The following is a 57128-nucleotide window of genomic DNA, read 5'->3' as shown; positions in this document are numbered from 1 at the left end:
CGTCGACGCTGCGGGGCTCGGCGAGCGGGGTTTCGCGCAGGGTGCGCAGGTCGAGGACGTAGAGGTGCCAGGGGGCGTCCTTCGAGAGGCCCGCGACCCGCTTCTTGAAGGCGACGCGGGTGCCGTCGGGGGAGAGGGACGGGCATTCGACGTTCGTGCGCAGCGTGGTGACCGTGCGGGTGCGCAGGTCCCCGCGGACCAGGTACGTCTTCCCGCCCGTCGCCAGCGTCGCGTAGAACGTGCGGTCGTCGGCGGCGAAGGTGATGCCCCAGAAGTTCACGTCCGCCGCGTGGTAGGTCCGGCCGTCCTTCACCACCCGGTACGCCTCCAGGGACGGGGTCAGCTTCCCCGTCCGCGTGTCGACGACGGCCGCGCGGGTGGAGAAGTTCGTGCCCGCGTACGAGTCGCCGCCCACGAAGGCCGTCCAGGCGGCGTAGCGGCCGCTGGGGGAGACCCGGGCGCGGGACGGGATGCCGGGCACGTCGTAGCGGGCCAGCTCCTTCAGCCGCGCGTCGAGGATCACGGCACGGTAGGTGTCCTGGACGGGCCCGTGCACCGCCTGGAGGCACACCCCGGTGCCCGCCGCCGCGTAGAAGCGCAGGCACTTGACCCCGGACGCGGTCCGCGGGCCCGACGGGTCGGACGCCCGGACCGTGGCCAGTTCGTCGCGGTGCGGGCCCCACGCCATGTTCCGGAAGACCATACGGCCGCCGTCGCCGGTCAGCGCCACCGTGCCCGCGGTGATCCGCGGGCCGCCGGGCCGGGCCTGGTTCCTGCGGTCCGCCCGGGCCGACGCGTGCAGGACGGACGCCGTGGCGACGCCCGCGAGGACGATCAGCGCCGAGACCAGGACCAGGATGCGGGTGCGGAGGGTCATGCGAGCCCTTCGGGAGGGGTGGGACGGAGCCGGAACGAGAACAGGGCGCAGCACGCCAGCGCCACGGCCGACGCGGTCAGCGCCGTGCGGTCGCCCCACGCCGTCCAGGCCGCGCCGAAGCCGAGCGAGCAGGCGAAGCGGGCCAGCGTCTGACCCGTCTGGACCAGCGCGAGCCCCGAGGAACGCAGCTCCCTCGGCACGCTGTCCGAGGCGGCCGCCATCAGCACGCCGTCGGTCGCCGCGTAGAAGGAGCCGTGCAGCACCAGGACGGCGTACGGCAGGGCCGAACCGTGCCAGGAGGACAGCAGGAGCCCGTACGCGAGGAGCAGGGCGCCGTGGCCCGCCAGGAACACCCGCCACCGGCCGGTGCGGTCCGCGAGCCGGCCGAGCGGGACGGCCAGCAGCAGGAACGCCGCCGCCGTGCCCAGCGGCAGCAGCGCGAACCACCGGTCCGGCACGCCGAGCCGCCGCTGGAGCAGCAGGTACACGAATGAATCGCTGACGGTCGCGAGCCCGAGCAGCAGGGCGCAGACGGTGATGCGGCGCAGGTCGCGCCGGCGCAGGAGAGCGAGGGCGGCGCGGGGCGTGGGGCGGGGGGCCGCCGCGGGGCGGGGGGCCGCCCTCCGTCGGTCGGCGGCCGCGGCGGGGTCCAAGCCGGTTTCCACGGCGGCGTCCGGGCCGACTTTCGCGGCGGCCTCGTCGGCCCTCGCGCCGGAACGGGCCTTCGTCTCGGAGCCGGTCCCTGTGCCGGAGCGTGCGTTTGTCTCAGAGCCGGTCCCTGTGCCGGAGCGGGCCTTCGTCTCGGAACCGGCCCCTGCGCCGGAGCCGGCCTCTGCGTCGGAGCCGGTCCTTGCACCGGAGCCGGCCCGTGCGTCGGCGCCTGCCCCCGCGCCGAAGCCGCCCCCCGTGCCGGAACCTTCCGTGCCGGAACCCCCGGGCACGAACAGCACCAGAACCAGCACCCCGACCGCGGCCACGCAGAAGCTCACCGTGAACACGGCGTCGTAGCCGTCCACGGTCGTCCGCAGGATCAGGAAGGCGACCAGGGGCCCGAAGAGCGCGCCCGCCGTGTCCATCGCGCGGTGCACGCCGAAGGCGCGCCCCCGGTTCTCGGGAGTGCTCGACAGGGAGATCAGCGCGTCGCGCGGGGCGGTGCGCAGGCCCTTGCCGGTGCGGTCGGCGGCCAGAATCAGTCCGATGGGCGTCAGGGACGTCGCCACCAGCAGCAGCGGCTTGCAGGCCGCCGACAGCGCGTACCCGGCGCCCGCCACCCACTTGTGCCGGCCGCCGCCCCGGTCCGCCAGATGCCCGCCGACCAGACGCACCAGCGCCGAGAAGCCGTTGTAGATCCCGTCGAGGAGCCCGAAGCCCAGCGGGGACAGGCCGAGGCCCGCCACCAGGTAGAGGGGCAGCACGGCCGTCACCATCTCCGAGGAGACGTCGGTGATCAGACTGACCGTGCCGAGCGCCAGCACCGTGGGTGCGACCGCGGCACGGCGCCGCCCGGCCCGGGGCCGGGCGGCGCCTTCCGCGGACGCCGCCGCCGAGGTCTTCGGTGTGCCGGCGCGGCTGTCCGCCACGTACATCTCAGGACGTCCAGATGCCGGTGATGTCCTTGGCCGAGGCGGCGTTGCCCGCGTGCGGGAGGCCGTGCATGTCCTCCAGCGTGCGCAGCAGGTCGTAGTGGTTGAACGTCGTGGAGGACGAGGAGCCGGCGGTCACCTGCTGGCCGTAGAGCACGGTCGGGATGCGGTTGCCGCTGAGCCGGTTGTCCTCGTCGAAGGTGACGACGAGGAGACTGTTGTGGGTCTTGGCCCAGGTCGCGTAGGCGCCCAGGTTGTTCTTCAGCCAGGTGTCGCCCGAGGACACCGAGCAGTCGTGCATGTCGCTGCACAGGTTGGGGACGACGAAGGAGACCTGCGGGAGCGTCGAGTAGTCCGCCGGGAACTGCGCGAACGTCTTGGCGCTCGACGTCGGTACGTTGCTGAAGCCGAACCACGGGTTGTGCTTGCGGGCGTACTTGCCGCTGCTGCACGTCGTGGAGCCCTGGCTGGGCAGCGTCTCGTTGTAGCTCCCCCACGTCCTGCCCGCCGCGATCAGCTCGGAGGCGAGGTTGGGGGCCGAGGAGAAGCCGGGCGTGTAGCAGCTGTCGTCGGTGATGCCCTGGGTGGAGCCCGAGAACAGGGCGAAGTAGTTGGGCTGGCTCGGGTGGGTCTCGGCGTAGGACTGGGAGAGGTTCGCGCCTCCCGTCTTGAGGGAGTTGATGTAGGGCGCGCTGGACGAACCGATCACCTGGCTGTAGGCGTGGTTCTCGAAGACCACGACGACGACGTGGTCCGGGGTCGGGACCGCGGCCGCGGCGTGCGCGGTGGACGAGCCGCCGAATCCGGTCCACAGCCCGACCGCCGCGGCGGTGAAGGCGAGGGCCGACGCCACGAGGGCACGGCTGCGGCGGTACACGTTTCTGCCGGACACTTCAGACCTCCGGTGGGGGGAAAGAGGCGGGGGCGGTGCGGACAGAGCATGCACACGCCAACATTCCCCCGCCCCACGCGGCCCAACCCGAGGGGTGAAGAGCGGATGAACTACTGCCGCCGGGCGGCCAGCTCGCTCAGCAGCTGGTGCAGCGGCTCCGTCTCGCGCCGCCGGTACTCCTGGATCGCCCAGCCGTTCCCGTCCGGGTCCTTGAAGTACATGAACGTGGCGCCGTCCTGCGGGGCGAACTCCACCGGCTCACTGACGTCGAGGCCGCGGGCCGTGAGCTCGTCGTACGCGGCCTTGGCGTCGGCGACGCACAACTGCATCCCGTGGTAGGTCCCCGGCTGCGGGGTCCCGGTCGGGACCTGGAGGCCGTCCATCAGCGCGATGGAGCACCCCGAGCCGGGCGGGGTCAGCTGGACGATCCGCACCCCTTCCATCACCTCGCCGTCCAGGTCGACGTGGAACCCGACCTTGTCCCGGTAGAACTCCTTGGCCCGGTCCACGTCGGACACCGGCAGCAGGATCACTTCGAGGGTCATGTCCATGGCGTGACTCCTTTGTCGTACGGCGCACGGGCATCCCCTACAGAAGCGGAGTCCGGCGCGGGGCGCCACCCTGGTGACCGGGGTTAGGCTCTGGCTCGTACGACCTTGATCGGACAGGAGGCCGAGGATGACGGCGCCGGGACGCAGGAGCAGTACCTTCACACGGCTGCTGCGGCACGGTTTCACCGATCCCTCCGCCGCCGAGCGCCTGCTGGACGGCGCCGAGCTGGAACCCGTCCGCTCCGACCCGGTGCTCCTGGAGGCGCTCGGCGCCACCGCCGACCCCGACCTCGCGCTCCTCGGACTGGTCCGGCTCGTCGAGGCGCAGGACGGGCACACCGCCCAGCGGGAACTGCTCGACACCCTGATCGCGGCCAAGCCCCTGCGCGACCGGCTGCTCGGCGTGCTCGGCTCCTCGGCCGCCCTCGCCGACCACCTCGCCCGGCACCCGCGGGACTGGCACGCCCTCGTCACCTACGAGCCGCAGGACCTGCACCCCGGAGTACGGGAGTTCGAGCGGGGGCTCGCCGAGGCCTCGACGCCCGTCTCGCTGCGCGTCGCCTACCGCCGCTGCCTGCTGTCCATCGCCGCGCGCGACGTGTGCGGCACCACCGACCTCGCCCAGTCCGCCGCCGAGCTCGCCGACCTCGCCACCGCGACCCTGCGCGCCGCCCTCGCCATAGCCGAGACGGCCGCCCCCGACGACGCGGCGCAGTGCCGCCTCGCGGTCGTCGCGATGGGCAAGTGCGGGGGCCACGAGCTCAATTACGTGTCGGACGTCGACGTGATCTTCGTCGGGGAGGCCGCCGACGGAGCCGACGAACGCAAGGCCCTCCAGGCCGCGACGCGGCTCGCCTCGCACATGATGCGGATCTGCTCCGAGACGACCGTCGAGGGCAGCATCTGGCCGGTGGACGCCAACCTGCGCCCCGAGGGGCGCAACGGACCGCTGGTGCGCACGCTGAGCAGCCATCTCGCCTACTACCAGCGGTGGGCCAAGACCTGGGAGTTCCAGGCACTGCTGAAGGCCAGGCCGGTGGCCGGGGACCTCGACCTCGGCGAGCAGTACGTGGCCACACTCGCCCCGCTGGTGTGGCACGCGGCCGAGCGCGACAACTTCGTCGCCGACGTGCAGAAGATGCGCCGCAGGGTCGTCGAGAACATCCCCGCGGCCGAGATCGAGCGCGAGCTGAAGCTCGGCCCCGGCGGACTGCGCGACGTCGAATTCGCCGTGCAGCTGCTCCAGTTGGTGCACGGGCGGGCCGACACGTCGCTGCGCAGCGGCACCACGCTGGACGCGCTCAAGGCCCTGGCCGCCGGCGGTTACGTGGGGCGCGCCGACGCCATGCAGCTCGACGACGCCTACCGGTTCCTGCGCTCCATGGAGCACCGCATCCAGCTCTACCGGCTGCGGCGCACCCATCTGGTGCCCCGGGACGAGGCCGATCTGCGCCGCATCGGGCGGTCGTTGGGGCTGCGGTCCGACCCGGTCGTGGCGCTGAACCGGGAGTGGAAGCGGCATGCCGCCGTCGTCCGCCGGCTGCACGAGAAGCTGTTCTACCGGCCGCTGCTCGACGCCGTCGCCCAACTCGCCCCCGGCGAGAGCAGGCTGAGCCCCGACGCGGCCCGCGAACGGCTCGTCGCGCTCGGGTACGCCGATCCGGCCGCCGCGCTGCGGCACCTGGAGGCGCTGGCGTCCGGCGTCACGCGCAAGGCCGCCATCCAGCGGACCCTGCTGCCCGTCCTGCTCGGCTGGTTCGCCGACTCCGCCGACCCCGACGCCGGACTGCTCAACTTCCGCAAGGTGTCCGACGCCCTCGGCAAGACCCCTTGGTACCTGCGGCTGTTGAGGGACGAGGGCGCCGCGGCGGAGAACCTGGCGCGGGTGCTGTCCGCCGGCCGGCTCGCCCCCGACCTGCTGATGCGCGCCCCGGAAGCGGTGGCCCTGCTCGGCGACGGGGACGGCGGCGGGCTCGAACCGCGGACCCGGGCCCACCTGGAGCAGGAGATACTCGCCGCGGTCGGCCGGGCCGACGGCGGGGAGCAGGCGGTCACCGCCGCCCGCGGGGTGCGGCGGCGCGAGCTGTTCCGCACCGCCGCGGCCGACATCGTCGCCTCCTACGGCACCGAGGAGATGCCCGCCGTCGCCGACCAGGGCGCCCTGGTGGACCTGGTCGGCGGCGCGGTCTCCGACCTGACGGCCGCGACCCTCGCCGGCACGCTGCGGGCCGTGGTGCGCGACGGGTGGGGGGACACCCTGCCCACCCGGTTCGCGGTGATCGGGATGGGCCGGTTCGGCGGCCACGAACTCGGCTACGGCTCCGACGCGGACGTGCTGTTCGTGCACGAGCCCCGGGAGGGGGTCGACGATCAGGAGGCGGCCCGCGCCGCGAACAAGGTGGTGTCCGAGATGCGGCGGCTGCTCCAGATCCCGAGCGCCGACCCGCCCCTGCTCATCGACGCGGACCTGCGGCCCGAGGGCAAGTCGGGCCCGCTGGTGAGGACGTTGAAGTCGTACGAGGCCTACTACCGGCGCTGGTCGCTGGTGTGGGAGTCGCAGGCGCTGCTGCGCGCGGAACACGTGGCGGGCGACGAGGACCTGGGCAGCCGGTTCATCGAGCTGATCGACCCGCTGCGGTACCCGGCGGAAGGGCTCGGCGACGACGCGGTGCGCGAGATCCGCCGGCTGAAGGCGCGCATGGAGGCGGAGCGGCTGCCGCGGGGCGCCGATCCCACGCTGCACACCAAGCTCGGACGGGGCGGGCTGTCCGACGTGGAGTGGACCGTGCAGCTGATGCAGTTGCAGAACGGGTGGGCGGAGCCGGGCCTGCGGACGACACGGACACGGGAGGCGCTGGCCGCCGCCTGCGCGGCGGAGCTCATTTCCACGGAGGACGCGGCGACGCTGGACGAGGCCTGGGTGCTGGCCACCCGGGTGCGCAACGCCGTGATGCTGGTCCGCGGCCGGGCCGGCGACACCTTCCCGACCGACGCGCGTGAACTCGCCGCGGTGGGACGGTACCTGGGGTACGGGCCGGGCCACGTGGGGGACATGCTCGACGACTACCGGCGGACCACCAGGCGGGCGAGGGCCCTCGTGGAGGAACTGTTCTACGGGGCGTGAGCCTTCCCCGGACCGGTGGTGGCGGCCACGACGGCGTCGGAGCCTGCGGCGTCGGCGTTCGCGACGGCTGCGTCCGCGACGGCTGCGTCGGGACGGCCGCCGCCGCCCGTGCCGGCGCCCGCGACACGAGGCTTCGCGGCCTCGGCCCCGGCTCCGGTCCCTCTCGTGGCCTCGGCCTCGGCTCCGGCCCCGGGCTCGGATCCGCTCGCGGCCTCGGTCCCGGCCTCGGCCCCGGTTCCGGTCCGGGCCCCGGTCCGGGCCCCGGCCCCGGTCCGGGCCTCACCCCCGGCCCTCCCCGTCCGCGCCCGACGTGACAGCGCCACGCCGGCGAGCACCGTCACCATCCCCGCCACGACCCGCGCGCCGATGCGTTCGTCCAGGACCAGCGCGCCCAGCGCCACCGAGACGACCGGCAGCAGATAGCCCACGGTCGCCGCGCTGGTGGGGCCCTCGTCGGCGATCATGCGGTAGTTGAGGTAGAAGGTGATGCCGGTGGCGAAGACGCCGAGCACGGCGACCGCCGGCAGGGCCGTCACGTCGACGTCGTGGAGCGGGCCCGCGGCGGGCAGGGCCAGGGTGCTCCAGCCGGTGGCGGTGAGCAGTTGGGCCGCCGACACGGCGAGCGGGGCGCCGTGTCCCGTCAGATGGCGGGCCATGTAGGCGAAGGCGATCGCGTAACTGGCGGCCGCGCCCAGCAGCGCGAGGGGGCCCCAGCCCACGAGGTGCGAGTGCTGCCAGGGGGCGAAGATCACCAGGACGCCCGCGAAGCCGAGCAGAAGTCCGGTCAGGCGCGGCGGCCGCAGGTCTCGGTCGGTGCCCAGCAGGACTCCGATGAGCAGGGACCACAGGGGCGTCGTCGCGTTGAGGACACCGGCGACGCCCGAGTCGACGGTCTGCTCGCCGAGGGCGAAGAGCGCGAAGGGGATCGCGTTGCAGAAGAGGGCGGCGACGACCAGATGTCCCCACAGGGAGCGCGAGCGGGGGAGCCGCTGACCTGCCGAGCGGGCGAGGAGGGCGAGGACCGCCGTGCCCAGGGCGCAGCGCGTGAGGGTGATGGCGGCGGGGGACAGGCCGTGGTTCAGGGCCAGTTTGATCCAGAGGAAGCCCGAGCCCCAGAGGAGGGCCAGGGCGCCCATGCGCAGGGAGGACGTCAGGGAGCGCTGCATGGGTCCACGGTCCAGGAGGAATGGATTGAGGACAAGTGAAGAGTCCTGCATGGACTGTTAAGCTGGACTGCATGCTTGATGTGCGGCGCATGCAGGTCCTGCGGGCGGTGGTCGGATGCGGGTCCGTCACGGGCGCCGCGGCGGACCTCGGGTACACGCCATCAGCCGTCAGCCAGCAGATCGCCGCGCTGGAGCGGGAGGCGGGGACCGAGCTCCTGGAGCGGGTCGGGCGGGGCGTGCGGCCCACCCCGGCCGGGCTGCTGCTGACCGAGTACGCCGACGTCATCGGGCGTAAGGTCGCCGAGGCCGAGACCGCGCTGGCCGATCTGCTGTCCGGGCGCACGGGGCGGCTGGCCGTACGGTACTTCGCGACCGCCGGGGCCGCGCTCGTCGCGCCCGCCATCGCCCGCTTCCGCTCCGAACACCCGGGTGTCGAGGTCGAGTTGAAGCTCACCGACCCCGAGGACCCGTTGCCGGACGTGAAGGAGGGGCGGGCCGATCTGGCGCTCGTCGTGGGACCGCGCGACCCCGTCCCGGACGGTGTGCGGCTCGTGCACCTGCTGGACGATCCGTATCGCGTCGTCCTGCCGCGGGGGCACCGGCTCGCGGGGCGGCGCACGCCCGCACTCGCCGACCTCGCGGGGGAGCCCTTCGTGGGCAGCGAATGGCCCGGGCCCTGCCTCGCCGCCCAGCTCGACGCCTGCGCCGCGGCCGGCTTCACGCCCGGCTTCGTGGTGCAGAGCGAGGACTACGTCACCGCACAGGGCTTCGTGGCGGCGGGACTCGGGGTGAGCCTGATCCCCCGGCTCGGCCTGGGGGGCCGCCATCCCGACGTCGTCGTGCGCAAGGTCCGCGACCCCGAGCCCATGAGGGCCATCTACGCGGCCGTGCGCGAGTCCGCCCCCGAACGGCCCGCGCTGCGGGGGCTGCTGGACGCGCTGAGCACCGTGGCCCGCGAGGGCGCGTGACCCCCGCCCGGGCCTCAGGCCCTCTGCATGGCCCTCGCTCGGTCGAGGAAGGCCTCCAGGGCCAGGTCGAAGGCGCGGTCCGCGCGGCCCTCGCCGACGGCGTCCAGGGCCGCGGCGAGGCGCGGGGTGGCGGTGTCGTCGGGGAGCTCCCACATGGCCTCGGGGGCCGCGAGGTCCAGGGCCGAGCCGAGGACCAGGTTCTCCAGGGCGATGATCACCGGCATCACGTCGGGCAGGGCGAAGCCGGCGTCCAGCAGGAGGGTGACCGCACGCTCGTACTGCTCCAGGACGCGTGGCGCTCGTACGGGTGACGTGGTGAGGAGCGGGATCGCCCTCGGGTGCGCGGCGAAGGCCGCGCGGTAGGAGCGGGCCCAGGCGGCCAGTGCCGCGTCCCAGGGCTCCAGGGACAGGGTGCGGGTGTCGATCGCGGATGCCACCCGCTCCCGCAGGAGCTCCACGATGCCGTCCCGGCCGTCCACATGGTGATACACCGAGCCGGTCTGCACGCCGAGCCGCCTGGCGATCTGCGGCACGCTGAACTCGCCCTGCTCATCGATCAGTTCGAGCGCCGTCGTGGTGATGCGCTCGCGGTCGAGGAGTGGTGTGCGCGGCCGTCCCATGATCTGCGTACTCCCTGAGGTCTTCCCGGATGCCCAACGGGAGGTTACATTGCGGAAACCGAAAGCCTTTAGGTTTACGGGTCCCGGCAGCCGTCGCGGCTGCGGACCCCGGGCCGCCCCGCACGCCCCGGACCTGCTCCCCGCCCCCGCCAGAAGGGCTTTGCCAGCATGCCCGTCACCACCTCCGAAGAGAGAGCGCCGGCCCCCGCGGCGACCCTCCGCCCGGGCTCCCTCGGCACCGCCGACATCGCGTTCTTCGTCGTCTCGGCCGCCGCCCCGCTCACCGTCATGGCGGGCGTCGCCCCGCTCGCCGTCCTGCTCGGCGGGATCGGCGCACCCGCCGGATACCTCATCGCCGGCGTCACGCTCGCCGTCTTCGCCGTCGGATTCACGGCCATGAGCCGGCACGTGCGCAGCGGCGGGGCCTTCTACGCGTACATCACCCGCGGCCTCGGCCGTACCGTCGGCATCGGTGCCGCGCTGCTCGCCCTCATCGGCTACAACGGCATGGAGATCGGCGTCTACGGCCTGCTGGGCACCGCCACCCAGGACACCGTGCACGCCCTGTCCGGGACGGACGTCCCCTGGCTCCCCGTGTCCCTGGCGGGACTGCTCCTGATCGGATACGGCGGCTACCGCTCCATCGACTTCGGCGCCAAGCTGCTCGGCGTCCTGCTCGTCGCCGAGACCGGGATACTCGTCCTGCTCGCGGGCGGGGTCCTGCTCAAGGGCGGTGCGCACGGGCTGTCCGGCGCCTCCTTCGCACCGGACCACGTCCTCGTGCCCGGCACCGCCGCGGTGCTCGCCTTCGCCTTCGCCGCGTTCACCGGATTCGAGTCCACCGTCATCTACCGCCGGGAGGCCCGCGACCCGGAGCGCACGGTGCCGCGCGCCACGTACGTCGCCGTCGGATTCCTCGGCCTCTTCTACGCGTTCGTCGTCTGGGTGGTCATCCAGGCGTTCGGCGACGCGGAGGTCATGAAGGCCGCGGCCACCGACCCCGGCGGGCTCTTCTTCTCCGCCATCACCACCTACGTGGGCGGCTGGGCGGCCGACCTGATGCACGTCTTCATCATCACCAGCGTGCTCGCCTCCCTGCTCGCCTTCCACAACGCCATCAACCGCTACGGCCTCGCGCTCGCCGAGGAGGGCGTGCTGCCCCGGGCGCTCGGCCGCATCCACCCCCGGCACCGCTCCCCGTACGTCGCCGGGATCGCCCAGACCGTCCTCGGCGCCGTCGTGGTCCTCGGCTTCTGGGCGGCCGGCGCCGACCCGTACAACCAGCTGCTGCTGTGGGTCAACACGCCCGGGATGATAGGGCTGTTCGCGCTCCAGCTGCTCGCCGCCATCGCCGTGCCGTGCTACTTCCGCAAGATCAGCCACCAGGAGGGCGTCCTGCGCACCGTGGTGGCGCCCGTCCTCGCGACCGTGCTGCTCGCCACCGCGATCGTGCTCGTCGTGACCCACATCGACCTGTTCACCGGCGCGTCCACCACGGTCAACACCGTCCTGATCGTGCTGTCGCCCGCCGTCTTCGTCATCGGCCTCGCCGTGGCCGGCTGGCTGCGCCGCGCACGGCCGCGGGTCTACCAGAACTTCGCGGCCGAACCTGCCGAAGCCACAGACCAGCCAAAGGAGTTCCGCACATGCCCACCGCCGAGCTGATCCTCACCGGCGCCGAGGTCCGCACCCTCGATCCCGCCCGGCCGCACGCCACCGCGGTCGCCGTCCGCGGCGGTGTGATCGCCGCGGTCGGCGACGAGGACGACGTACGCGACTGGCGCGGGCCGGGCACCGAGACCGTCGCCCTGGAGGGGGCGCACCTCGTGCCCGGACTCGTGGACTCCCACAGCCACCCGGTGTGGGGGCTGGAGATGGCCACCGGCGCCGACCTGTCCGCCGTACGGGACCTGGACGGTCTGCGCCACGCGCTCGCCACGGCGGCGCGGACCGACGGCTGGGTCATCGGCTTCGGGCTCGACCACAACGTCTTCGGCGGACGCCCCGTGCACCGCCGGCTCGTCGAGGACGCACTGGGCGGGGCGCCCGCCTTCCTGCGCCTGTACGACGGCCACTCGGCGCTCGTCAGCGAGGCCGCGCTGGCCCGTGCGGGCGTCGACGGGCCGCGCTCCTTCGTCCAGCGGTCCGAGGTCGTGTGCGACGCCGACGGGCGGCCCACCGGCCACCTCGTCGAGCACGCCGCGATGGACCTGGTCGCCGACGTCATGCCCCGGCCCTCGTACCGGGAACGGCGGGCCCGCCTCGTCGAGCTGCTGTCCGCGATGGCGGCCACCGGGCTGACCGGCGCGCACGTGATGGACGCCGGGGACCCGGAGCTGGTCGGCGCCGTCGCCGAGGAGACCGTGCTGCCGGTGCGGCTGCGGTTCGCGCCCTGGTGCATGCCCGGCGCGGACCGTGCGGACCTCGAGGAACTGGTGGCGCTCCAGGGCCGCAAGGGGCGGCACTGGCTGGTCGGCGGCGTCAAATTCTTCATGGACGGCACCGTGGAGGGCGGCACGGCCTGGCTGGAGCACGCCGACTGCCACGGACAGGGCACCGAGGCCTTCTGGCCCGACCCCGCCGCCTACGCCGCCGCCGTACGGCACCTGCACGCGGCCGGCGTCCGCACCGCCACGCATGCCATCGGGGACGCGGCCGTGCGGCACGTGCTCGACACCGTGCGGGCGCTCGGCCCGGACGGGCGGCTGGCCCACCGGATCGAGCACATCGAGACCGCCCCCGACGGCACCCCGGCACGCTTCGCGGAGCTCGGGGTCATCGCCTCCATGCAGCCGCCGCACACCGGGTACACGCGCGCCGACCACGGCGACGAGTGGTCCCGCAGGCTCGGGCCCGAGCGGGCCGCGCGCGCCTGGCGCACCCGTGACCTGCGCGACGCCGGAGCGGTGGTCGCCCTGGGCTCCGACTGGCCGATCGCCGCGTACGACGTGCGCGGTGTCCTGGCGACCGCCCGCTCGCCGCTGGGCGCGGCCTCGGCCCGGGCCGGGCTCACGGGGCTCCAGGCACTGGAGGGCTGCACGACGCACGCCGCGCTCGCCGCGGGGGAGCCGGAGGCGGCCGGACGCATCGCCCCGGGTCTGAGGGCGGACCTCACGGCCTTCGGTCTGGACCCCGTCGAGGCACCCGCGGACGAGGTCGCCGAGGCCCCGGTGCGCCTCACCGTGACCGGGGGACACATCGTGCACCGCGGCGCCTGACACCGGTACGCCCGCGGGCCGGCGGCGAGTCCGGGGGACCCGGCCGCCGGCCCGCGGGCGTCGCAGGTCAGGCCTTCAGCGGCAGCAGGGCGGCCCCGCCCGTGCCTGGCACCCAGCGCGGCAGCGCGTACGGCAGGGCGCCGAACCACAGCCGCGCCATCAGGAACCCGAACGTCAGGCACAGCATGCCGCCGACCGCGTCCAGCCAGAAGTGGTTCGCGGTGGCGACGATGACCACGAGCGTCGCCGCCGGGTACAGCAGGCCCAGGGCGCGCGCCCAGGGCACGGACGCCAGCGCGAAGACGGTCACACCGCACCACAGCGACCAGCCGATGTGCATGGAGGGCATCGCGGCGTACTGGTTGGACATGTGCTTCAGGTCGCCGGAGGCCATCGAGCCCCAGGTGTGGTGGACCAGGACCGTGTCGACGAAGTCGCCGCCGGTCATCAGACGGGGCGGCGCGAGCGGGAAGAAGTAGTAGCCGACGAGGGCCACGGCCGTGGTCGCGAACAGCGCGAGCCGGGCCGCCGCGTAGCGGCCCGGGTGGCTGCGGTACAGCCACACCAGCACACCGAGCGTCACCACGAAGTGCAGTGTCGCGTAGTAGTAGTTCATCCCGATGATCAGCCATGTCGCCGAGTTCACGGTGTGGTTGACCGACTGCTCGACGGCGATCCCGAGGTGGTGCTCCGTGCGCCAGATCCAGTCGGCGTTGCGCAGGGCCTCGTGCTTCTGCTCCGGCACGGCGTTGCGGATCAGCGAGTACGTCCAGTAGCTCAAGGCGATCAACAGGATCTCGAACCAGAAGCGGGGGCGCCGCGGGGCCCGCAACCTGTGCAGGAATCCGTGCCCCGCTTCCTCCTCCGCGACGGGCTGTGGAGGGGCCTGCTCCCGGCCTTCCAGTGTCGTCACGGTCTTCTCACCCATAGGCACAGAGTCTGCCAGAAAAGCGTTCTCCGACCGATCATCCCCTGGTCGGGTCCGGGCCGCACGTTCTACATCGGGAGGAGGGGCGCGAAGGCCCCGCATGCTCCTCCTCAGGGACGATTGCGGTCCCCGGGCGCAGAAGCGGTCGAACCGCGCACCACCAGCTCCGGCATGAACACGAATTCACTGTGCGGAGCGGGCGTCCCGCCGATCTCCTCCAGCAGCGTGCGGACCGCGGCCTGCCCCATCGCCGGGACCGGCTTGCGGATCGTCGTCAGCGGCGGGTCGGTGAACGCGATCAGCGGGGAGTCGTCGAAACCGACCACCGAGATGTCCTTCGGCACCTCCAGGCCGCGCTGCCGGGCCGCCCGTATGGCACCGAGCGCCATCATGTCGCTCGCGCACACCACCGCCGTGCAGTCCCGGTCCATCAAGGCGCTGGCGGCGGCCTGACCGCCCTCCAGGGTGTAGAGCGAGTGCTGGACCAGCCGCTCCTCGATGTCGGCGGGGCTCAGCCCCAACTGCTCCTGCACGGTGCGCACGAAGCCCTCGATCTTGCGCTGCACGGGCACGAACCGCTTGGGGCCGAGAGCCAGCCCGATGTAGGTGTGCCCGAGCGAGACGAGGTGGGTGACCGCGAGGGCCATCGCCGCGCGGTCGTCCGGCGAGATGAAGGGGGCCTGCACCTTGGGGGAGAAGCCGTCGACGAGGACGAAAGGGACACCCTGGGCGCGCAGCTGCTCATAGCGCTGCATGTCCGCGGAGGTGTCCGCGTGCAGACCGGAGACGAAGATGATGCCCGCGACACCGCGGTCCACCAGCATCTCCGTGAGCTCGTCCTCGGTGGAGCCGCCCGGTGTCTGGGTGGCGAGCACCGGCGTGTAGCCCTGCCGGGTCAGCGCCTGCCCGATGACCTGCGCCAGGGCGGGGAATATCGGGTTCTCCAGCTCGGGGGTTATGAGGCCCACCAGGCCCTCGCTGCGCTGCCGCAGACGCACGGGGCGCTCGTAGCCCAGTACGTCGAGCGCGGCCAGGACGGACTGGCGGGTGGTCGCGGCGACGCCCGGCTTCCCGTTCAGGACGCGGCTGACAGTCGCCTCGCTGACCCCCGCCTGGGCTGCGATGTCGGCAAGCCGTGTGGTCACGGGATTGGACTGTACCGGCCGAATCTCACCCTGCCCACCAACCAGACGCCGTGTGCGGGCGGTTGATCGGCCCGCTCCGGGCTGCTGCGTCATCGCGCTCCCTCTTGTTCTGGTCGGCTCGGCGTCCCGTGCGTGCGCCGCGGGAAGGGGTGGCTCCTGCAAGGCGCTGACGGGCAGATGATCCCCGTCCCCGTCCGCCGTGGCAAGAGCTTGCAGAGTCTTGCACAGAGGCCCACATGTCTGCTGAGCGGCCTCGCACAAGGGTTTCCTTAGTGCCACCGACGGGTCACGGGCGGGTAACTCTCGGCAGTCCTTGCATTTTTTTTCTGCAAGGTCTTTCGCGGCGCTTACAACGCTGTTACGTTCACGTCGCCCGGCGGACGCAACGGCGCAGTCGGCAAGTCGGCAAGGAGAGCGGGCGGGACCGCTCCTCCACCCACTCGGGCTTTCACCCTCAAGGAGATCTCATGCGGCGTGGCATAGCGGCCACCGCGCTGGTGGCGTCCCTCGCCCTCGCGGCGACGGCCTGCGGCGGCAGCGACAGCGGCAGCGACAAGTCGGACGGCCCCCTCACCATCACGTGGTGGGACACCTCCAACGCCACCAATGAGGCGCCGACGTACAAGGCCCTGGCCAAGGAGTTCGAGAAGGCCAACCCGAACATCAAGGTCAAGTACGTCAACGTGCCCTTCGACCAGGCGCAGAACAAGTTCGACACGGCCGCCGGTTCCAAGGGTGCCCCGGACGTCCTGCGCTCCGAGGTCGGCTGGACCCCCGCCTTCGCGAAGAAGGGCTACTTCCTGCCGCTCGACGGCACCGAGGCCCTCGCGGACCAGAGCAAGTTCCAGCCCAACCTGATCGAGCAGGCCAAGTTCGACGGCAAGACGTACGGTGTGCCGTTCGTCACCGACACCCTCGCGCTCGTCTACAACAAGGCGCTCTACAAGAAGGCCGGCATCACCGAGGCCCCGAAGACCTGGGCCGACCTGAAGACCGCCGCCGCGACGATCAAGAAGAAGACGGGCGTCGACGGCTACTGGGGCTCGACCCAGGCCTACTACGCGCAGTCCTTCCTCTACGGCGAGGGCACCAACACGGTCGACGCCGACGCCAAGAAGATCACGGTGAACTCGCCGGAGGCCAAGAAGGCGTTCGGCACCTGGCAGGGTCTGTTCTCCGGCAAGGGCCTGCACAAGGCGGACACCACCGCCGACGCGTACGCCCACATCCAGGACGCCTTCGTCAACGGCAAGGTCGCCTCGATCATCCAGGGCCCGTGGGAGATCACCAACTTCTACAAGGGCTCGGCCTTCGCGGACAAGGCGAACCTCGGTATCGCCACCGTCCCGGCCGGCTCCACCGGCAAGGCGGGCGCCCCGACCGGCGGCCACAACCTCTCCGTGTACGCGGGTTCGGACAAGGCCCACCAGGAGGCCTCGCTGAAGTTCGTGAAGTTCATGACGTCCGCGAAGTCGCAGTCGACGATCGCCCTCAAGAACTCCACGCTGCCGACGCGTGACGACGCCTACACCGCCGAGGTCAAGGCCGACCCGGGCATCGCCGGCTACCAGAGCGTCCTCCCCGCCGCCCAGCCGCGCCCGGCGCTTCCCGAGTACGGCTCCCTGTGGGGCCCGCTCGACACCGAGCTGCCGAAGATCGCGGGTGGCAAGGAGTCGCTGGACAAGGGCCTGAGCAACGCCGAACTGGCGATCGCCAAGCTGGTCCCGGACTTCAGCAAGTGAGCCCGTGTGGCCGCCGGATCCTTCCCCGGCCCGACTTCCGTCGGGCCGGGGGGACCCCTACAACAGGGGGAAAGGATCCGGCGGCCACCGGCTGTGTGCGCCCAACTCCTGATCTTGCAGAAGGTGTCGAACCATGACAGTCGCCATCGACCGAGCGACCGGCAAGCGCCGCGGTGACCGAGCACCGCGTCCGGGCCGGATGCAGCGTCTGAAGCACTCGTACCAGAAGTACTGGTATGCGTACGCGATGATCGCGCCGGTCGTCGTCGTACTCGGCGGATTGGTGCTCTATCCCCTGGTACGGGGCCTCTATCTGACGTTCACGGACGCCAACAGCCTCAACTCGGCCCGCACGATCGGCGTCAACCACATCGACGCCACCTACAAGTTCATCGGCCTGGACAACTACAAGGACATCCTGTGGGGTCCGACGTCGTACGACCGCTTCTGGTCGCACTTCATCTGGACCATCGCCTGGACCGTCCTGTGTGTCGCCCTGCACTACTGCATCGGCCTCGGTCTGGCGCTGCTGCTCAACCAGAAGCTGCGCGGCCGCACGTTCTACCGGCTGGTCCTGGTGCTGCCGTGGGCCGTGCCGACCTTCGTCACCGTCTTCGGCTGGCGCTTCATGCTCGCCGACGGCGGCATCATCAACTCCATGCTCGACGCGGTGCACCTGCCCACACCGCTGTGGCTGGAGGACACCTTCTGGCAGCGGTTCGCCGCGATCATGGTCAACACCTGGTGCGGTGTGCCGTTCATGATGGTCTCGCTGCTCGGCGGACTGCAGTCCATCGACAGCACGCTCTACGAGGCCGCCGAGATGGACGGCGCGAACAGGTGGCAGCAGTTCCGCTACGTCACCCTGCCGGGCCTCAGGTCGGTCAGCTCCACCGTGGTGCTCCTCGGCATCATCTGGACCTTCAACCAGTTCGCCGTGATCTTCCTGCTGTTCGGCAACACCGCCCCGGACGCGCAGATCCTCGTGACCTGGGCCTACTACCTGGGCTTCGGACAGCAGCCGCGCGACTTCGCGCAGTCGGCCGCCTACGGCATGCTGCTGCTGGCCATCCTGATCGTCTTCACCTCCTTCTACCGCCGCTGGCTGAACCGCAATGACCAGCAGCTCGCGATCTGAGGCAGGAGTCTCCATGAGCACCACCACCCTTCGGACGCCTCCGGCCGACCAGACCTCCGGGTACCAGGAGGAGTCCCGGCCGGCACGCAAGCGCGGTCGGCGCGGCCTCGTCGGCTCGCTCGTCTCGCACGGCGTCCTGACCGTCGCGAGCCTGGTCGCGCTGTTCCCGATCGCCTGGCTCGTCTTCCTGTCCCTCGGCCCGGACAAGGACGACTACCTGCACCCCGGACGCATCTGGAACACGATGACGTTCGACAACTACTCCTTCGTGCTCCAGCACACGAACTTCTTCGAGTGGATGAAGAGTTCGCTCATCGTGTCGCTCGGCACCACGGTCATCGGCGTCATGGTCGCGGCCACCACCGGCTACGCGGTGTCGCGCATGCGCTTCCCCGGCTACAAGAAGTTCATGTGGGTCCTGCTGGTCACCCAGATGTTCCCGATCGCCGTCCTCATCGTGCCGATGTACCAGATCCTCTCGGACCTGCAGCTCATCGACTCCTACCTCGGTCTGATCCTCGTCTACTGCTCGACGGCGGTGCCCTACAGCGCCTGGCTGCTCAAGGGCTACTTCGACACCATCCCGTTCGAGATCGACGAGGCCGGCCGCGTCGACGGGCTGACCCCCTTCGGCACCTTCTTCCGGCTGATCCTGCCGCTCGCCAAGCCGGGCCTCGCGGTGGCCGCGTTCTACAACTTCATCACCGCGTTCGGTGAGGTCGCCTTCGCCTCGACGTTCATGCTGGACGACTCGAAGTACACCTTCGCCGTCGGACTCCAGAGCTTCGTCAGCGAGCACGACGCACAGCGCAACCTGATGGCCGCCACGGCCGTGCTGATCGCGATACCCGTCTCCGCCTTCTTCTACCTCGTGCAGAAGAACCTGGTGACCGGACTCACCGCGGGCGGAACGAAGGGCTGACCCGCCGGGTACGCCTCCGACGCCCGAAGACTCCCGCGCGCTCCCAGCGCGCGGGTGGCGGCCGCGGTGCCCATCCGACCCCGCCGGTTCCGCGGCCGCCTCATCGCCCGCCACACCGATGACGCATTTCCTCACCCGCACCGGGCACCGCCCCGGTGCGGGGGAGCCCCCACCTCGAACCCGTCACGCATCAAGGACGACATGAGCCAGCACTCCGCCGACCAGGCCCCGAACTCCGCTCTCGCCACCGTCGCCGCACATCGCGACTGGTGGCGCGACGCGGTGATCTACCAGGTCTATCCGCGCAGCTTCGCCGACAGCAACGGCGACGGCATGGGCGACCTGGAGGGCGTACGTTCCCGACTCCCGTACCTGCGCGACCTCGGCGTGGACGCCGTGTGGCTCAGCCCCTTCTACGCCTCGCCGCAGGCCGACGCCGGGTACGACGTGGCGGACTACCGCGCGGTCGACCCCATGTTCGGCAGCCTCCTGGACGCCGACGCCCTCATCCGCGAGGCCCACGCCCTGGGTCTGCGGATCATCGTCGACCTCGTGCCCAACCACTCCTCCGACCAGCACGAGTGGTTCAAGCGCGCCCTGCGCGAGGGCCCCGGCTCCTCGCTGCGGGAGCGTTACCACTTCCGTCCCGGCAAGGGCGCGAACGGCGAACTGCCGCCCAACGACTGGGAGTCCATCTTCGGCGGGCCGGCCTGGACCCGGGTCACCGAGCCGGACGGCACCCCCGGCGAGTGGTACCTGCACCTCTTCGCTCCCGAGCAGCCGGACTTCAACTGGGAGCACCCGGCCGTCGGCGACGAGTTCCGCTCGATCCTGCGGTTCTGGCTGGACATGGGGGTCGACGGCTTCCGCATCGACGTGGCGCACGGACTGGTGAAGGCGGAGGGCCTGCCGGACCTGGGCGACCACGACCAGCTGAAACTGCTGGGCAACGATGTCATGCCGTTCTTCGACCAGGACGGCGTGCACGCCGTCTACCGCCAGTGGCGCACCATCCTCGACGAGTACTCCGGCGAGCGCATCTTCGTCGCCGAGGCATGGACGCCCACCATCGAGCGCACCGCCCACTACGTGCGCCCCGACGAGCTGCACCAGGCCTTCAACTTCCAGTACCTGGGCACCCACTGGGACGCGGCGGAGCTGCGCTCGGTCATCGACCGCACCCTCGACGCGATGCGGCCGGTCGGCGCCCCCTCCACCTGGGTGCTGTCCAACCACGACGTGACCCGGCACGCCACCCGGTTCGCCAACGAGGCCGGTCTCGGCACCCAGATCCGCACGGCGGGCGACCGGGAGCTGGGGCTGCGCCGGGCCCGCGCGGCGACCCTGCTGATGCTGGCGCTGCCCGGCTCCGCCTACCTCTACCAGGGCGAGGAGCTCGGCCTGCCCGACGTCGTGGACCTGCCCGACGAGGTGCGCCAGGACCCCGCCTACTTCCGGGGCGCGGGCCAGGACGGCTTCCGCGACGGCTGCCGGGTGCCGATCCCGTGGACCCGCGCCGGCTCCTCGTACGGTTTCGGCAGCGGGGGCAGCTGGCTGCCGCAGCCCGCCGAGTGGGCCGACCTGAGCGTCGAGGCGCAGACCGGGGTGGCGGGCTCCACCCTGGAGCTGTACCGCGAGGCGCTCGCGGTGCGCCGCGCGCAGCCCGACCTCGGTGCGGGCGACAGCGTCTCCTGGCTGACCGCGCCCGAGGGCGTACTCGCCTTCCGGCGCGGGGAGTTCGTCTGCACGGCGAACACCACGGGCGGACCCGTGACCCTTCCGGCGCACGGCCGGGTGCTCATCGCCAGCGGTGAAGTGACCGTGTCGCCGGACGGCAAGGCCGAGCTGGCCGCGGACACGACCGTGTGGTGGACTGCCTGACGGTCCGCCACCACGGCGCCCTCAAGGGGTGCTCCGGTCCCATCGGGACCGGAGCACCCCTTTTTCGCGCACTGAAATCCCTTACGACATCTTGCTGAAACTTCCCGGCAAGAGATACGTTCCGCCACACGCCCGACTGGTTCATCGGGCAACTTCCGTCCGGGGCCCCCCACTTGCATCAGGCGCCCCGGTCCCGCACCCGCATCCCCCACCGCACGACGATGTGCAGGAGAAGACATGGCCAAGAGAACTCTCGCCACCGCGCTCGCGCTCGCCGCGGGCATGGCGGCCTCCGTGACCCTCCCCGCCGGAGTGGCCGAAGCCTCCCCGCCCGGAACCAAGGACGTGACCGCCGTCCTGTTCGAGTGGAAGTTCGACTCCGTCGCCAAGGAGTGCACCAACACGCTGGGCCCGGCCGGCTACGGCTACGTCCAGGTGTCCCCGCCCGCCGAGCACATACAGGGCTCACAGTGGTGGACGTCCTACCAGCCCGTCAGCTACCGCATCGCCGGCCGGCTCGGTGACGCCACCGCCTTCCGCAACATGGTCAGCACCTGTCACGCCGCCGGCGTGAAGGTCGTGGCCGACTCGGTGATCAACCACATGTCGGCCGGTTCCGGCACCGGGACCGGCGGCTCCTCGTACACGAAGTACAACTACCCGGGCCTGTACTCCTCGTACGACATGGACGACTGCACCGCCACCATCAGCGACTACACCAACCGCGGCAACGTCCAGAACTGCGAACTCGTCGGTCTCGCGGACCTCGACACCGGCGAGGAGTACGTCCGGGCGACCATCGCCGGCTACCTGAACACCCTGCTCGGTTACGGGGTCGACGGCTTCCGGATCGACGCGGCCAAGCACATCCCGGCCGGCGACCTCGCCAACATCAAGTCCCGGCTGAGCAACCCGTCGGTCTACTGGAAGCAGGAGGTCATCTACGGTTCGGGCGAGGCGGTCCAGCCGACCGAGTACACCGGCAACGGCGACGTGCAGGAGTTCCGCTACGCCTACGACCTCAAGCGGGTCTTCAACAACGAGAACCTCGCCTACCTGAAGAACTACGGCGAGGGCTGGGGCTACATGAGCAGCTCGGTCGCCGGCGTCTTCGTCGACAACCACGACACCGAGCGCAACGGCTCGACGCTCAACTACAAGGACGGCGCGAACTACACCCTCGCCAACGTCTTCATGCTCGCCTACCCGTACGGCGCCCCCGACATCAACTCCGCCTACGAGTGGTCCGACGCGGACGCGGGCCCGCCCAACGGCGGCACTGTCAACGCCTGCTGGCAGGACGGCTGGAAGTGCCAGCACGCCTGGCCGGAGATCAAGTCGATGGTCGCCTTCCGCAACACCACCCGCGGGCAGTCCGTCACCAACTGGTGGGACAACGGCGGCGACGCCATCGCCTTCGGCCGCGGCAGCAAGGGATTCGTCGCCATCAACCACGAGTCCTCCGCGCTGACCCGCACGTACAGCACCTCGCTCGCCGCGGGCACGTACTGCAACGTGCAGAACAACACGACGGTCACCGTGAACGCCTCGGGCCAGCTCACGGCCACTCTGGGCGCCAACACCGCGCTCGCGGTCTACGCGGGCAAGTCCAGCTGCTGAAAAGCCTTTCCGCACCTTGCAAGACTCTTGCTGTAAACCTTGCGTGAGCGATACGGTCACGCGGGCGTTCGGCACCGGAGCCGGGACGCTGCGCGGGGTCGGACCCGAGTACGCCGTAATCGCTAGGAGTTCACACCTGTGGACCTGATACCGAGAGGGCCGGCGCGCCGCCCCGGCCGTTCCAGACTGCGCGCAGCCGTTCTTGCCGCCGCTCTGGCCGTATCGCTCGCTCAACCCCTCGCCGCGCGGGCCGAGACCCCGCCCGCGCCGCCGTCGGACGCCGCGCTCGCCGCGCAGCCCGCCCGGCACGACGCCACCCGAGAGCAGTTCTACTTCGTCCTGCCCGACCGCTTCGCCAACGGCGACACGGGCAACGACAAGGGCGGCCTGACCGGTTCGCGCCTGTCGACCGGCTACGACCCCACCGACAAGGGCTTCTACCAGGGCGGCGACCTCAAGGGTCTGACCCGGAAGCTCGACTACATCAAGGGCCTCGGCACCACCGCCATCTGGATGGCGCCGATCTTCAAGAACCAGCCCGTCCAGGGCACCGGCAAGGACGCCTCGGCCGGCTACCACGGTTACTGGATCACCGACTTCACCCAGGTCGACCCGCACTTCGGCACCAACAAGGACCTGGAGACGCTGATCTCCAAGGCCCACGCCAAGGGCATGAAGGTCTTCTTCGACGTCATCACCAACCACACGGCCGACGTCGTCGACTACGACGAGAAGTCCTACGACTACCTCTCCAAGGGCGCCTTCCCGTACCTGACCAAGGACGGAAAGCCCTTCGACGACGCGGACTACGCGGACGGCACCGAGCAGTTCCCGTCGGTGGACGCCGACTCCTTCCCCCGTACGCCGACGGTGCCCGCGGCGAAGAAGAACACCAAGGTCCCGTCGTGGCTCAACGACACGACGATGTACACCAACCGCGGTGACTCCACCTACGCCGGTGAGTCCACCACGTACGGAGACTTCTCCGGCCTCGACGACCTGTGGACCGAACGGCCCGAGGTCGTCTCCGGCATGGAGAAGATCTACGAGAAGTGGGTGCGGGACTTCGGCGTCGACGGCTTCCGGATCGACACCGTCAAGCACGTGAACATGGAGTTCTGGACCCAGTGGGCCACGGCCCTCGACGCCTACGCCGCCCGGCACGGCCGCAAGGACTTCTTCATGTTCGGCGAGGTCTACTCCGCCGACACGTCGATCACCTCGCCCTACGTCACCGAGGGCCGCCTCGACTCCACGCTCGACTTCCCCTTCCAGGAAGCGGCCCGCCAGTACGCCTCCCAGGGCGGCAGCGCGCAGAAGCTGGCGTCCGTCTTCGGCGACGACTACAAGTACACGACGGACAAGGCCAACGCGTACGAGCAGGTCACCTTCCTAGGCAACCACGACATGGGCCGCATCGGGACCTTCCTGAACCAGGACGACCCGAAGGCCACCGACGCCGAACTGCTGAAGAAGGACCAGCTCGCCAACGAGCTGATGTTCCTCAGCCGCGGCAACCCGGTCGTCTACTACGGCGACGAGCAGGGCTTCACCGGAGTCGGCGGCGACAAGGACGCCCGGCAGACGATGTTCGCCTCCAAGGTCGCCGACTACCTCGACGACGACGAGATCGGCACCGACCGCACCCACGCGAGCGACGCCTACGACACGAGCGCGCCGCTGTACCGGCGGATCGCCGCGCTCTCCGCGCTCCGCAAGGCCAACCCCGCCCTCACGGACGGCGTCCAGACGGAGCGGTACGCCGCGGACGGCTCCGGCGTGTACGCCGTCACCCGCACCGACGCCAGGACCGGCGCCGAGTACGTCGTCGCCTTCAACAACGCCGGCGAGGCCAAGTCCGCGACCTTCGCGACCGGCTCCGCGGACATGACGTACCGCGGCATCTACGGCACGGACGCCACCGCGAGGACCGACGCCGACAAGAAGATCACCGTCACCGTCCCGGCCGGGTCCGCCGTCGTCCTCAAGGCGGCCGGCCGCCTCGCCGAGCCCGCCACCAAGCCGACGATCACCCTCAAGGCCCCGGACGCCGGCGCCACCGGGACCGTCGAGCTCTCCGCGGACGTCGCAGGCGGCCGGCTCGACCGGGTCGTCTTCGCCGCCCAGGTGGGCAACGGCAAGTGGCGCGTCCTCGGCTCCGCCGACCACGCCCCGTACAAGGTCACCCAGACCATCGGCAAGGACGTCCCCGCGGGCACGGCCCTGCGCTACAAGGCGGTCGTGATCGACTCCGCCGGGCACACCGCGAGCGCCACCGCCACGAGCAGCACCGGCACCCCGCCCGCCCCGGAGATCCCCACCGCCTCCTCGCGGGACTACGCGATCGTCCACTACAAGCGCACCGACGGCGACTACGACGACTGGGGCCTGTACGCCTGGGGCGACCTCGCCGACGGCGAGTCCACGAACTGGCCCGCCAGCCACCCCTTCACCGGCCGGGACGCCTACGGCGCCTTCGCCTACGTCAAGCTCAAGCCCGGCGCCTCGAACGTCGGCTTCCTGGTCATCGACAAGGACGGCAACAAGGACGTCTCCGCCGACCGCACGATCGACGTCACCAAGACCGGCGAGGTCTGGGTCGAGCAGGGCAAGACGGACGTCCTCACCCAGAGGCCCGACCTCCCCGCGCAGGACAAGACCAAGGCGGTCGTCCACTACCACCGCGCCGACGGGAACTACGACGGCTGGGGCCTGCACGTCTGGACGGGCGCCGCGAACCCCACCGACTGGTCGAACCCCCTGAAGCCGGTGAAGACTGATGCCTATGGCGCGGTCTTCGAGGTACCGCTCACCGACGGTGCCACCAGCCTCAGCTACATCATCCACAAGGGCGACGACAAGGATCTGCCCACCGACCAGTCCCTGGACATCAAGACCAACGGCTACGAGGTGTGGCTGTTGAACGGACAGGAGAAGTACCTGCTGCCGCAGCCCACGGGCAGCGCGGCCGCCCTCGACCTGACCACCTCCAAGGCGGTCTGGATCGACCGGGACACGGTCGCCTGGAACGGCGCGGACGGCGCCGCCTCCACCCAGCTGCTCTCCTCCCGCGACGGCTCGATCGCCGTCAAGGACGGGACGCTGACCAGCGACGACGAGCGCTGGCTGCGGCTGACGAAGACGACCCTCACCGACGCCCAGAAGGCCAAGTTCCCGCACCTGAAGGACTACACGGCCTGGTCCGTCGACCCGCGTGACCGGGACCGGGTGCGCCAGGCGCTCGGCGGTCAGATCGTGGCCTCCCATCGTGCGGCGAACGGCGCGGTGCTGGCCGCGACCGGTGTGCAGATCGCGGGCGTCCTCGACGACGTGTACGACGCGACCTCGGCGAAGCTCGGACCGGTCTTCCACGACGGGAGGCCGACCCTCTCCGTCTGGGCTCCGACGGCGCAGAGCGTCTCCCTGGAACTGGCCGGCTCCGAGGTGGCCATGCACCGCGACGCGGACACCGGCGTCTGGTCCGTCACGGGTCCCGCGTCCTGGAAGAACAAGCCCTACCGGTACGTCGTGAAGGTGTGGGCCCCCAGCGTCCGCAAGGTCATGACGAACAAGGTCACCGACCCCTACTCGGTCGCGCTGACCGCGAACTCCGAGCGCAGCCTGGTCGTCGACCTGAAGGACAAGGCCCTCGCCCCGGGCGGCTGGTCGACCCTGAGCAAGCCCAAGGCCGTACCGCTGCGGGACGCCCAGATCCAGGAACTGCACATCCGGGACTTCTCGGTGGCCGACAAGACGGTCCCGGCCGGGGACCAGGGCACCTACCTGGCGTTCACGGACAAGGACAGCGACGGCTCGAAGCACCTGCGTGAGCTGGCGAAGTCCGGCACGTCGTACGTCCACCTCCTGCCCGCCTTCGACATCGCCACCATTCCGGAGAAGAAGGCCGACCAGGCCACCCCGGACTGCGAGCTGGCCTCCTTCGCGGCCGACTCCGAGAAGCAGCAGGAGTGCGTCGCGAAGACCGCCGCCAAGGACGCCTACAACTGGGGCTACGACCCGTACCACTACACGGTCCCCGAGGGCTCGTACGCGACCGACCCGGACGGCACCGCCCGCACGGTCCAGTTCCGCAGGATGGTCAAGTCGCTCAACGACGACGGCCTGCGGGTCGTCATGGACGTCGTCTACAACCACACGGCGGCCTCCGGCCAGGCGGACACCAGCGTGCTCGACAGGATCGTGCCCGGCTACTACCAGCGGCTCCTCGCCGACGGTTCGGTGGCCAACAGCACCTGCTGCGCCAACACGGCGACCGAGAACGCCATGATGGGCAAGCTGGTGGTCGACTCGATCGTCACCTGGGCCAAGGAGTACAAGGTCGACGGTTTCCGCTTCGACCTCATGGGCCACCACCCCAAGGCCAACATCCTCGCGGTCCGCAAGGCCCTCGACGCCCTCACCCTCGCGAAGGACGGCGTCGACGGCAAGAAGATTATCCTGTACGGCGAGGGCTGGAACTTCGGTGAGGTCGCCGACGACGCCCGCTTCGTCCAGGCCACCCAGAAGAACATGGCCGGCACCGGAATCGCGACCTTCTCCGACCGTGCCCGCGACGCGGTGCGCGGCGGCGGCCCCTTCGACGCCGACCCCGGCATCCAGGGCTTCGCCTCCGGCCTCTACACCGACCCCAACTCCTCGGACGCGAACGGCACCACGGCCGAACAGAAGGCCCGCCTGCTGCACTACCAGGACCTCATCAAGGTCGGTCTGACCGGCAACCTCGCCAAGTACCGCTTCACCGACACCGCCGGCAAGGAGGTCAAGGGCTCCGAGGTCGACTACAACGGGCAGCCCGCAGGCTACGCGGACGCACCCGGCGACGCCCTCGCGTACGCCGACGCGCACGACAACGAATCACTGTTCGACGCGCTGACCTACAAGCTGCCCGCCGGCACGAGCGCGGCCGACCGGGCCCGGATGCAGGTCCTGGCGATGGCGACGGCCACCCTCTCGCAGGGTCCGTCCCTCTCCCAGGCCGGAAGCGACCTGCTGCGCTCCAAGTCCCTCGACCGCAACTCGTTCGACAGCGGCGACTGGTTCAACGCCGTCCACTGGGACTGCCGCGACGGCAACGGCTTCGGGCGCGGGCTGCCGATGGCCGCGGACAACGCCTCCAAGTGGCCCTACGCCAAGCCGCTGCTGAGCTCGGTCGAGGTGGGCTGCGACCAGATCGGGGCGACGTCGGCCGCCTACCGGGACCTCCAGAGCATCCGGACCACGGAGGGCGTCTTCTCGCTCCCCACGGCCGACCGGGTGCAGTCCGAGCTCGCCTTCCCGCTGTCCGGGAAGACGGAGACGCCCGGGGTGATCACGATGGAACTCGGCGATCTCGTCGTCGTCTTCAACGCGACGCCCGAGAAGCAGGAGCAGACCGTCGGCTCGCTGGCCGGAACGGCGTACGCGCTGCATCCGGTACAGGCGTCGGGCGCGGACCCTATCGTCAAGTCCTCGTCCTACGCTGCCGAATCGGGGACGTTCGCCGTTCCGGGCCGCACGGTGGCGGTTTTCACCCGGTCCGGCTGATAGCGCACTAATTTGGTGGGGGCAGGACCGGGACATCCCCGGACCTGTCCCCATCACCCGTGCTCCGAGGGACTGTTCCGATGGCCATCGAATCGGCCGGACCCACGGTGGACACCCTGTCCACCGTGATGGTGGTCGACGACATCGCGGCCAGCCGCTACGCGCTGGGCGCCGTGCTCACCCGCGCGGGACACAGGGTCGTACCCGTCGCCAGTGCCGCCGAGGCGCTCGTCGAGCTCGACGTACGGCTGCGCGCCGGAGTCCTGCCCGACGTCGCCCTCGTGGACGTCGGCCTGCCCGACATGAGCGGCTTCGAACTGTGCCGCAGACTCAAGGCGCAGCCCCCCATGGCCGCCCTGCCCGTGGTGCACTTCTCCGCCTCCTCCTCCGGAACCGCCCACCGCTGCCGGGGCCTGGACGCGGGCGGCGACGCGTACCTCTCGGTGCCCGCGGAGCCCGAGGAGATCCAGGCCGTCGTCCGCGCGGCGGTGCGCCGCTCCCGCATGCGGATCGGCGCCGAGACGCTCGTACGGCGGCTGACCCTGCTGTCCGAGACCATCGTCGCCGTCCAGGCGGCCCGCTGCCCCGAGGAGCTCGCCGACGCCGCGGCCGAGGGCACCGCCCGCCTCACCGGCTCGCCCGCCGCCGTGTTCGTCCTCTCCGAGGACGGCGAGCTGTACCGCGGGGCGTCCCGCACCCGGGCGCGGACGACGGCGTCCGACCCGGGTGCGCACGAGACCGTCACCCGGCTGATCCGCCACATCACGGCCGGCCACACCGGGGTGAGCGGCACGGTCGTCCCCGCCCTGCTGTGGCCGCGCGGATTCTTCCGGCCCGGTGTCCCCGACGCCGCCCGGGTCGTGCTGGCACGCACCCCCGACGGCAGGGTGCCGGTCTGCCTCGCGACGCCCGCGGACGGCGACCGGGACGTGGCCCCGCAGACCGACACCCTGGTGGCCCGGCTCGCCCAGGCCACCGCGCTGGCCGCGGAGCCCCTGCTGATGTACCAGGCGGAGCGGCATGTCGCGCTGACCCTCCAGCACAGCTTCCTGCCCCAGAAGATGCCCGAGACGCCGGGCCTCGACGTCGTCGTGCGCTACGTTCCCGCCTCCCGGCAGGCCGAGATCGGCGGTGACTTCTACGCGGTGCTGCGCACCTCGGACGGGGTGCTCGCCGCCGTCGGCGACGTCGTCGGCCACTCGCTGGAGGCGGCCACCGTGATGGTCGAGATCCGGCACGCGCTGCGCGCCTACTGCGTCGAGGACCCCGACCCCGGAGTCCTGGCCCGGCGCCTGGACCGGATGCTCCAGCACTACCACCCGGACGTCACGGCCACCGTCTGTTTGTGCCTGGTCGACCCGGCGAGCGGGCGGGCGCGCATCGCGAACGCGGGCCACATCCCGCCGCTGATCATCGGCGACGACGGCACCGCCGACTACGCGGACGTCCGCGGCCCGCTCCTCGGCCTGGGCCTGGACCGGCCGCGGCCCAGCGAGGTCGTGCTGCTGCCGACCGACCGGCTCCTCATGGTCACCGACGGCCTCATCGAGACGCGCGGGACCGACCTGGGGGTCTCCCTGGAGCAGCTGCGCAGCGCCGGAGCCGAGGCACCGCCCGGCGTCGCCGCCCTCTGTGACACCCTGCTCGACTGCTTCGGGCCTGGCCGGGAGGACGACATCGCGCTGCTCGCGCTGCGGTTAGGGTGATCGCAGATTCCTAGAACAGGAGTGCGCTGATGCCGCAGATCACCGTCGACTACTCCGAGTCGCTCGACGACGCCTTCGACCGGCGCGGGTTCGCGCTGGCGCTGCACCCGGTGGTGGTGGAGACGGCTGCCGCCCGCATCGAGGCGTGCAAGACACGGTTCCGTACGACCGGGGACGACGTGGTGGGAGCGGACGGGGAGGGCCACGCGATCGTGCACGTCACGCTGGCGCTGCTCGCCGGCCGGTCCGACGAGACCAAGGCGAGGCTGACCGAGGCCGCGCTGGAGCTGCTGCGCAAGTACGTCGAGCCGGTCGAGGGCGTCACCGTGCACGCCTCGGCCGAGGTGCGGGACCTCGACCCGTCGTACCGCAAGTTCGAAGGGGCCTAGTCCGCCGCCCGCGCTCGCCGGCTCAGGCGTCCGGGGGCGAGGCCAGTGCGACGAGCCGGACGACGAGGTCGCTGAACGGCCCGTCGCCCGGCTCGCCCCTGAGCCCTTGGCGCAGCTGCTCGCTCATCTCCTCGTCGTGGGCGGCGCTCACCGCGGCCAGCGCCGCGAAGTCGTGCACCAGCTGCAACTCCAGCTCGCCGCGCGGGATCCGCCGTCCGTCCAGCCACAGCAGGGCCGTCGACTCGACCAGCGAGATCCAGGAGCGGATCATCAGCTCCAGGCGGGCCGTCGGCCTCTCGACGTTCAGATGCGACAGGATCTGCACGTACGCGGCCTGCCGTACGGCGTCGATCAGGGCGTTGGTGGTGGAGGAGCCGACCGCGGGGCCGCCCCGCATCAACGCCGCGAAACCGGGCCCGTGATCGTCCACGAAGTCGAAGAACCGGCGCATCACCCGCAGCAGCCGCGCCCCCAGCGGCCCCTCCGCGGGTTCCACGAACCGCCCCGCGAGGTCGTCCGAAGCGCGCTGCAAGGCGGCCTCGTACAGGCTGAGTTTGCCGGGGAAGTAGTGGTAGACCAGGGGTCGGGAGATGCCCGCGGCGGAGGCTATCTCGTCGATGGAGACCTCGTCGGGCGAGCGTCGGCTGAACAGTTCGAGGGCGACGCCGATCAACTGCTGCCGGCGTTCCTCGACACCCATCCTGCGGCGTACCCCGGTTGTCATGCGAACACCTTACCGATCGGATCAGGCCCGGAACGGGCCGGTCCGCCCACGATCGTTCACATGTCCAACACAATTCTCTCACTTCGCGCCCGCGAGACACAGATCAGCATCGAGTCGTCACGCTCCGCGTCCGTCAGCAGCTCGTCCCGGTGGTCGATCTCTCCTTCCAGCACCCGCTGTTGGCAGGTTCCGCAGAAGCCCTGCTCGCACGAGTACACGGTGCCCGGCAGCTCCGCGCGGACGGCGGCGAGGACGGTGGAGTCCGCGGCCACGGTCACCGTGCGTCCGCTGCGCCGCAGTTCGACCTCGAAGGCGCCGTTGCCCTCGCCCGACGTGCGGGGCGCGAAGCGCTCCAGATGGAGCGTCGCCCCGTCCGGGACGCGGGCCTCGACCGCCGCCATCAGCCCCTCCGGGCCGCAGCAGTAGACCGCCGTGTCCCGGGGGAGCCCCGCGAACAGCGCGTCGAGGTCCGGCAGTCCCTCCTCGTCCTCCGCGACGACGGTGACCCGCTCGGGGTCCAGCTTCTCGATCTCCTCCAGGAAGGGCATCGAGGCCCGCGACCGCCCGCCGTACACCAGCCGCCAGTCCGCATGCCCCTGCACGGCGCGCAGCATCGGCAGGACCGGGGTGATCCCGATGCCGCCCACGACGAACACGTACGAGGGCGCGTCCACGAGGGGAAAACGGTTGCGCGGCCCGCGCACCTCGATCTCGGAGCCCTCCCGCACCTGCTCGTGCACCTCGCGCGAACCGCCCCGCCCGTCCTCGACGAGCCGCGTCGCGACGGTGTACGAGGAGGTGTCCTCGGGGTCCCCGCACAGCGAGTACTGCCGCACGAGACCCGACGGCAGGACCAGGTCGAGGTGGGCGCCCGGCTCCCAGCGCGGCAGGTCCCGCCCCTCCAGACGCAGTTGGACGACACCGTCGGCGACCCGCTCGTGCCCGGTGACCAGCAGGCGCAGTGCCCGGGTGCGCGGCCGGCCGGAGACCGGCTCCTCCAGCGCGGGCAGCGGCCACAGCGGCGAGGCCTCGATCCGGCGGCGCAGCGCGCGCCGCACGACGAGGGCCGCACCGGCGACGGCCACGACGGTCCGCAGCCGGGGCGTCATGCCGCACCCCGTTCGGCCGCGGTCGCCGCGGGGGAGGAGGCGAGATAGGCGATCGCCTGCTCGGTGGAACCCTCCTGGGAGGGGTGGTAGGAGCGGCTGAGGTAGCGGGGGATGGACTTGAGCATGTCCCCGGTGGACGGCAGCACGCCCTGCTTCCCGCTCTCGTAGAAGTCCTTGAAGCTCGCCCGGCCGTCCGCCAGCGTCGGGTCGTTCTCCATGAAGAACCGTGTCCCGCGCTGCCAGAGGAAGACGAGCGCCGTGAACGCGGTGGCCCAGGTCCGGGCCCGCCGCCGGTAACTCCCGTCGACGTGCATGAACAGCTCGAACGCCACCGAGCGGTGCTCGACCTCCTCCGCGCCGTGCCAGCGCAGCAGATCCAGCATGGTCGGGTCGGCGCCCCGCCGGTCCAGCTCCTCGGCGTTCAGGACCCAGTCGCCGAGGAAGGCGGTGTAGTGCTCGATCGCCGCGATGATGGCGACCCGCTCCAGCAGCCACCACTTGCGGGCCTTGCCCGGCGGCAGGGTGCGGTCGCCGAGGAGCTTCTCGAAGAGCCAGTCGACCTGCGCGGTGTACGGGGTCGGGTCGAGCCCCAGCTCCTTGAGGTGCGGCAGCACCTCGTCGTGCGCCTGCGAGTGCATCGCCTCCTGTCCGATGAACCCGATGACGTCCTCGCGCAGCCGCTCGTCGCGGATGTGGGGCAGCACCTGCTTGTACACGTGCACGAACCAGCGCTCACCGGCCGGCAGCAGCAGGTGCAGCACGTTGATGGTGTGCGTGGCGAACGGGTCCCCGGGCACCCAGTGCAGGGGCGTGTCCTCCCAGGAGAACGACACCTTCCGCGCCTTGAGCACCGTCCGCTCGGAGTCGACTGGCCGGGGCAGCCGGGCCTGCGTGTTAGACATGGCGTCAATGTACTGACGGGTAGGCGCGTGGAGAAGCCCCGTGCGCCTACTTATTTACGCGAACGTCAACTAGCTGTTCTACGCGAACGTCAACCAGCCGTCCGGTCCGGCCGACGTCGGCCGGCGACCGGCTCAGCGCAGCCCCGAGATCGGCCGTCCGTCCGACAGGGTCGCCTTCAGCTGCGCCTGGGCGCCCTGCCGTGCCCGTACCGCCAGCATGCTGCCCCGCACGGAGCCCTCGACCCCGCCGGTGGCCCGGACGGACGTCGTGTCCCTGCTCCCGGCGGCCAGCAGGTACCAGTTGCCCGTCCCCGACTTCCACAGCACGCCGGCCAGCACATGGGGGTCGCGGGAGCCGCACGCGGGGGAGTTCTCGGCCTTCGCGGCGACCGCCCCGTACGCCCCGCCCGGGGTGTGGAACTGCGCGAGCACCCGCGTCCCGCCGCCCCGCCAGGTGTCGGCGCGGGTGCAGACCCAGGCCGCGGTGCCACTCGCGTCCGGCAGCGGCTGCCGCGCGAACCGCCAGGCGTTCACGGACCGCACGCCCTGGGAACGCACCGAGGCGAGCGAGCATGCGAACGGGGACCACTCGCGCAGCGCCTCGGCGCCGGAGGCCTCGTGCGGGGACGAGGGCTTGCCCGCGGTGAGGTGCGCCGGGGTCAGCTCGCCGAGGTCGGTCATCAGCCGGGTGCCCGAGCCGTCCTTCAGCTGGAGCACGTTCCACGAGGTGCAGGCGCCGGTCTGGGCGGGACCGGCCAGCGGGGAGGTGACCCCGTCGGCGGAGATCGGCAGGTCCATCGCGCCCGAGGACGGCTTCATCAGGTCCCGCTCGGCCGCCTCGGTCACCCAGGGCGCGGTCAGATACCGGACGTTGCCGTCGGAGCGGCCCACGACCACCGCGTTCGCCTCGGCCCGGTTCGCGCCGTCGACCCGCGCGAAGTCGAGGGCGGCGCCGCTCGTGCCGTCCTTCGGTTCCGCGTACCGCGCGATGCGCAGACCGTCGTAGAGGAGCACCACGCGCGCCTGGTCGACCTCGCCCGCGTACAGCAGCTGCGGCGGGCCGGGCGGGGCGCCGGACGGCGTGCCGGGGGTCGCCGAGACCCGTACCGACTCGCCGGGCCTGGCCCACACGGCGAGCGCGCGCCGCAGCAGCGCGCTGTCGTCGACGAGGCCGCCGCGGGCGGGCCACACGGAGAAGTCGGTGCGCGCGGACGACTCCCAGGCGGTGCCCGCCACCTTGGTCAGCCTGCCGGGGTCGAGGGCGGCCTCGGCCGCCGGGTTCTGCGCGTAGGACGGCGCCGCGGCGCCGTCGGGGCCCCAGCCGTCCCCGGGCAGCGCGAGGAGCGCGCCGCACACGGCCACGGCGGCGGTGGCGGCGAGCGCGGCCCTGACGTGCTGCCTGCGCCGCATCAGGTCGGTGGGCCGGGCGTGCAGCGAACAGGGGTCGAACTCGGGGGAGTCGAGCAGCGAGTCGCGGGCCTCGACGCCGGACGCCTCGACGAGCGCCGTGTCCGGGTCCGCGACCCCCGCCGCCGCGAGGACCTTCCGTACGTGGGGGTCCGGCAGCTTCTCCAGACCGCGCAGGACGTAGGCCGCACGGGCGGGCCCGGACAGCGCGGACAGCCGCTGGTCCAGGGCGAGTTCGTCGGCTCCGCCCGAGCGCGGGAACAGCTTCAGGCCCCACACGTGCGGCAGCAGCGGCGGCAGCTGGGCGCGCCTGGGCCGGGCGCGGAGCCTGAGTGGCAGGCCCGCCTCCAGGGCCGCGCGCACCACACGCAGGCGTACGAAGGCGTAGCCCGGGTCTCCGTCGCGGCCGCCGCCGGACTGCTGGGCGGGGATGACCGAGGCGTCGCCCGAGGCGCGGCCCCGGGGCAGCGCGCGCTGGGTGAGGGCGTGCGCGGTCATCACCCGGCGGCCACGGCTCAGACCCGGCGGCAGCACCAGATAGGCCAGCCGGACCAGCCGCGGGTAGTGCTCGACGAGCGCGGCCTCGGCCTGCTCGACGTCGACGACCGGTCCTGAGGAGGGCGCGGGGCGCGGGGCTACATCCTGTGACTGCACGTTCAGCAGAACGAGCGAATCGGCGGATGGTCACCCCGCGCCGGGCGTGTCGGTCCCCGGGCTCGACGGGCAGACGTGCGTGGTGCGCCATCGACCGCCGGTGGCACGGCAGATGGAGGACGATTGAGCGCGGAGCCCGCCGGAGCCGTATCGAAGGGCAGAGCTCCCGCCGGGGCTCTCATCGGCGTGAGCGCCGACAGGCAGCGGAGGGACGTATGACGTTGACACGCGAGAAGCTCGCGGCCGGGGCCGCCGTGGCCCTGCTGGTGCTCACCGGCTGCGGTGGGTCGGGCGACAAGGCGGCCGACCGGCAGGACGAGGTGCCGGCCACGGCGACCGGGAGCCTGGAGGACCTGGCGGCCGAGGTGAAGTGCACGCCGGACATCCAGACGGACGCGGACGAGATCCGCCAGGGCGTGTGCAAGATCCGCTCCGGCAAGTTCATCCTGGCGACCTTCGCCACCGACCGCGGACAGCGCGAGTGGCTCAACGGCGCCAAGGACTACGGCGGTTCGTACCTCGTCGGCGCCAAGTGGGTCGCCGTCGGCGACCAGAAGATGGTCACGACGCTGCGCGGCCGGCTCGGCGGGACCGTCGAGGAGGGCATGTCCCACCACGCGGGAGGCGCCGGCGGTGCGGGAACCGCGACCGGGCACTCCGGCCACCACGCCGGCTGACGTCCCGGGCCCGGGAGGGACGGGACGGGGACGCCGCCGGCACCTCCCGGGCACGAGCCGGAACGGCCCGCGGCGCGGGGCGCGGGGCGTCCGTAAGGACGCGGAAGGCCGGTGGCGTGGGGGAGGGAACGCGGAAGGTCGCCGGCGGAGAGAACACCGGAAGGTCGCCGGCAGAGAGAGCACCGGAAGGCCGCCGACGGAGAGAGCACCGGAAGGCCGGTGGCGGAGAGACCGCCGGAAGGCCGGTGGCGGGAGGAACGCGGAAGGCCGGTGGCGGGAGGAACGCGGAAGGCCGGTGGCGGGAGGAACGCGGAAGGCCGGTGGCGGGAGGAATGCGGAAGGCCGGTGGCGGGAGATCCGCCACCGGCCTTCTTCGCGCTTCATGTCGGGTCGGTCACCGCTGCGAGCGGCTCACCTGCAACGCTGGCCCCGGTTGATGCAGTTGACCATCTTGTTCATCACGTTCTCGTCGAAGACGTTGATGAAGTCGTCGTGGTCGGTGGCGGGCTTGTGCAGCTGTTCCGGGAAGCCGTCCACCGCATAGGCGTTCTTGATCTGCCCGTTCTGGAGGGTCGGCGCCGGCACGTTGTACACCAGGCGCATCGTCAGCTGCGGGATCGCCTTGAAGCCGTTGGCGCAGTTGCCCTGGGCGTCGGCGAAGGCCACGTGCGTACGGTGGTTCGCGCTGTCGATGTTCTGGCCGTCCCAGCAGCTCTGGAAGGCGAAGGTGCGCACCACGCTGCTGCCCTGGGGGCAGATCGGGTACTGCGTCGTCAGCTGCACCTTGTTCTCGAAGCCGGTGCAGCTCCAGTGGGCGTTGGCGTTCGCGAGTCCGTTGGTCGTCGTCTTCGCGTCGCCGGTGATGATGCGCAGGAACTTCGGCATCGCGACGACCTTGCTCTTCGGGTTCCCGACGAACTTGATCTGCGCCTGCTTGGCCTGCTGGATCTGGCCGACGTTGCCTTCCTTGCCACCGCCGTCGTTGTTCTGGTCGAAGTCCTGCGTGCCGTTCTGGATACGCACGACCGGCCAGTAGTACGACGACTTGTCGCCCTGGTTCGAGCAGCTGGTCTTGGCCGCGGCGAACGTGTCGTTGTTGGCGAAGGCGTCGTTCGACTGGTTGCCGACGTAGTCGTGCAGGTGGTGCGCGCCGTTGGTCACGCCGGGCGCCACGATCACGTTGTCGGTGTTGAACTTCTTGTTCGCGTTCACACCGCAGGTGCTCGAGAAGGTGCCGGAGGAGCCGCCCGCCCGGGTCCGCGCCTTCTGGGGCACGTTCGGCCGGACCTTCGTGATGTCGACGAAGTCGGCGGCGACGGGACCGTTGCCGGCCTGGCCGCCGTTGCCCTGCTGCTGGCCTCCGCCTTGCTGCTGGCCGCCACCCTGCTGCTGGCCGCCGGCCGGAGCGCTCGGGGAGGCGGTGGCCTGGCCGCCACCCTGCTGCTGCCCGCCGCCCTGCTGCTGGCCGCCGTTGTTGTTGGCCTGCGTCTGGTCGGCGGTGGTCGCGTTGCAGCCGGCGAGGGTGTTCAGCGAGTCCGGGGCGGTGCCGCCCACGCGCGAGATCTCCAGCTTGATCCGGTCGATGATCGCCGAACGCCGGTCCTTGAGCGGCTGGAGGATGGAGTTCTGCACGAACTGGGCGTCCCTGGCCTGCGCGTCCCGCGTGGTGGCGAGGCGCTGGTAGGCGTCGGTGATCTGCTGGTCGAGCGTGGCGAGCTCGCCGTCGACCTCCGTGCGGGCCTGGTTCGGCACGTCGGGGAGCTTCTGCCCGACATCGGGACAGCTGATCGTGGCCACCTGAGCGGCGGCGGCCTTGGTGGTGTTGGGGGAAGAATTCTCCTCGTGCGCCGAAGCGTAGTAATTCGCCCAGATCAGCCCGCCTCCGCCGAGCGCTAGAGCCGCCGATGCGGCTACGGCGCGGACGGCCAGCGGCGAACGGCGTTTTCGTGTGTTGCGTCCCATGGAACTCCTCTGACTTCCTTGCGGGGCATCGAGGCGCCCGACAGGAGTGAAGCGGCTCCATTCCATACGCATGAGGTGTGTGAGGCGTTCAGAAACCTCGGAAAAACTTGGAAGTCCCTGTGGCCAATTCAGGCACAATGGGCCCAGAAGCCCGCGTTTCCGCGAGAGTTGATGATGCCATTCAGGTTTGAACGGCGAATTTTTGAATCCGATTCAGTTCCGTTGATCGCATTCAGTGAGCTCCCCGGTCCAAATACGCCAGCACCGCGAGGACCCGGCGATTGTCGTCGTCGGAGACCTCCAGGCCCAGCTTCGCGAAGATGTTGGAGGTGTGCTTGGCGATCGCCCGCTCCGTGACCACGAGCTGGCCGGCGATCGCCGCGTTCGACCGTCCCTGCGCCATCAGTTCGAGCACCTCCGTCTCCCGCGGAGTGAGCCGTCCGAGCGGCTGGTCGACCGTGGACCGCCGCGACAGCAACTGCTGGATGACCTGCGGATCCATCGCCGTACCCCCCGCCGCGACCCGGCGCACCGCGTCGACGAACTGCTCCGCGTCGAACACCCGGTCCTTCAGCAGATAGCCGATGCCGCCGGTGCCGTCGGCGAGCAACTCCCGTGCGTACAGCTGCTCCACGTGCTGCGACAGGACCAGGACCGGCAGTCCCGGCCGGTTGCGCCGGGCCTCCAGCGCGCACTGCAGGCCCTCGTCCGTGTGCGAGGGCGGCAACCGTACGTCGACCACCGCCACGTCCGGCTCCAACTCGGCCAGCGCGCGGCTCAGTTCGGGCCCGCTCTCGACCGCTGCGGCGATCTCGAAGTCGTAGGCCTGGAGCATCCGCACCAGCCCGTCGCGCAGCAGGAACAGGTCTTCGGCTAGGACAACGCGCAAGGGATCTCCATGGTGACCATGGTGGGGCCGCCGGCGGGACTGCTGACGGCGAGGACGCCGTCGAATGTACCGAGCCGCCGCTCGATCCCCGACAGGCCCGAACCGGCGCCGATCCGGGCGCCGCCCCTGCCGTTGTCGGTGACCGCGATGCGCAGCATGCCGTCCGTGTGGTGGAGGTCGACCCAGACGCGGTCGGCGCAGGAGTGCTTGACCGTGTTGGTCAGCACCTCGCTGACCGCGAAGTACGCGGCGGACTCGACGGGCGCGTCCGCCCGCCCCGCCAGCTCCGCGTCCACCTCGCTCGTCAGCGGCAGGCGCAGCGCCAACGCCCTTATCGCGTCGGCGAGTCCGCGTTCCGCGAGTACCGGAGGATGGATTCCGCGTACGAGGTCCCGCAGTTCGGTGAGCGCGTCGGCGGACGACCTCCGCGCCTGGGCGAGCAGTTCCCTGGCCCGCGCCGGGTCCTTGTCGATCAGTGCCTCGATCGTGCCCAGGTCCATGCCCATGGCGACCAGGCGTGCCTGCGCCCCGTCGTGCAGGTCCCGTTCGATGCGCCGCAGTTCGGCCGCCGACGAGTCGACGGCGTCGCGCCGTGTCTCCGTCAGCACCCTGACCCGCTCGGCGAGTTCGCCCTGTCCGGAGGCGAGTACGGACCGGGTGAGCCGGAAGTGCAGACGCAGCAGCGGCGGGGCGAGGTGGTAGCCGGCGGCGAGGAGGACGGCGGCGAGCGCGCCGGCCAGCAGGGCGGTGCCCTGTCCCGAGACCGGCACGAAGCCGTACCACCAGCCGACGTGGGTGCCGTCCGTGAAGATCCGCCACAGCCCGAGCGCGAGCGCGAACCCCTCCAGCGGGTACAGGAGCAGCGCCCCGGGCAGCAGGGCCGTGACGAACCCGACGGTCATGTCGAACGGCAGCCACCCCAGGTCCCGCCAGGTCGCCGGGTCCCCGAGCATCCCGAAGCAGCGCGCCCACGGGCCCGCGCCCGCCGGCACCGGCCGGTACACGGCCGGGATCCGCACCCCGTACCACTGTGCCGCGACCACCCGCCGGGCGTTCGCGAAGGACCGGACGCCGCTCAGCACCCAGGGCGTCGTCACGACGCCGACGCCCAGCGGCACGAGGACGAGTGACACGACGGCCAGGACGAAGAGGGCCACGGATCCGGCGAACCCCAGGACGGCGACGGCCAGTCCCCGGGCGCCGGCCACGGCCGCCTCCCGCGCTCGCGCGCGGACGTCGGTGCTGTGCTTCTCCATGGCCTCAGTCTCACCGACCCGATGCACCGGGTCACTGGGCCGGGCACCCCCACCGGGGGTGGTGCCGGCACCACCCCCGGCATGCAGGAGAGCGACCGGGATCCCGGCGCGGACGAGAGCGACCGGGACCCGGGTGCGGATATGGGCGACCGGGACCCTGGCGGGTACCTGGGCACCCGGACCCCGGTGCTGACGAGGGAGGCCAGGCAGGCAGCCCCCGCTCAGCCCGCCAGGGCTTTCGCCTCCTGCTCGGGGGAGAGCCCCACGGCGGGCCGGTCGGGCCGCTGCGGTGCGATCCCGCCGAGCTCCTGGAGCCAGCTCCAGGTGTCGGCGACGGTCTCCAGGACGCCCCGGCACCGCAGCCCCGCGCCCACCGCGCGGGAGACGTCCGCCCTGTGCAGGGCGTCGTGCAGATCGCTGCCCGCCGGCACCCACACCGGCAGCTGCGTCCACGGCTCGATCCCGGCGTCGAGCACGGCCTCCGCGGCGGTCCACCGCAGCTCCGCCGATGCCCCGGTGACGGACACGCACGCGTCGAGGAGCTCTCCCATCGTGCTGTGACCCGGCGGAGAGACGAGGTTGTACGCGCCGCCCGGCGCCGCCCGCACCGCCGTGAGCGTCCACTCGGCGAGGTCACGGACGTCGATGTACTGGATCGGCAGGTCACGCGGTCCGGGTGCGAGGACGGGACCACCCCGCGCGATCCGGTTCAGCCACCAGGGCAGCCGCCCGATGTTCTCGTACGGACCGAGGATCAGCCCGGCGCGCACGAGCAGCGAGCGCTCCTCGCCGAAGGTGTCGAGCACGGCCAGCTCCGCGCCTCGCTTGTCCCGCGCGTAGTCGGTCTGTTCCGCGGTGGCGGACGCCCCTGTCACCAGGGCGGCGTCCTCCGTGTAGCCGGCGGCCGGTGCCCACGCGTACACCGAGCAGCTGGACACGTACGCGTACCGCCCCACCCGGCCGGCCAGCAGCAGCGCCGTGTCCCGCACGGCCCGCGGTGCCGCCGACCAGGTGTCGACGACGACGTCCCACTCACCGTCGGCGAGCGCCGCGAGCCCGTCCGGCGCGGTGCGGTCGCCGATCAACGAGCGCACCCCGGGCGGGGGTTCGTGCCGCCCCCGGTGGAAGACGGTCACCTCCCACCCCCGGGCGAGCGCCGCCTCGACGACGGCGCGTCCCACGAACTCCGTACCTCCGAGCATCAGCAGTCTCATGGGGACGACTCTGCACGGCCGGCCGCCGGTGCGGAACAGGATTCTGCCGACAGAAGATCCGTCACCGCGGCCGGCCGCTCGGCGGCACGACCCGGATCAACGCCCGGCCGGAGGCGCGTACTTGTATCCCACGCGGCGCACGGTCTGGATCGTCTGCCGGTGCTGCGCGCCGAGCTTGCGGCGCAGCCGGGCGACATGGACGTCGACGGTCCGCCCGTCGCCCACGTGACCGTAGCCCCACACCGTGGTGACCAGCTGGTCGCGGGTGTGCACCCGGTGCGGGTGGGCGACGAGGTGCGCCAGCAGCTCGAACTCCAGGTAGGTGAGGTCGAGCGGCCGTCCGTCGACCTCGGCGGTGCGCTGCACGGTGTCGATGCGGACGAGCGGGTCGTGGCCGCCGGCGTCGGCCGCCTCCGACGGCTCGGGCCGGTCGGGCACGGCGACGGGCAGTGCGGGGTGCTGGTCCGCCGGGACGAGGACCAGGTAGCCGATCATCGGCGGCTGTCCCGGCAGGACGGGCACGGTGTGCTGGGGAGCGGGCAGCCAGGTGGCGCCCGGCGGCAGGAACTCGGTGACGTCCACCACCTCGTCCCGGTCGACGGCACGCAGCCGGTGCCGCCCGGGGCCGGCCGGAAGGGTGGACGGCCCGCCGCCCGCCCGGACGGAGTCGAGGGCGGGGGAGGACGCGACGGAGGAGAAGGAACGAGTGGTCGCCATGAGAGGTCAGCTCTTTCGCGCGAGAAGTTCGTCGGGGAGGTCGACGACCGCGAGTTCGTGGTCGGGGCCGTCGAGGACGTACGTCGTGCGCGCTGGCCGAAGGCCGGGGTGTACGGCTTTAGAGGGCCGGCGCGTTCATCGCGCGGCAACACACCCGGTCGAAGTCGTGATGCTGACGGGAAGGCCAGAAGGGCTCCAGGTCATCGCGACCTGTCGCGAGGTGCTTCTGGAAACCGGCCATGACCCCATTGAAGCAGAACCCCGCGCCGGGCAGGAGCCTCCTCTCACGGGTCGGACGCCGGATTGGCGTGATCCTGACCTCGCCCACGTCATCCCACCAGGCGTCTGTGCCAGGTCAGGGGCGTCACGGTGATCGCGCTGTCCGGGCTGCCGTCCCACTGGGCGGACAGTCCGGCGGCGGTGAGCGCGGCGACGACCTCGCGTCCGACGGCCTCGGTGGTGTCGGCCGAGCCGTCGAACCCTCCGTACAGCAGCATCAGTCCGTGCCCGGCGGCGGCGCTCTGTGTGCACTGCGAGTGGAAGTAGACGAAGCCGCGCGCTCCTTCGCGGCTCTCGCCGCCGATCTCGGCGGTGCCGCAGGAGCGGCAGCAGGTGAAGTTCTCCCGGGCGGTGATGCCGTCCGCGTCGAGCGACTCGAAGGCGTCGGTGAGGCGCTCCGGGTCCGTGAGGCCCTGCCAGGTCTCCTGCTCGGCCAGACGCTCCAGCCAGAGCCGGTCCACGAGCTCCCGGGCCTGAGCCGCGGAGACCGGTCGGTCGTCGCCGTCCACGAGGCACTCCTCGGCGTCCTCCGCCAGGCGGGCGCGGTCGTCGTACCCGCAGCGCAGCAGCTCGCGTACGCGCTCCTCGACCTCCTCGCGGACGTCCGCGGGCAGTTCGGGGACGTCCTCGGCGGGGTCGGCCGCCACCGGTTCCCAGTCGAGACCCGCGTGCCAGTCGTCCTGCCGACGGGCCCAGCCCACCATGGCGTCCGCGACCCGGTCGGGGTCCGCCAGAGCGGTCCCGAAGAACCGCTCCCGGCCGTCGCGGTGTTCGAGCCGGTAGTCGCCGCCCGTCTCGTGCCACACCTGGATGAAGACGTCGGGGATGTCGGGTATGCGCTGCACGACCAGGAAGTGGTCGTCCTTGCCGCCGATCCGCCGCACCAGTTCGCGCAGCCGCTGCTCCGGGATCCGGGCGTGCTGCTGCCAGTTCTCCGTCTCGGCCTTGATGGCGAGCGGCTCGTGGTTCTCCATGGGGGCAAGACTGGCACGCGCCACTGACACCGTGGTCCACGGGCCGGTGCCGCACGCCGGCGCGACCGCGGCATGTGAGAGGGGCGCCCACCGTGACGGTGGGCGCCCCTCTCACGGAGCCGTGGCGCGGATCAGACCTGGCCGGCCTTCTCCAGCGCGGAGCAGCAGGTGTCGACGAGCAGACGCGTCACCACGTACGGGTCGACGTTGGCGTTCGGACGGCGGTCCTCGATGTAGCCCTTGCCGTCCTTCTCGACCTGCCAGGGGATGCGGACCGAGGCGCCGCGGTTCGAGACGCCGTACGAGTACTCGTTCCACGGGGCGGTCTCGTGCAGACCGGTCAGGCGGTCGTCGATGCCGGCGCCGTAGTTCTTGACGTGGTCCATCGGCTTGGAGCCCTCGCCGAGCGACTCGCACGCGGTGATGATCGCGTCGTAGCCCTCGCGCATCGCCTTGGTGGAGAAGTTGGTGTGCGCGCCCGCGCCGTTCCAGTCGCCCTTCACCGGCTTCGGGTCCAGCGTCGCGGAGACGCCGAAGTCCTCGGCGGTGCGGTAGAGCAGCCAGCGGGCGACCCACAGCTGGTCCGAGACCTCCAGCGGCGCCAGCGGGCCGACCTGGAACTCCCACTGGCCGGGCATGACCTCGGCGTTGATGCCGGAGATGCCGAGGCCCGCCTTGAGGCAGTTGTCCAGGTGCGCCTCGACGACGTCACGGCCGAAGATCTCGTCCGCGCCGACACCGCAGTAGTAGCCGCCCTGCGCGGCCGGGAAGCCGCCCTCGGGGAAGCCGAGCGGACGCGAACCCTTGAAGAAGGTGTACTCCTGCTCGATGCCGAAGATCGACTCCTGCGCGGCGAACCGCTCGGCGACCTCGGCCAGCGCGGCACGGGTGTTGGACTCGTGCGGCGTCATGTCGATGTTGAGGACCTCGCACATGACGAGGATGTCGTCGCCGCCGCGGATCGGGTCCGGGAAGCTGGCCACGGGCTTGAGTACGCGGTCCGAGGCGTGCCCCTCGGCCTGGTTCGTGGAGGAGCCGTCGAAGCCCCAGATCGGCAGGTCCGCACCCTTGGCGTCGTCGCTCAGTATCTTCGTCTTGGAACGGAGCTTGGCCGTCGGCTCGGTGCCGTCGATCCAGATGTACTCAGCCTTGAAGGTCACGGGCCACATCCTTCGGGGTGTGTCTCTAGGCGCACTTGCGGGTGCTGCGGCGCTGCGGCACTGGGGCGCCGCCAGGGATGCGGGCAGCCTGTCAACAGGCCATTTCCCGATCATTGCCCGAATGTGAACCCCGTGTTACCTGAGCTGTGTGTGCCCGGTGTCACTCCGTCCGGCCGGTGCGGGTGCCCGTGCGGGAGTGTTCGCGTCCGCGACCGCCGGCCCGTCCTGTCGCGCCGCGCCGGGCGCGACGGCTCGTATGCGATGGGGCGCGCAGACGCCCGGTGATGTGCGGACACGTGTCGGCCCTGCCGCCCCCGTCCCGGAGCGGCAGGGCCTTCGACCCGTTCTCCGCGTCACCCCACCTTCTCGATGACGGCCCTGCGGATCAGGAACTTCCCGGGCTCCCGCACCTGCTCGAAGGCGGCGTTGTTCAGCAGGACACAGCTGCCGGACACCGAGGTGACCTCGACGGTGGTGGACTTGTTGTTGTCCAGGTTGGTGACCTTCAGCTTCGTCCCCGCCGGGAACTGGTTGCTGGAGGCGGCCGGGGCGCCGCCCTCGCCGGAGAGCGTGACGGTCGAGCCGTTGCAGACCTGCTGGCCGCCGCCGGCGCCGCCGCCCGCGTTGTTCGCGCCGCCGGCGTTGTTCGCGCCGCCGCCCGCGTTGTTCGCGCCACCGCCGTTGTTCGCGGGTGCGGACTGTGCCGGCGCGGACTGCGCGGGCTGCGTTCCGGCCTGGGAGCCCTGAGCCGACTCCCCGACCGCGCAACCGGACGCCTTCTGCTGAACCTTGATCTGCTCGATGACGGCCTCGCGGTTGGCGATGCGCGCCTGCGACTGAGCGTCGGGGTTGGCCCGCTGGCCCTCGATGAACTTCTGGTTGTTGCCGAGCGCGGTGGCCAGGCCCTGGCAGACCGTGGAGTTCTGCGCGTTCTGCACCGGCGCCGCGTTGGACGTGGCGGCCAGGGCGAAGGCCCCGCCGCCGGCCACGGTCGCGGCGCTGACGAACAGCGCGATCTTCTTCTTCGTGCTGAGAGTTCTCCTACGCGACATGCGCGCCTCCTGGGTGAGGTGGAGCGTTACGCCGCTATGTACGAGATGCCGAACAGGGTTACTCAACGGTTACCGCAGTCACTCAAGTAACGTAGGTCACAGCCGAGTTGGTGAGGCCGGTTCGAGGACTACCGGGACAGGGCGTCCCGTACGGACTCCTCCGTGCGGCCCACCACGGCCGTGCCGTCGTCCGCGGTGATGATCGGCCGCTGGATGAGCTTCGGGTGCTGCGACAGCGCCGTGATCCACCGCTCCCGTGTCTCCGCGTCCCGCGGCCAGTCCTTGAGTCCCAGCTCCTTGGCGTCGGCCTCCTGGGTGCGTGTGATGTCCCACGGCTCCAGCCCCAGCCGGTCGAGCACCTCGCGGATCTCGTCCTCGGTGGGCACGTCCTCCAGGTAGCGGCGGACGGTGTAGTCGGCGCCCTCGGCGTCGAGCAGGGTGAGCGCGCTGCGGCACTTCGAACAGGCCGGATTGATCCAGATCTCCATGCCGCACACGGTACGCCAGACATCGGTTTCCACAGGCGTCACGGGGTCCCCAAGAGCCCTGTGGCCAGCGGCTTTTGTCAGTGCCCGGCGGTAGAATAGAAGCAGTGTTCGAGGGTGTCGCCGGGACGTCCGGACGGCTCCCTGACCGCGACAGGAGGATGCCTGTGCCCGCTGCCGCACTGAAGCCGCTGCCCACCCAGTCCACGTCCAGGAGGGCGGTCCTGCTGGACCTGCCGTACGAGCCCGTGGAGAAGCGCCCGCTGCCGCCGGGCCGTCCCCGCGAGTGGTACGTCACGCACAACCGCCGGCTCAAGGCGATGCGTCTGGCCATCGCCCTGCTCGACTCCGGCGTCTACGTGCCGAACCAGGCCCGCAACGAGACGATACGAAGCACCGCGGAACTCATCGGCGTCCACGCGCCGTCCGACACGACGTGCCACATGGTGCGCGCGCTGATGAAGTACTCCCGCTGACGCCCGCCGCCGGGTGCCGCCGCACCGCGCGGCGGCACCCGGCACCCGGCACCGGACCCGGACTCACCCCGACGACAACTCCTTCTCCAGGGGTGTCCGGAAGCGCGGGGTCACCTGGGTCCCGTCCAGCCAGGCCTGCGCACGCGCGGCCTCGGCCGCGATCGCGTCCAGGGCCTCGCGCCCCGCATCCCGGTCGTCCAGCACCCGCCACACGACCTCACCGCCGGGCCGCTGCGCCCAGCCGCCGACCACCCGCCCGTTCCACCACACCGTCGGACCGACGTTGCCGCTGCGGTCGAAGAGGGCAGGCCGCAGACCGGGGTCCAGGTACCAGTCCCGCTCCTGCCAGCCCATGGCCGTCGGATCGAGGGCTGGCAGCAGGGCCGCCCAGGGCGTTGAAGGCGCGTCGACGGGCTCCTCGTCGCCTTCGGCGACATAGCCGGTGGCGCCGTCGTCGAGCGACACGGCCACCGCCCCGGCCGCCGCCAGGGCCCGCCGCACATCGGTGACCTTCCACCCCGTCCACCACTTCAGGTCGCCCTCGGTGGCGGGCCCGCACGCCCGCAGCCAGCGGCGCAGCAGATCCGGCTGGGCCTCGGCGGACGGCAGTTCGGGATGCGGCGGAGCGACCGCCCAGCGGAACTGGCTCGACGTCCACGAGCCGAGCGGACGTCCGCGCACCACCCGGCCCTCCACCCCGAGCACCCGCATCAGCCGGGACGACACGGCTTGCGGGCTCTCGTAGCTCTTCCCGGCACCGTAGGTGAACTGCTCCTTCAACCGCGGTTCGTCCCGGGTGAGTTCGTTCACCGTGGCCTGCCCGCGACGGGCCAGCGCGGCGAGCGCGGACGCCTCGACCTCGGCGAGCCACTCCTCGGTCAGCCGTCCGTCGCTGCCGGTGGTCATCTCCTTGACCAGCCCCGCGCGGGCCTTCGCGGCGATGGCGAGCCCCGTCGAGGCGTGCACCACCGCTGCCAGGGACGTGGGGAACACGAACACCGTGTGCCGCATGCCGTGCATCCGCACCAGCGTCCGGTCCTCGTACAGCGCCCGGTCGACCTCCGCCACCGTCTTCCCGGCGTCCTCCAGCCGCGCGCCGACCGCCAGGTACACCGTCGCCGGATCGGTGCCGTGCAGCGCGACCAGACAGTCGGCGACCTCCTCGGGCCGCGCCGCCCGCGCGGTGACCGCCAGTCTCTGCCGCAGGCCCAGCCGGGCCCGCCGTTCCGCCGCATCGATGTGCCGCCGTCGTCCGCTCACGCCGCCTCCAGCCGGTCCCCTGAAACCCGTGATCCCATCCTCTCGAACACCTGGCCGTCACCGGGAGCGACTCACTCGTTTCGCCGTATCCCGCATGCGCGCACGCCGCCGTCGGCATTGACTGAGGCGACCGCGAGACGCGGGATCCGCAGGACGAGGAGCACATCGGGAGACGCGATGCACGGGCACGGCGTACGAGGGCTGATCCTGGCGGTGACCGCGACGACGGCCCTGGCCGCGTCCCTCGCCGGCTGCTCGGAGGGCGACAGCCCCTCCGGGGCCGTGTCCAAGGCCGCGTCCGCCGCGTCCGAGGCCGGGGACGCCCTGGCCTCCGCGACCGCCGAAGCGGGCCAGAAGTTCGACGACGTCAAGAACGGCGTCGACGCCAAGGGCGACGTGAAGCTCGACGGCAAGGTCACCTCCGACGCCGACGGACGGGCCACCGTCAAGCTGACCGCCACCAACTCGGCGTCCGCGACGAAGTCCTACGTCATCCAGGTCGACTTCCGCGACAAGGACGGCAACCTCCTCGGCGTGTCCGTCGTCACCGTCAGCGACGTGGCGAAGGGCGCCTCCAAGGACGCCACCGCCCGCACCAACCGCTCGCTCTCCGGTGACGTCACGGCGGGTGTCGCCCGCGCAGTGCGGTACTGACGGCCGTGGCCCGGAACGGTGCCCCCGGCCCCGCCGACCGGGCGGCAGGGGGCAAGGCCGCCCGCAAGCGCGTCCCCCGTTCCTCGCACGCCGGCTGGATACCCGCCGCCGACCGTCCGGACCCCGTCGCCGTCCTCGAACGGCAGGGCCGGGACCGGCTCCAGGAGCTGCTGCCGATCCGCTACGGGCGGATGACGGCGTCCCCGTTCTCGTTCCTGCGCGGCTCCGCCGCCGTGATGGCCGCCGACCTCGCCGCACACCCGCACACCGGCCTCATGGTGCAGCTGTGCGGCGACGCCCATCTGCTCAACTTCGGCGTGTACGCCTCCCCGGAACGCGCCCTGGTCTTCGACCTCAACGACTTCGACGAGACCTTCCCCGGCCCCTTCGAGTGGGACGTCAAACGGCTCGCGGCCAGCGTCGCGGTCGCCGCCCGCGAGAACGGGCACAAGGAGGCGGAGGCCCACGCCGCGGCCCTGACCGCCGCGGCCGAGTACCGCCGGGCCGTACGACGCCTGGCCGAACAGGGCGAACTCGCCGTCTGGTACGCCCGCGTCGACGCCGCGGAGCTGCTCCCGCTGGCCCCGACGGCCCGGCGCCGCAAGCGCGTCGAGTCGAGCCTCACCCGGGCCCGCCGCCGCACCAGCCTGCACGCCCTGGGCAAGCTCACCGAGATCGTCGACGGACGGCCGCGCATCGTCCAGGACCCGCCCCTGCTGGAGACGGTCGGCGCCCCCGACATGGCCTCGCTGCGCAAGATCTTCAGCGACTACCGCTCCACGCTCTCCGAGGAGCGCCGACTGCTCCTGGACCGCTACCGCTTCGTGGACGCCGCCCGCAAGGTCGTGGGTGTCGGCAGCGTCGGCACCAGGTGCTTCATCGTCCTGCTCACCGGCCGGGACATGACCGACCCGCTGTTCCTCCAGATCAAGGAGGCCGGCCGGTCCGTCCTGGAGGAGCACCTGCCCAGCGGTCCGTACGTGCACCCGGGGCACCGGGTCGTCGCGGGCCAGCGGCTGCTCCAGGCCGCCAGCGACATCTTCCTCGGCTGGATGAGCGGGCCGCAGGACCGGGCCTACTACTGGCGGCAGTTGCGCGACATGAAGACCTCGGCGGACGTCGCGGGCATGAGCCCGGCCGTCCTGCGGATCTACGCCGGGCTGTGCGGCACCACCCTGGCCCGCGCGCACGCGCGCTCCGGCGACCGCATCGCGATCGCCTCGTACCTCGGCGGCTCCGACGCCTTCGACCGGGCCGTCGCGGACTTCGCGCTGCGCTACGCCGACCGGACCGTCGAGGACCACGCGGCCCTCGGTGCGGCGGTGGCGGCCGGGGTGGTCCGGGCGGCCCCCGGCGTCTGAGCGAGGGCGAGCGGCCCACCCCTCGGCGGGTCCGCCTTCCCGGTCAGCGGGCCGGGTCGGTGAGGACGAGGTCGACGAACCGTGCCCGGTCCTCGGCATGGTCGTGGAACCACAGGCCGAGCCTGTGCTCCGCGTCGGGCACGTCGAAGCGGGTGAACCGGGCCTTCGCGGACAGGGCGTCCGTCACGGCCTCGGTCACGGCGGGCGGGATCACGGTGTCCGTGCCCGGCACGGCGAGCACCGCACGGCCCGCGTAGGCCCGCAGGACGTCGAGCGCGGGCGCCGTACGCCAGTTGTCCGGGGTGCGGATGATCGTGCTGAACAGGCTGTCGCCCTCGCCGAACGGGACCGGCCACGCCTCGGCGCTGTACACGGCCGGCGCGCACAGCCCGACGGCGGCGACGCGGTCTTCGTAGTGCCCCGCGAGATCGGCCACGGTCTGCCCGCTCATGCTGAAGCCGACGAGGATCAGCTCTCCGTCCGCCGGGACGCTCGCGTCGATGACGGAGACGGCCTGCTCGAAGCGCCGCCGAAGGCTCAACTCCTTGAGCGCGCCCGTGCTTTCGCCGTGTCCGGAGAAGTCGAGCGCGAGTGCGCGGCAGCCGCGCGCCACGAAGTCGCCGAGCAGCGGGAGCAGTCGTTCCTTGCTGCCGTTGCCCGCGCCGTGCAGCAGGACGGCGGTGGCGGTGCCGCTCCGGTCGCCCCCGCCGCTGACACAGCTGAGTCGTTCACCGTCGTGGTGGTGCGTGAAGGAGGAGAGCATCCCCCCATTTACGCATGCCGCACGTGCCGCCTCGGCACAGGGCACCGGGCCGCTCGGCAGGAGGCGGGAGCGGGCTCAGGAGGATGCGGGCGCGGCGGTGTCGGTCCCGGCTGGCGCGGCGGTGCCGCTCTGCGCGTGTGCCGCGGTGTCGGTCTTCGCCTGCGCGGCGGCGATCGCCTCGCGCAGCGCGTCCTCCTGCTCCTGGCTCAGCGACGTCTGCACCAACTGGCCGCCGAACTCGGCGATCTGGGGGACCACCTTGTCGGCGGCGGCCTGCTTGACGAGCACGAACAGCGCGGCGGCGCCCGGCCGCAGGTTCTTGCTGAGGTCCTTCATGAAGTTGTCGTTGATGCCGGTGTCCGTGACCGCGCCGCCGGCGGCGCCGGCCGCCGCGCCCACTGCCGCGCCGAGCAGCGGCGCCAGGAAGAGCAGTCCGATCACGCCTCCCCACAGGGCACCCCCGGCCGCGCCCACGGCCGTGTGACTGACGGCCTGATGGAGCTTGATCTTTCCGTCGTCGCGCCGCTCCACCACCACCGCGTCCTCCAGTTCGACGAGGTGCTGCTTGGACAGCTCGAAGAGCTTCTCCCGCACCTGGTTGGCGGTGGCCAGTTCGTTGTACGCGATGACGAACAGATTGCTCATCCGAAGGCACCCCTTATGTCGAGTTCGTCCGACTTTATAGCGGTACGGAGTGGGGCGCAGTCGGGAGAAATCCGGATGCGCACGCCCGGGCCCGGTCCCTACGCTGGACATGCGTCGCTGAGCTGCCCGGCACCGCTTGCCGCCGGACAGGCATCACTCGGCGGACACGGGGCTACTCTCTACGCACCGACGTGCGGCCGCCCACCCCCAGCGCCTCGTCGGCACACCCCACCAGCACGTCAAGACCCGCCATCCACGCATCCCAAGGAGTCCCGTCATGGGCACCTTGATCGTCTCGGCGACCCTGGTTCTGGTCGTCATGGGCTTCTCCGACCACGTCCTCTGGCTCGCGGCGGTGGCCCTGCTCTTCCTGTACGTCCGTTACGGCCGCACGGGGGAGAGCACGTCCACCGCGCCTTCGAACGGGGCCCCCGCCGGGGGTTCCGCGGGCCGCACGGACACGAGTTACCGCGCCTACCGTGACCGCCGTGACCGCCAGGCCAAGTGGGAGCGCCGCTACCGTCGCGAGCGTCCTCTGGAGGCACGCCGCCAGGAGCGCCAGAAGTAGGCCCGCACGGGCCGCCCACGGATCCACCCCCGCGTGGATCCGTACCTCTTCACAGACCTGGGGCGCCCCAGACGGGGAACCAGCGCCCCAGGTCCTGCTCGATCCGCAGGTCGTCGGCGAGCACCGCCTTGACCTGCAGCTCCAGCGCGTTGTCGCGCCGCCGGCCCGTACCGGCCAGCGGCGCGAACGGGTAGAAGGTCCCGCGCTTGTAGAGGTAGACGAGTCCGAGCCGCCGCTGCCCGGTGTCCTCGAAGGCGGCGACCGAGCACAGCAGTTGCGGGCCGAATCCGGTGCCCTCCAGGGCGCTGTTGACCGCGTGCAGATCGCTCACCAGCGCGGGCAGGTCGTCGGGCTGCCGCCGGGAGACCAGCCACGAGTACCCGTACTCGTCGCGGATGAGCTCGACGGGCGGCCCGGTGCGCCCGGCGTCGGCGTCGAGCAGCGCCTGCACCTCGCGGTGCGCCTCGGCGAAGGCCGCGCCCTCGACGCTCGCGAAGCACACCGCACCCGTCCCCGTCGGGGTGAAGCCGGCGGCGGCCTGAAGTGTCACGGCCGCCGAAGGCAGCCCGAAGAGCTGGTCGAGATCGGGCGCCACGGGCTTGGTACGACCGAGCAGGATGTCCAGGAACCCCATGCAGATGGCCTTTCCGGGAGTCTCAGGCGGTCGTACCGGGCGTCGCGGGCTCGCCCAGCTCGGCGGAGATGCGGGCCAGTTGCTCCAGGCGCTGTTCCAGACTCGGGTGCGTGGAGAACAGCTTGGCGAAACCGGGCTCGGCTCCGAGCGCGGGCGTGAAGTAGAAGGCGTTGAAGGCCTGCGCGGTCCGCAGGTCCTTCGTGGGGATCCTGCCGATGTCCCCGGTGACCTTGGTCAGCGCGGACGCCAGCGCCGAGGGCCGCCCGGTGAGCAGGGCCGCGGCGCGGTCGGCGGCCAGCTCGCGGTAGCGCGACAGCGCCCTGATGAGCAGGAAACTGATCGCGTACACGGCCGCGGAGACGGCCATCACCATCGCGAAGACCGCGATCGTGTTCTGGTCCTTGCGCCCCCGCCCGAACAGCTCGGAGTAGAACGCGAACCGCACGATCAGCCCGGCGATCACGCCGAGGAACGACGCCACGGTGATCACCGCCACGTCCTTGTGCGCCACGTGCGACAGCTCGTGCGCCAGGACGCCTTCGAGCTCGTCGGGTTCGAGCCTCCGCAGCAGCCCGCTGGTCACGCACAGTACGGCGTGGTCGGCGTTGCGTCCGGTGGCGAAGGCGTTGGGCATGTCCAGGTCGGACACCGCGACCAGCGGCTTCGGCATGTCGGCCACCGCGCACAGCCGGTCGACGACGCCGTGCAGCTGGGGGTACTGCTCCCGCTCCACGATCCGCCCGTGCATCGCGTACAGCGCGATCCGGTCCGAGAACCAGTACTGGGCGCCCAGCAGCCCGGCCGCGAAGACGACGACCAGCACCCAGGACTTCAGCAACACGATCAGCGCGGCGACGAACGCCACGTACAGCAATCCGAGCAGGAACAACGTGACCGTCATCCGGACGGTCAGCCGCCGATCACTCCGGAACCGGCTCTGCATCGCGCATCACCCCGCAGTCAGGCACTCGTCCCGCTTCCCATTGTGCGCCCGCACCCACCCATGAACAGGGCCCGAACGACCCCATGGAATGCAAAGGAATCCGGGCCCGGGAGGGCGGTCGGGCGGACAACGGGGGGGACCCGTGCGCGGACGGTGCCGGCGAGTTCGGGGCCGGCCCCGACGCCGGGTCACGATCGCCCGCACCGCCTCCGAACGCGGCAGGGACATGCCCCATACTGCCGACACGGGGAGGGCGACCGAGGGGGACCAGTGGGAGCTGGACGGGGCAGACGGCTGACGGCATGCGGCGTGCTCCTGCTCGCCCTCGCCGGTTGTACGAGCGGGGAACACGGACAGGGCGCACACCGTCCCACCGCCCCGGTCCCTTCATCGGCTCCGGCGACGCCGACAGCGGTCGCGGGTCCGGCCCGTCCGGTGGAAGCGGCGGCGAAGCTCGGTCCGGCGGACAGCGCCCTGGCCGACCTGCTCGTCACGGCGGACCTCCCCGGTGAAAACCCGAGACCGCCCCGGGAGGCGGTGGTGGTCGTCCGGCGGAGCAACAAGGGCAGCAGGGACTTCGGTTGGGTCTCGGGCGACAGCTACTGCCTCGGCCACAGCTACCAGGGTGCGCACTCGATCACCTGCGGCCCCTACGACGACACCGGCACCCCGTCCACGCCCGGGGCGGACCACGCCCCCGCGCGAGCGGTCGCCCGGATGGAAGGGTTCACCGACCGCATTCCGCAGTCGCAGGACACGCCCGACCCGTACTTCTACACGCTCGCCGTCGTCCTCGACGACGCCGGACCTTTCCGCCTCACCGGAGACGACCACCGAGGCGTCCTCCATCAGGCCAGAGCCGTGCTGGACCCGGACCGCGCAGTCACCTTCGTGGAGTGGGGCTACTCCGGCCCGGAGATACCGCTGCACGCCGAGATCTGCAGCGCCTCCAGCCACCGCTGCCTCACCGACTTCGACTGACGGCCCAGGAGCACGCACGCCGTGCCGGACAGCCGGCGTCGAGCCCGTCAGGCCGTCGGTCAGGTGCTCGAAGTGCGGCGGGACGGCGCATCCTGAGCCGGCCCCCGAAGGGCCGGAGCCGAAAAGCCGAAGGCCGGCTCTCCCGTGCGGGGAGAGCCGGCCTTCGGCCCACGGACGGCCCAGGGGAGCGGTTGCCCGCTCCGACCTGGGGCGATATCACACGTCGAAGTAGAGCTCGAACTCGTGCGGGTGCGGGCGCAGCTGCAGCGGGGCGATCTCGTTCGTGCGCTTGAAGTCGATCCACGTCTCGATCAGGTCGGACGTGAAGACGTCGCCCTGGAGGAGGAACTCGTGGTCGGCCTCGAGGGAGTCGAGGACGGCCGGGAGCGAGGTCGGGACCTGGGCGACGTTCGCGTGCTCCTCGGGAGCCAGCTCGTACAGGTCCTTGTCGATCGGCTCGGCCGGCTCGATCTTGTTCTTGATGCCGTCGAGGCCCGCGAGGAGAAGGGCCGAGAAGGCGAGGTACGGGTTGCCGGAGGAGTCGGGCGCGCGGAACTCGACGCGCTTGGCCTTCGGGTTGGAACCCGTGATCGGGATACGCATGGCAGCCGAGCGGTTGCGCTGCGAGTACACCAGGTTGATCGGGGCCTCGAAGCCCGGCACCAGACGGTGGTACGAGTTCACCGTCGGGTTGGTGAAGGCGAGGAGGGAGGGGGCGTGCTTCAGGATGCCGCCGATGTAGAAGCGGGCGGTGTCCGAGAGGCCCGCGTAGCCCGCCTCGTCGTAGAACAGCGGGTCGCCGTTGCTCCACAGCGACTGGTGGACGTGCATGCCCGAGCCGTTGTCGCCGAAGATCGGCTTCGGCATGAAGGTCGCGGTCTTGCCGTTGCGCCAGGCGACGTTCTTCACGATGTACTTGAAGAGCATCAGGTCGTCGGCGGCGGCGAGCAGCGTGTTGAACTTGTAGTTGATCTCGGCCTGGCCGGCGGTGCCCACCTCGTGGTGCTGGCGCTCGACCTGGAGACCCTGCTTGTCCAGCTCCAGGGAGATCTCCGCACGCAGGTCGGCGAAGTGGTCGACCGGCGGGGTCGGGAAGTAGCCGCCCTTGTAGCGGACCTTGTAACCGCGGTTGTCCTCCAGCGCACCGGTGTTCCAGGCGCCGGCCTCGGAGTCGATGTGGTAGAAGGACTCGTTCGCCGAGGTCTGGAAGCGCACGCTGTCGAAGACGTAGAACTCGGCCTCGGGACCGAAGTACGCGGTGTCGGCGATACCGGTCGACGCGAGGTAGGCCTCGGCCTTCTTCGCCACGTTGCGCGGGTCACGGGAGTACTGCTCGCCCGTGATCGGGTCGTGGATGAAGAAGTTGATGTTGACCGTCTTGTCGCGGCGGAAGGGGTCGACGCGCGCGGTGGACAGGTCGGCGCGGAGCGCCATGTCGGACTCGTGGATGGCCTGGAAGCCGCGGATCGAGGAGCCGTCGAACGCAAGCTCCTCGGCCGGGTCGAAGGCCTCCGCCGGCACCGTGAAGTGCTGCATCACACCCGGCAGGTCGCAGAAGCGGACGTCGATGAACTTGACGTCCTCGTCCGCGATGAACTTCTTGGCCTCGTCGGCGTTCTGGAACATCCAGCTCCTCCTACTCCCGCCCACTGTGGACCGGGGTGGTAGTTCGTTCGTGCGGCCAGTGCGGTGGCACACGCTGGGGCCGACCATAGGGACGGGGGATTTCTCCAGCGTGACCCATTTGTTTCGCCCAAGTTAACCGACGCGGGTCGGTCCGGCCCCTCCTGTCCGGATGCCCAAACGGGCACAGTACCGTGGACGGGTGGACAACAGGCAAGCAATCGGATCGTGGCTCTCCGGCCCTCGCGCGGCCGCGGAGGAAGCCGGGGTCGACTTCGGATACCGGGGACAGCAGCTCGGTCTGCCGGAGCACGGGCCGGGCTCCATCGCCCGCCCGGGCCGCCGCCTCGGCGCCCTGGCAGTGGACTGGGGGCTGTGCCTCTTGATCGCATACGGACTGCTCACCGACGGCTATGACCAGGCTACCGGCAACTGGGCCCTGCTCGTCTTCTTCGCGCTCAGCGTGCTCACCGTCGGTACGGTCGGCTTCACCCCGGGCAAGCGACTGTTCGGCCTGCGGGTCGTACCGGAGGGCGGCGGCCGGCTGAACCCGCTGCGTGCCCTGCTGCGCGGCGCGCTCGTCTGCGTGGCCGTTCCGGCCCTGATCTGGGACCGCGACGGCCGGGGTCTGCACGACCGCCTCGCGCGCACGGTCGAGGTCCGCATCTGACGACGGCCCCCGCCCGCCGCACCGGCGCCGGGCGACCCCGTACGCCGTAGGGGGCGGACTCAACGCTCACGACGACCGGGCGAGCAGGGCCCGTGGCGTACGGCGAGGGCCCGAGCACTTCCGTCACGTCATACGGCAGGCTCCGCTCACCGAAGAGCCCGGCACGAGTCGCCGTGTACGACGAAAGGGGCGCCCGGAGTGATCCGGGCGCCCCTTTCTCGTAGGAGGGGTGTCAGCGGGCCTTCGGTCCGCCGCGCGGCATCCGCATGCCCTTGGGCATCGGCCCCTTGGGCAGCGGCATGTTGCTCATCAGGTCGCCCATGGCGCGCAGCCGGTCGTTGGTCGCGGTGACCTGCGGGCCGGAGAGTACGCGGGGCAGCTTCAGCATCGTCGTGCGGAGCTTCTTGAGCTGCACCTGGCCCTCGCCGTCACCGACCAGGATGTCGTGCACCGGGACGTCCGCGACGATCCGCGCCATCTTCTTCTTCTCGGCGGCCAGCAGGCTCTTGACCCGGTTCGGGTTGCCCTCGGCGACCAGCACGATGCCGGCCTTGCCGACCGCGCGGTGCACCACGTCCTGGCTGCGGTTCATCGCCACCGCCGGAGTGGTGGTCCAGCCGCGGCCGATGTTGTCCAGCACGGCCGCCGCGGCTCCCGGCTGTCCTTCCATCTGCCCGAAGGCGGCCCGCTCGGCCCTGCGTCCGAAGACGATCGCCGTCGCGAGGAAGGCCAGCAGGAGGCCGAGAATGCCGAGATAGATCGGGTGGCCGATCAAGAAGCCGATCGCGAGGAAGACACCGAGGGTGACGATTCCGACAGCCGCGAGCACAAGACCGATCTTCTTGTCGGCCTTGCGGGTCATCTTGTAGGTCAGGGCGATCTGCTTGAGTCGCCCGGGGTTCGCAGCGTCCGCTGCAGGTTCCTTCCTCGCCATGCCACGAAGTCTACGTGGCCCGGCGAGCGCCGACGACGGCAGTACCGGGGCCGAGGTTCCGGGGCCCCGGCGGCCGACGGCGCTCAGCGGCGGGTGGCCACGGACTCCAGCACGCGCTGCGCCTCGACCCGGTCCTTGGCG

General features: G+C 71.5%; 48 protein-coding genes (2 of these 48 running past the window's edge). 19 read left to right on the top strand and 29 right to left on the bottom strand.

The genetic code is table 11. The features are described from left to right. The 4 genes from ACSYGO_RS15765 to ACSYGO_RS15750 form a co-directional block, all read right to left on the bottom strand. Positions 1–877, bottom strand: the 5' portion of a protein-coding gene (locus tag ACSYGO_RS15765) for a TolB family protein (protein ID WP_426675751.1). 146 nt of this gene lie to the left of the window's left edge; the window shows 877 of its 1023 coding nt (coding positions 1–877); it begins with the start codon at positions 875–877; its stop codon lies beyond the left edge, outside the window. Beyond that, a complete protein-coding gene (locus tag ACSYGO_RS15760; protein WP_460386891.1) occupies positions 874–2463 on the bottom strand; it encodes an MFS transporter in 1590 nt (529 codons plus the stop codon). Before ACSYGO_RS15760 ends, ACSYGO_RS15765 begins: the two co-directional genes overlap by 4 nt. Position 2464: 1 nt before the next feature. Next, positions 2465–3352, bottom strand: coding sequence for an alkaline phosphatase family protein (locus tag ACSYGO_RS15755; protein WP_426675753.1), 888 nt, complete (start codon positions 3350–3352; stop codon positions 2465–2467). Between the two features lie 110 nt (positions 3353–3462). Beyond that, a complete protein-coding gene (locus ACSYGO_RS15750) occupies positions 3463–3903 on the bottom strand; it encodes a VOC family protein (RefSeq protein WP_460386890.1) in 441 nt (146 codons plus the stop codon). Positions 3904–4030: 127 nt separating this feature from the next. Between ACSYGO_RS15750 and ACSYGO_RS15745 the strand changes: the two genes are divergently transcribed. After that, positions 4031–7027 (top strand): bifunctional [glutamine synthetase] adenylyltransferase/[glutamine synthetase]-adenylyl-L-tyrosine phosphorylase, encoded by a 2997-nt coding sequence (locus ACSYGO_RS15745; protein WP_432173345.1) that lies wholly within the window; start codon positions 4031–4033, stop codon positions 7025–7027. Here ACSYGO_RS15745 and ACSYGO_RS15740 read toward each other — a convergent pair. After that, positions 7015–8193, bottom strand: a complete 1179-nt coding sequence (locus ACSYGO_RS15740) for a DMT family transporter (RefSeq protein ID WP_460386889.1) — start codon at positions 8191–8193, stop codon at positions 7015–7017. The two genes, ACSYGO_RS15745 and ACSYGO_RS15740, sit on opposite strands and share 13 nt — an antisense overlap. Positions 8194–8264: 71 nt before the next feature. Between ACSYGO_RS15740 and ACSYGO_RS15735 the strand changes: the two genes are divergently transcribed. Then, complete coding sequence (locus ACSYGO_RS15735; RefSeq protein ID WP_432173343.1) at positions 8265–9161, top strand: LysR family transcriptional regulator; 897 nt, start codon at positions 8265–8267, stop codon at positions 9159–9161. 14 nt (positions 9162–9175) lie between these two features. On the opposite strand, the gene ACSYGO_RS15730 is transcribed toward ACSYGO_RS15735, so the two are convergent. Next, positions 9176–9781 carry a TetR/AcrR family transcriptional regulator C-terminal domain-containing protein gene (locus tag ACSYGO_RS15730; protein ID WP_460386888.1) on the bottom strand — a complete coding sequence of 202 codons (606 nt, stop codon included), beginning with the start codon at positions 9779–9781 and terminating at the stop codon, positions 9176–9178. A gap of 168 nt (positions 9782–9949) precedes the next feature. Between ACSYGO_RS15730 and ACSYGO_RS15725 the strand changes: the two genes are divergently transcribed. Both ACSYGO_RS15725 and ACSYGO_RS15720 read left to right on the top strand, forming a co-directional pair. Beyond that, the gene (locus tag ACSYGO_RS15725) at positions 9950–11446 is read left to right on the top strand and encodes an APC family permease (protein WP_432173341.1); all 1497 of its coding nucleotides are present in this window, start codon (positions 9950–9952) and stop codon (positions 11444–11446) included. Further along, positions 11428–12999 carry an amidohydrolase gene (locus ACSYGO_RS15720; protein WP_460386887.1) on the top strand — a complete coding sequence of 524 codons (1572 nt, stop codon included), beginning with the start codon at positions 11428–11430 and terminating at the stop codon, positions 12997–12999. The genes ACSYGO_RS15725 and ACSYGO_RS15720 overlap by 19 nt, the downstream gene beginning before the upstream one ends. 67 nt (positions 13000–13066) lie before the next feature. Here the strand turns inward: ACSYGO_RS15720 and ACSYGO_RS15715 are convergent, their stop codons facing one another. Together ACSYGO_RS15715 and ACSYGO_RS15710 are read right to left on the bottom strand one after the other, a co-directional pair. Further along, positions 13067–13927 carry a phosphatase PAP2 family protein gene (locus ACSYGO_RS15715; RefSeq protein ID WP_426675760.1) on the bottom strand — a complete coding sequence of 287 codons (861 nt, stop codon included), beginning with the start codon at positions 13925–13927 and terminating at the stop codon, positions 13067–13069. A 110-nt stretch (positions 13928–14037) separates the two neighbouring features. Continuing rightward, positions 14038–15072 carry a LacI family DNA-binding transcriptional regulator gene (locus ACSYGO_RS15710; protein WP_460386886.1) on the bottom strand — a complete coding sequence of 345 codons (1035 nt, stop codon included), beginning with the start codon at positions 15070–15072 and terminating at the stop codon, positions 14038–14040. 467 nt (positions 15073–15539) lie between these two features. Between ACSYGO_RS15710 and ACSYGO_RS15705 the strand changes: the two genes are divergently transcribed. The 8 genes from ACSYGO_RS15705 to ACSYGO_RS15670 all read left to right on the top strand — a co-directional run bounded on the left by ACSYGO_RS15705 (position 15540) and on the right by ACSYGO_RS15670 (position 30014). Further along, positions 15540–16814 carry an extracellular solute-binding protein gene (locus tag ACSYGO_RS15705; protein WP_095933869.1) on the top strand — a complete coding sequence of 425 codons (1275 nt, stop codon included), beginning with the start codon at positions 15540–15542 and terminating at the stop codon, positions 16812–16814. Positions 16815–16947: 133 nt separating this feature from the next. Beyond that, on the top strand, positions 16948–17952 hold the full coding sequence (locus ACSYGO_RS15700) for a carbohydrate ABC transporter permease (protein ID WP_028800772.1): 1005 nt from the start codon (positions 16948–16950) through the stop codon (positions 17950–17952). 13 nt (positions 17953–17965) lie between these two features. Then, entirely contained in the window at positions 17966–18874 is a 909-nt protein-coding gene (locus tag ACSYGO_RS15695) for a sugar ABC transporter permease (protein WP_426675762.1), read from the top strand. A 201-nt stretch (positions 18875–19075) separates the two neighbouring features. Continuing rightward, positions 19076–20755, top strand: a complete 1680-nt coding sequence (locus ACSYGO_RS15690) for a glycoside hydrolase family 13 protein (protein ID WP_432173339.1) — start codon at positions 19076–19078, stop codon at positions 20753–20755. Positions 20756–20992: 237 nt separating this feature from the next. Next, a complete protein-coding gene (locus tag ACSYGO_RS15685) occupies positions 20993–22375 on the top strand; it encodes an alpha-amylase (RefSeq protein WP_426675764.1) in 1383 nt (460 codons plus the stop codon). Between the two features lie 144 nt (positions 22376–22519). Further along, positions 22520–27919, top strand: coding sequence for a pullulanase-type alpha-1,6-glucosidase (pulA, locus tag ACSYGO_RS15680; RefSeq protein WP_460389720.1), 5400 nt, complete (start codon positions 22520–22522; stop codon positions 27917–27919). An 80-nt stretch (positions 27920–27999) separates the two neighbouring features. Beyond that, positions 28000–29625 carry a SpoIIE family protein phosphatase gene (locus tag ACSYGO_RS15675; RefSeq protein WP_460386884.1) on the top strand — a complete coding sequence of 542 codons (1626 nt, stop codon included), beginning with the start codon at positions 28000–28002 and terminating at the stop codon, positions 29623–29625. Positions 29626–29654: 29 nt separating this feature from the next. Further along, entirely contained in the window at positions 29655–30014 is a 360-nt protein-coding gene (locus tag ACSYGO_RS15670) for a 5-carboxymethyl-2-hydroxymuconate Delta-isomerase (RefSeq protein WP_426675766.1), read from the top strand. Positions 30015–30036: 22 nt separating this feature from the next. Here the strand turns inward: ACSYGO_RS15670 and ACSYGO_RS15665 are convergent, their stop codons facing one another. From ACSYGO_RS15665 to ACSYGO_RS15650, 4 genes are all read right to left on the bottom strand, one after another. After that, positions 30037–30738, bottom strand: coding sequence for a TetR/AcrR family transcriptional regulator (locus ACSYGO_RS15665; RefSeq protein WP_426675767.1), 702 nt, complete (start codon positions 30736–30738; stop codon positions 30037–30039). 56 nt (positions 30739–30794) lie between these two features. Next, the gene (locus ACSYGO_RS15660) at positions 30795–31847 is read right to left on the bottom strand and encodes a PDR/VanB family oxidoreductase (protein ID WP_426675768.1); all 1053 of its coding nucleotides are present in this window, start codon (positions 31845–31847) and stop codon (positions 30795–30797) included. Beyond that, positions 31844–32749 (bottom strand): metal-dependent hydrolase, encoded by a 906-nt coding sequence (locus ACSYGO_RS15655; RefSeq protein ID WP_432185827.1) that lies wholly within the window; start codon positions 32747–32749, stop codon positions 31844–31846. The genes ACSYGO_RS15660 and ACSYGO_RS15655 overlap by 4 nt, the downstream gene beginning before the upstream one ends. Positions 32750–32881: 132 nt before the next feature. Then, positions 32882–34810 (bottom strand): hypothetical protein, encoded by a 1929-nt coding sequence (locus tag ACSYGO_RS15650; RefSeq protein WP_460386882.1) that lies wholly within the window; start codon positions 34808–34810, stop codon positions 32882–32884. A gap of 215 nt (positions 34811–35025) precedes the next feature. Between ACSYGO_RS15650 and ACSYGO_RS15645 the strand changes: the two genes are divergently transcribed. Beyond that, entirely contained in the window at positions 35026–35487 is a 462-nt protein-coding gene (locus ACSYGO_RS15645) for a hypothetical protein (protein ID WP_426675771.1), read from the top strand. 411 nt (positions 35488–35898) lie between these two features. Here the strand turns inward: ACSYGO_RS15645 and ACSYGO_RS15640 are convergent, their stop codons facing one another. The 9 genes from ACSYGO_RS15640 to ACSYGO_RS15600 all read right to left on the bottom strand — a co-directional run bounded on the left by ACSYGO_RS15640 (position 35899) and on the right by ACSYGO_RS15600 (position 45478). Beyond that, entirely contained in the window at positions 35899–37449 is a 1551-nt protein-coding gene (locus ACSYGO_RS15640) for a DUF1996 domain-containing protein (RefSeq protein WP_426675772.1), read from the bottom strand. Positions 37450–37681: 232 nt separating this feature from the next. Next, positions 37682–38338 carry a response regulator transcription factor gene (locus tag ACSYGO_RS15635; protein ID WP_345643280.1) on the bottom strand — a complete coding sequence of 219 codons (657 nt, stop codon included), beginning with the start codon at positions 38336–38338 and terminating at the stop codon, positions 37682–37684. Further along, on the bottom strand, positions 38323–39594 hold the full coding sequence (locus ACSYGO_RS15630) for a sensor histidine kinase (RefSeq protein WP_460386881.1): 1272 nt from the start codon (positions 39592–39594) through the stop codon (positions 38323–38325). Before ACSYGO_RS15630 ends, ACSYGO_RS15635 begins: the two co-directional genes overlap by 16 nt. A 221-nt stretch (positions 39595–39815) precedes the next feature. After that, positions 39816–40808, bottom strand: a complete 993-nt coding sequence (locus ACSYGO_RS15625; protein WP_426675774.1) for an SDR family oxidoreductase — start codon at positions 40806–40808, stop codon at positions 39816–39818. Between the two features lie 96 nt (positions 40809–40904). Next, entirely contained in the window at positions 40905–41525 is a 621-nt protein-coding gene (locus ACSYGO_RS15620; RefSeq protein ID WP_426675775.1) for a winged helix-turn-helix domain-containing protein, read from the bottom strand. A gap of 329 nt (positions 41526–41854) precedes the next feature. Further along, positions 41855–42778, bottom strand: coding sequence for a DUF6891 domain-containing protein (locus tag ACSYGO_RS15615; protein WP_460386879.1), 924 nt, complete (start codon positions 42776–42778; stop codon positions 41855–41857). A 131-nt stretch (positions 42779–42909) separates the two neighbouring features. Further along, positions 42910–43938, bottom strand: a complete 1029-nt coding sequence (glnII, locus tag ACSYGO_RS15610) for a glutamine synthetase (RefSeq protein WP_426675777.1) — start codon at positions 43936–43938, stop codon at positions 42910–42912. A 353-nt stretch (positions 43939–44291) separates the two neighbouring features. Then, a complete protein-coding gene (locus ACSYGO_RS15605; RefSeq protein ID WP_426675778.1) occupies positions 44292–44990 on the bottom strand; it encodes an RlpA-like double-psi beta-barrel domain-containing protein in 699 nt (232 codons plus the stop codon). A 128-nt stretch (positions 44991–45118) separates the two neighbouring features. Next, on the bottom strand, positions 45119–45478 hold the full coding sequence (locus ACSYGO_RS15600; protein WP_426675779.1) for an arsenate reductase family protein: 360 nt from the start codon (positions 45476–45478) through the stop codon (positions 45119–45121). A gap of 164 nt (positions 45479–45642) precedes the next feature. Here ACSYGO_RS15600 and ACSYGO_RS15595 point away from each other — a divergent pair, with 164 nt between their 5' ends. Further along, positions 45643–45951, top strand: a complete 309-nt coding sequence (locus ACSYGO_RS15595; protein ID WP_426675780.1) for a hypothetical protein — start codon at positions 45643–45645, stop codon at positions 45949–45951. Positions 45952–46014: 63 nt separating this feature from the next. On the opposite strand, the gene ACSYGO_RS15590 is transcribed toward ACSYGO_RS15595, so the two are convergent. After that, positions 46015–47211 (bottom strand): winged helix DNA-binding domain-containing protein, encoded by a 1197-nt coding sequence (locus ACSYGO_RS15590; RefSeq protein ID WP_460386876.1) that lies wholly within the window; start codon positions 47209–47211, stop codon positions 46015–46017. Positions 47212–47388: 177 nt separating this feature from the next. On the opposite strand from ACSYGO_RS15590, the gene ACSYGO_RS15585 reads away from it, so the two are divergent. After that, a complete protein-coding gene (locus tag ACSYGO_RS15585) occupies positions 47389–47865 on the top strand; it encodes a hypothetical protein (protein WP_426675782.1) in 477 nt (158 codons plus the stop codon). Between the two features lie 5 nt (positions 47866–47870). Beyond that, entirely contained in the window at positions 47871–49226 is a 1356-nt protein-coding gene (locus ACSYGO_RS15580; RefSeq protein WP_426675783.1) for a DUF2252 domain-containing protein, read from the top strand. 43 nt (positions 49227–49269) lie between these two features. Here the strand turns inward: ACSYGO_RS15580 and ACSYGO_RS15575 are convergent, their stop codons facing one another. Next, the gene (locus ACSYGO_RS15575; protein ID WP_460386875.1) at positions 49270–49989 is read right to left on the bottom strand and encodes an alpha/beta hydrolase; all 720 of its coding nucleotides are present in this window, start codon (positions 49987–49989) and stop codon (positions 49270–49272) included. A gap of 75 nt (positions 49990–50064) precedes the next feature. After that, positions 50065–50634, bottom strand: coding sequence for a DUF1269 domain-containing protein (locus ACSYGO_RS15570; protein WP_426675785.1), 570 nt, complete (start codon positions 50632–50634; stop codon positions 50065–50067). A 277-nt stretch (positions 50635–50911) separates the two neighbouring features. Between ACSYGO_RS15570 and ACSYGO_RS15565 the strand changes: the two genes are divergently transcribed. Then, on the top strand, positions 50912–51202 hold the full coding sequence (locus ACSYGO_RS15565; RefSeq protein WP_426675786.1) for a hypothetical protein: 291 nt from the start codon (positions 50912–50914) through the stop codon (positions 51200–51202). Between the two features lie 49 nt (positions 51203–51251). Here the strand turns inward: ACSYGO_RS15565 and pspAB are convergent, their stop codons facing one another. Both pspAB and htpX read right to left on the bottom strand, forming a co-directional pair. Further along, positions 51252–51836 (bottom strand): PspA-associated protein PspAB, encoded by a 585-nt coding sequence (pspAB, locus tag ACSYGO_RS15560; RefSeq protein ID WP_426675787.1) that lies wholly within the window; start codon positions 51834–51836, stop codon positions 51252–51254. Between the two features lie 22 nt (positions 51837–51858). Continuing rightward, on the bottom strand, positions 51859–52779 hold the full coding sequence (gene htpX / locus ACSYGO_RS15555; protein ID WP_426675788.1) for a zinc metalloprotease HtpX: 921 nt from the start codon (positions 52777–52779) through the stop codon (positions 51859–51861). A 270-nt stretch (positions 52780–53049) separates the two neighbouring features. Between htpX and ACSYGO_RS15550 the strand changes: the two genes are divergently transcribed. Continuing rightward, entirely contained in the window at positions 53050–53760 is a 711-nt protein-coding gene (locus tag ACSYGO_RS15550; protein WP_460386874.1) for a hypothetical protein, read from the top strand. A gap of 216 nt (positions 53761–53976) precedes the next feature. Here ACSYGO_RS15550 and glnA read toward each other — a convergent pair whose 3' ends face one another. Beyond that, entirely contained in the window at positions 53977–55386 is a 1410-nt protein-coding gene (glnA, locus tag ACSYGO_RS15545) for a type I glutamate--ammonia ligase (protein WP_095933838.1), read from the bottom strand. A 199-nt stretch (positions 55387–55585) separates the two neighbouring features. Between glnA and ACSYGO_RS15540 the strand changes: the two genes are divergently transcribed. Further along, a complete protein-coding gene (locus ACSYGO_RS15540) occupies positions 55586–56053 on the top strand; it encodes an RDD family protein (protein WP_426675790.1) in 468 nt (155 codons plus the stop codon). Between the two features lie 232 nt (positions 56054–56285). Here the strand turns inward: ACSYGO_RS15540 and ACSYGO_RS15535 are convergent, their stop codons facing one another. Both ACSYGO_RS15535 and ACSYGO_RS15530 read right to left on the bottom strand, forming a co-directional pair. Next, a complete protein-coding gene (locus tag ACSYGO_RS15535) occupies positions 56286–56987 on the bottom strand; it encodes a DUF4191 domain-containing protein (protein ID WP_359502033.1) in 702 nt (233 codons plus the stop codon). Positions 56988–57070: 83 nt separating this feature from the next. After that, positions 57071–57128, bottom strand: partial view of an SCO2195 family GlnR-regulated protein gene (locus tag ACSYGO_RS15530; RefSeq protein ID WP_095933835.1) — the end only. 140 nt of this gene lie beyond the right edge of the window; only the last 58 of its 198 coding nucleotides appear in the window; the start codon falls outside the window, past its right edge; its stop codon occupies positions 57071–57073.

It is taken from the genome of Streptomyces krungchingensis, from assembly GCF_054729265.1.
This window is presented reverse-complemented; position numbering and strand designations above follow the sequence as displayed.

Bases quoted from the DNA above. Each gene is read 5' to 3' on its own strand.
- ACSYGO_RS15665 (WP_426675767.1), bottom strand. From the start codon at position 30,738: ATGACAACCGGGGTACGCCGCAGGATGGGTGTCGAGGAACGCCGGCAG.
- ACSYGO_RS15750 (WP_460386890.1), bottom strand. From the start codon at position 3,903: ATGGACATGACCCTCGAAGTGATCCTGCTGCCGGTGTCCGACGTGGAC.
- ACSYGO_RS15685 (WP_426675764.1), top strand. From the start codon at position 20,993: ATGGCCAAGAGAACTCTCGCCACCGCGCTCGCGCTCGCCGCGGGCATG.
- ACSYGO_RS15605 (WP_426675778.1), bottom strand. From the start codon at position 44,990: ATGTCGCGTAGGAGAACTCTCAGCACGAAGAAGAAGATCGCGCTGTTC.
- ACSYGO_RS15720 (WP_460386887.1), top strand. From the start codon at position 11,428: ATGCCCACCGCCGAGCTGATCCTCACCGGCGCCGAGGTCCGCACCCTC.
- ACSYGO_RS15565 (WP_426675786.1), top strand. From the start codon at position 50,912: ATGGGCACCTTGATCGTCTCGGCGACCCTGGTTCTGGTCGTCATGGGC.
- ACSYGO_RS15705 (WP_095933869.1), top strand. From the start codon at position 15,540: ATGCGGCGTGGCATAGCGGCCACCGCGCTGGTGGCGTCCCTCGCCCTC.
- ACSYGO_RS15630 (WP_460386881.1), bottom strand. From the start codon at position 39,594: ATGGAGAAGCACAGCACCGACGTCCGCGCGCGAGCGCGGGAGGCGGCC.
- ACSYGO_RS15760 (WP_460386891.1), bottom strand. From the start codon at position 2,463: ATGTACGTGGCGGACAGCCGCGCCGGCACACCGAAGACCTCGGCGGCG.
- ACSYGO_RS15675 (WP_460386884.1), top strand. From the start codon at position 28,000: ATGGCCATCGAATCGGCCGGACCCACGGTGGACACCCTGTCCACCGTG.
- ACSYGO_RS15625 (WP_426675774.1), bottom strand. From the start codon at position 40,808: ATGAGACTGCTGATGCTCGGAGGTACGGAGTTCGTGGGACGCGCCGTC.
- ACSYGO_RS15700 (WP_028800772.1), top strand. From the start codon at position 16,948: ATGACAGTCGCCATCGACCGAGCGACCGGCAAGCGCCGCGGTGACCGA.
- ACSYGO_RS15725 (WP_432173341.1), top strand. From the start codon at position 9,950: ATGCCCGTCACCACCTCCGAAGAGAGAGCGCCGGCCCCCGCGGCGACC.
- ACSYGO_RS15600 (WP_426675779.1), bottom strand. From the start codon at position 45,478: ATGGAGATCTGGATCAATCCGGCCTGTTCGAAGTGCCGCAGCGCGCTC.
- ACSYGO_RS15715 (WP_426675760.1), bottom strand. From the start codon at position 13,927: ATGGGTGAGAAGACCGTGACGACACTGGAAGGCCGGGAGCAGGCCCCT.
- ACSYGO_RS15670 (WP_426675766.1), top strand. From the start codon at position 29,655: ATGCCGCAGATCACCGTCGACTACTCCGAGTCGCTCGACGACGCCTTC.
- ACSYGO_RS15655 (WP_432185827.1), bottom strand. From the start codon at position 32,749: ATGTCTAACACGCAGGCCCGGCTGCCCCGGCCAGTCGACTCCGAGCGG.
- ACSYGO_RS15570 (WP_426675785.1), bottom strand. From the start codon at position 50,634: ATGAGCAATCTGTTCGTCATCGCGTACAACGAACTGGCCACCGCCAAC.
- ACSYGO_RS15745 (WP_432173345.1), top strand. From the start codon at position 4,031: ATGACGGCGCCGGGACGCAGGAGCAGTACCTTCACACGGCTGCTGCGG.
- ACSYGO_RS15730 (WP_460386888.1), bottom strand. From the start codon at position 9,781: ATGGGACGGCCGCGCACACCACTCCTCGACCGCGAGCGCATCACCACG.
- ACSYGO_RS15740 (WP_460386889.1), bottom strand. From the start codon at position 8,193: ATGCAGCGCTCCCTGACGTCCTCCCTGCGCATGGGCGCCCTGGCCCTC.
- ACSYGO_RS15690 (WP_432173339.1), top strand. From the start codon at position 19,076: ATGAGCCAGCACTCCGCCGACCAGGCCCCGAACTCCGCTCTCGCCACC.
- ACSYGO_RS15620 (WP_426675775.1), bottom strand. From the start codon at position 41,525: ATGGCGACCACTCGTTCCTTCTCCTCCGTCGCGTCCTCCCCCGCCCTC.
- htpX (WP_426675788.1), bottom strand. From the start codon at position 52,779: ATGCAGAGCCGGTTCCGGAGTGATCGGCGGCTGACCGTCCGGATGACG.
- pspAB (WP_426675787.1), bottom strand. From the start codon at position 51,836: ATGGGGTTCCTGGACATCCTGCTCGGTCGTACCAAGCCCGTGGCGCCC.
- ACSYGO_RS15735 (WP_432173343.1), top strand. From the start codon at position 8,265: ATGCTTGATGTGCGGCGCATGCAGGTCCTGCGGGCGGTGGTCGGATGC.
- ACSYGO_RS15575 (WP_460386875.1), bottom strand. From the start codon at position 49,989: ATGCTCTCCTCCTTCACGCACCACCACGACGGTGAACGACTCAGCTGT.
- ACSYGO_RS15695 (WP_426675762.1), top strand. From the start codon at position 17,966: ATGAGCACCACCACCCTTCGGACGCCTCCGGCCGACCAGACCTCCGGG.
- ACSYGO_RS15660 (WP_426675768.1), bottom strand. From the start codon at position 31,847: ATGACGCCCCGGCTGCGGACCGTCGTGGCCGTCGCCGGTGCGGCCCTC.
- ACSYGO_RS15585 (WP_426675782.1), top strand. From the start codon at position 47,389: ATGCACGGGCACGGCGTACGAGGGCTGATCCTGGCGGTGACCGCGACG.
- ACSYGO_RS15535 (WP_359502033.1), bottom strand. From the start codon at position 56,987: ATGGCGAGGAAGGAACCTGCAGCGGACGCTGCGAACCCCGGGCGACTC.
- ACSYGO_RS15615 (WP_460386879.1), bottom strand. From the start codon at position 42,778: ATGGAGAACCACGAGCCGCTCGCCATCAAGGCCGAGACGGAGAACTGG.
- glnA (WP_095933838.1), bottom strand. From the start codon at position 55,386: ATGTTCCAGAACGCCGACGAGGCCAAGAAGTTCATCGCGGACGAGGAC.
- ACSYGO_RS15645 (WP_426675771.1), top strand. From the start codon at position 35,026: ATGACGTTGACACGCGAGAAGCTCGCGGCCGGGGCCGCCGTGGCCCTG.
- ACSYGO_RS15640 (WP_426675772.1), bottom strand. From the start codon at position 37,449: ATGGGACGCAACACACGAAAACGCCGTTCGCCGCTGGCCGTCCGCGCC.